This is a genomic window from Methanosarcina siciliae T4/M (assembly GCF_000970085.1).
GTDB lineage: Archaea > Halobacteriota > Methanosarcinia > Methanosarcinales > Methanosarcinaceae > Methanosarcina > Methanosarcina siciliae.
This window is the reverse complement of record NZ_CP009506.1, coordinates 1382950-1440620: the sequence shown is the minus strand read 5'-3', so window position 1 is coordinate 1440620 and position 57671 is coordinate 1382950. Positions and strand designations below refer to the sequence as shown.

The following is a 57671-nucleotide window of genomic DNA, read 5'->3' as shown; positions in this document are numbered from 1 at the left end:
CACGGAAGGCGGTTCTCCAGATGCATTCAATCATTGAGCTTGCATCTCCGAAACGCAGGTTAAAGCCATGCAGCTTTTCCGGTGGGATTTTTCCTTTCTCCACAAGTTCCATGGCACAGGCAATCGTTCCACCCATGGAGATGGTGTCAAGCCCGAGTTCGTCGCAGAGGTGGTTGGCTTTTATCAGGGCATCGAGATCCTTTACCCCGCAGTCGGAACCAAAGGCAAAAATGGTCTCGTACTCAGGACCTTCCGTGTCCCGGACGCTGTAGGGCCCCTCAGGCACATCGGCTTTCCGCCCGCAGACAATCGGGCAGCCCCAGCAGCCTCCGCGACCTGTCAGGTATTTTTTGACAAGAGTCTCTCCGCTCTGTTCGTCAGCGTCAGGAAAATAGGCTTCCTGAAAGTTTCGTGTCGGGTAGGCTCCACTTTCATTAAGGATATTTACAAGAACTGCGGTCCCGTAGGTGTGAAGCCCTCCGTCGGGAGCTGTAACCGGATTTTCCTTTATCTTTTTCATGGCTTCCGCAACTCTCTCTTTCAGGAGTTCGGGGTTTGCGGGTTCAACTCTCTTGCTCCCGGAAACCACGATCGCCTTCAACTTCTTACTCCCCATGACAGCTCCAAGCCCGGTCCTCCCTGCAGTTCGGTACTTGTCGTTCATGATCCCGGAGAAGGGAACAAGGTTTTCTCCTGCAGGGCCTATACAGGCAACCGAGGTTCTCTTAGGGTTTCCTGTCCTTTCGGCAAGTTCGTCCGTGACTGCATGGACTGTCATGCCCCAGAGTTCCGGAGCTGGCACAAGCTCGGCTTCTCCTTCCACAATGCTCAGGTAGACAGGCTCCTTTGAGACTCCGCGCACAACGACTGCGTCATATCCTGCAAATTTCAGGAAGGGACCCCATTTTCCGCCGGAATTTCCGCTCCCTACGGTCCCTGTCTGCGGGGATTTGCTGCAGACAATATGGTAGCGCCCGCTCGTGGGAAGCTTTGCTCCGGTAGCCGGCCCGGTTGCAAACACAAGCAGGTTATCAGGGTCAAAGGGCTGCATATCCGCTCTGAACTCATCGTATACGAGCTTCAGGCCTAGCCCTTTGCCTCCCAGGTACATCTTTGCCATTTCTTCTTCAAGCGGCAGGTCTTTGAGCTCGCCGCTGTCAAGATTAACATCAAGAATTTTTCCGTTATAGCCCCCAGGCATGTAATTCCTCCAGTCTTATAAATTTAACATAAAGGATAAGCAGCTTTTCCGGCTCACTTTATCCGTTTCATTCATCCGTTCACTTATCCGGCCTGCTTTGCCAAAAGCTTCCTGTTCGACCATGTATTGCTGTTCAGAAAAAATCCCGTATAGATGGCCGAAGCTTCATTAACTATATCCTTTAAACATAGACGGATACATTTGAATATATTCCATTTTATATATGTCGAAGTTACTTAATAAAAGTGTTCTAGCCATCCCAACATCACGCTTTTGTGATAAACTCATGCCTGACCTCGGCTCGTGTGATTTTTGGCACTGTCCCCCACATTCCTATATACTCTCCCTGAATCACCAGTGCTCCTTTTATTCCAGGCACGGCCTTTACAACCTTGAATGAAGCCTCAACAGCTTCCTTTCCTATCCCAACCTCATTCCCCAGTGCCGTTGCAGCCGCATCCGCAAGGGAAACATCATCCGAAAAAATTGCCGCTGCGTCCGCCATCCCGAAACTGATCGAAGGTCCCACCGTCCCTGCCGAGGTGCAGATTCCCGTAATCGAGTCTCTGGGCTCAAAAATTAAGCCCAGATTTTTTATCGGAGACTGCCCTGCATAAATCCCGACCACAACCGGACGGTCATTGATAAGTGCAATATCCCCGCCGTTATCAACAATAGCATATTTTGCTCCGGCCTTTTCCATTGCTTCCACAGCAAGGGCTGAAATTGTGCCCGCAACCGCGCTCATGGGCCCGATTCCCATAGTGTTTCCGGCTTTTACCATCCTCCGAACCACTTCAGGGGCATTTTCCGGGCATTCGTAAGGTTCGAGGGTAAACTGAAAATAAGAGTCTGCAAGGATGTAGGTCTCAAGGGCTGCCCTGTGTACTCTGATGGCTTCTTTTGCGGCTTCGATATGGGCAGAGTCATCAGCCGCAATCGTGACAATGGTTTCCCTTAGCTGAAAATGCTCTTTGATCGAGGTTCTGGCAGGTTCTTTAGCGGGATCTTGCGTGGATTCTGGCATGCTGATTCACTTGGAATTTATTGCTTAAAAAAGAAATGCTTTTCTGAGCCGACTTCCGGGCATTGAAGCGGAAAAGGGAAATGGGGTTCGATGAAAACCGGAATTCTACGAAACCCGGGTTTTCCTGATAACGGTTGAACTATCCGGGTCCGGAAGGAATTTCCCAGTTTTTCTTTTCCTGGGCCTGATGGGGCTTTAACAGGTCTGGAATCATGAAAAAACGACTTACAGGTCTGTATTAGAATTAAGAAAGCAAATAAATTCAACAACTTTTCCTTGAACTGAGAGAATAAGCCAATCACATAACACGTATATATCAAAAGAAATAATTGCATACCGGATCCAAATTTTTGGAATTCTTAGCTGTTGAGAATGGGGAAATGGAATGAAAATTAAACATAAAATCCTAATTTGCATTAGTATATTCATTTTATTTTCGATTATAACTGCAGGCATTGTATCAGCTACTGATGTCCATGTTTATCCGGAAGACTCAATTCAGGATGCTGTCAAAAATGCTTCTTCTGGGGATACGATTATTGTGTCTCCGGGAACCTATGCAGAGAACATAGAAGTTAATAAGTCGGTAACTATAAAATCAAAATCCGGAAATCCCAATGACACGATTATCAGAGCTGCAAATCCGGGCAATCACATATTTCATGTAACTGCAAGCAATGTTGCTATCCTGGGTTTTACCATAACAGGTGCTTTTGAAGAACCAGAGAATCGTTATTTTCCGGATGCAGGCTTCAGTGTCAGTACTTTCAATGAAACAACAGGCAAAGACGAAGTTGTCTATTCATCTGAAGGACAATGGGCTCTTATACCAAAAAACTGGGCAGGAATTTATGTTGATAATACTGATAACAACATAATCAACAACAATATTTTTTTGGGGAACAATCGAGGTATTTTGCTTAATTCATCAAGTAATAATTTACTGGAAAATAATACTGCAATTGATAATGACGGTGCAATTTCAATCTGGGATTTTAGTAATTTCAACATTGTCAGGAATAATAACATAAGTGCGGATGAAAAATACAGGATGGATAAATACGGAATCAGTTTGAAAGAATCCGATGGCAATGAAGTTTATAATAATAATCTATTGCGGCTTGGTATAACACTGCTTCAATCAGACGCTAACAAACTAGTCAATAATACAATAAATCCTGGGGGAATAGGAATTACTCTCATCGAATCCAACAAGAATGAACTTAGCCTAAACTCCATATCCACATCCAGTACCGGCATATTTTTACGGGAAAATTCCAGTTTCAATAAATTAACTGATAATACCATATCTGACAACTTTATGGGGATCGAACTGCAAACATATAGCAACAACAACACAATTTCCAAAAACACATTAAATAATAATGAGGATATTTATTATTCGGATGACAGCAACAATAATGAAATTTCCGAAAACAATATAGACTACGGTAAATATCTTAAAAGAGCATACGATAAATATGTCATAGGGGTATACCGAGGATACATCGTTTTAATCTCCATATCTGTGTTCGGCATAATTTATTTATTCTTCTTTATGTTTCGAAAATGAGGACTTTTAAAAACCTTTCATAAATAACTAAAGGGTACCAGGATTTGGAGTTTTTCTATAAATCCCCAAATTTCGAATTACAGGCACAAAAAATGAAAGTCCTTTTCACTTACCTTTTTTGTATATTAACTCCATCATTCCCTTTGGATAGGAAGGTTGTTTTCTCTTTGGCTCTTCGAAGCCGTAAAGAAATTAACCATTGAATTGTCATCGAAGGCCAAAATGTGATTTTGATCACGGATACCAAATTGTCTTTTAGGTAATTCTACTATCTCTACTGTCCTTGAAATGATGGAGTAATGTAAATTGGCAGGAGAAATAAACAAATCTTGCGGTTTAGATATCCACAAACGTTTTTTGATTGCTACTATCCTCATTAGATCCGGTGAAAAACAGCTACAACATTTTGATAGAAATGAAGATGTAATTTTAAGCCTTAGAAATTGGGATGCATCAGAAAAATGTGACGTTGTTGCATGTGAATCAACAAGTGACTTTGGGGTTCCTATTCATGATTCCTTGATAAAACATCTGCCTTTTATCGTTGGAAATATCCGTGATTGAAGCATTTACACATAAAAAATTTGTCCCCTACTGATAACATAAAAAATTCCGATTTTTTAATAAAATACAGGGCAATTTAGATAATTTTATATCACATTGCCAATTTTATAAAATAAATCAGTCTTAAAAATCATAAAATCCGGCTCAAGATACTTTCGCTTTTTAATCGAGTATCGAAGCCCTAGAATGCATCTTATGAAGTTTAAAATGGGGATTGCAGTTACTTATTGATTAGGTTCTAGAACAGTGTGTAGGGGTTTTTCTTATGTGGAAAATGAACAAAGAGTTATCTAGTTTATTTATACTGATCTTTGCCCTTCAGGTTTTTGCCGGAAGTGCAGCAGCTACAACAATTTACGTTGATAGTGACGGGTCTGGAAATTACACGACAGTTCAGGATGCGTTAGATAATGCGGTTGACGGAAACACCATAATTGTGAGACCTGGAAATTATGATGAAGATCTTGCTGTTGATGTCTCTGTGACCCTTATAGGTTCATCCGGGTATCCCACCGTAGGCAAAATAGAAGTTAACCGGCAGTCGCAAATCTCCGGACTCACAATCACAGGGGGAGTCCGTTTTGAGCAGGCTGGCATGTCCTGTATAATAAGGAACAATAAATTCGATGAATGCGGCGTAAGTATAGGCAATAACTACGCTTGTGGGAATCAAACAATAATTGATAATCTTTTTACAGACAGCCCGATTGGTGTATTTACATATGACAGTATTGATAACAAAATTACCGGAAACACGTTTCAGAACTGCCACACAGGAATAGAACTTACGTACGGTATAGGCCGCCATGTTGTTAAAGATAACACTTTCCAGGACTGTGATGTAGGTATACGCTTAATCGAGGACTCTGCTACAATATATAATAATTATTTTAGTAGTGATATCAATCTGGTGCTGGAGGATGACGGAGATGCCCGGTTAAATACTACTAAGACCGCAGGTACGAACATTATAGACGGCCCGTACATAGGAGGGAATTTCTGGGGTTCTCCCTCAGGAGACGGTTTCTCTCAAACCCACCCGGACACAAACGGCGACGGGATTGCAGAAGAGGAATACCAGGTCGATGAAGGTGTAATTGACTACCTGCCTCTGGTAACTCCCCGAACGGAACCTGAACCGGTTCTTCCGATCGCAAATTTCAGGGCAAATACGACTCACGGTAACGCCCCTCTTTCTGTCCTCTTCACCGACACTTCACAGAATGCAACCGGATTGAGCTGGGATGTTAATGGTGACGGGGTCGAAGACTCTAATGCGGCAAGCTTTGCTTATACATACACTTCCAGAGGGACTTATGAAGCAAAACTGACCGTGAGCAATGCAAACGGCACGGATACCGAAACTGCTGTGATTACCGTGATGGAAGAAGAAATTCCTATTCTTCCCGTAGCAAACTTCACAGTGAATAAAACCAGCGGGTATTACCCCCTTAATGTCCTCTTCACCGACACTTCGCAGAATGCAACCGGATTGAGCTGGGATGTTAATGGTGACGGGGTCGAAGACTCTAATGCGGCAAGCTTTGCTTACACATACACTTCCAGAGGGACTTATGAAGCCAAACTGACCGTGAGCAATGCAAACGGCACGGATACCGAAACTGCTGTGATTACCGTGATGGAAGAAGAAATTCCTATTCTTCCCGTAGCAAACTTCACAGTGAATAAAACCAGCGGGTATTACCCTCTTACTATCCTCTTCACCGACACTTCACAGAATGCAACCGGATTGAGCTGGGATGTTAATGGTGACGGGGTCGAAGACTCTAATGCGGCAAGCTTTGCTTACACATACACTTCCAGAGGGACTTATGAAGCAAAACTGACCGTGAGCAATGCAAACGGCACGGATACCGAAACTGCTGTGATTACCGTGATGGAAGAAGAAATTCCTATTCTTCCCGTAGCAAACTTCACAGTGAATAAAACCAGCGGGTATTACCCTCTTACTGTCCTCTTCACCGACACTTCACAGAATGCAACCGGATTGAGCTGGGATGTTAATGGTGACGGGGTCGAAGACTCTAATGCGGCAAGCTTTGCTTACACATACACTTCCAGAGGGACTTATGAAGCAAAACTGACCGTGAGCAATGCAAACGGCACGGATACCGAAACTGCTGTGATTACCGTGATGGAAGAAGAAATTCCTATTCTTCCCGTAGCAAACTTCACAGTGAATAAAACCAGCGGGTATTACCCTCTTACTGTCCTCTTCACCGACACTTCGCAGAATGCAACCGGACTGAGCTGGGATGTTAATGGTGACGGGGTCGAAGACTCTAATGCGGCAAGCTTTGCTTATACATACACTTCCAGAGGGACTTATGAAGCAAAACTGACCGCGAGCAATGCAAACGGCACGGATACTGAAACTGCAACTATAGATGTTGTGAAAAAAAGCAGTAGTGGAAGCAGCGGAGGAGGCGGAGGAGGCGGGGGCTCTCCCGAACCTGCAAAGAATGTTAAAGTAAAGGAGCTTGCCCAGGTATTCATCACAAATGGAAAGGCTATAAAGTTTGAATTTAAGAAAAATGCAACCTGTATTGTATATGTGGGCTTCGATGCAAAGAAGAACGCAGGCAAGACCACAACCATTGTTGAGGAATTAAAAGGCAAATCCTCACTTGTTTCCGAACTGCCTGCCGGGGAGGTCTACAAGTCCTTTAATGTCTGGGTAGGAAATTCCGGATACGCAACCTCAAAGAATATCGAAAACCCGGTCATCTGTTTCAAGGTTGAAAATACCTGGATTGAGGATGAAAACGTGGATAAAGCTTCAATTACCCTTAACAGGTACAGTGACAAAAAATGGGAGCAACTACCTGCCAAAATCTCAGGTGAAGATGATACGTATCTGTATTTCACATCCGATGTCCCGGGGTTTTCTTCCTTTGCAATAACAGGGACTTCAACAACTGCCTCTGAAATCGTAACCGGAAACGGGACCTCTCTGGAAACCCGGGCCCTGCAGGATGACGGGAATGAAAGTACGGATATGGACACACAGGAAGAGCAGGAAGGGAGCACAAAATTCTCTGATATTCCTCCGGTCTACGGGATAATCGGCATATTCGTTTTAGGCCTGATATGTGTGATCATTTATCTAAAGCTCCCAAAATAAGGACGTGAAAATGGAACGCCTCAAAGCGTTTCATTTTAGATAATTTTTTGTAAGAGCTTATACGCTAAAATATTTGCCAATTAATTGATAGATGACTGTTGCTATTCCGAAGTAACCCATTATCAGGCAGATATAAACTAGGCCGTTTGAAAGCGGGGTATTCCAGTATATGAACGGAGTCATTGAAATCTCGGTTATTATAAGGATAAAGGGCAGAACAATGTCCAGAACTACTATAATTGTATAACACATCAGAATCCGGGAAAAACTCGGAATTGCTTTAAGGCGACCAGAAATCAGAACCGGTGGAGCAAGAACAATCATTGGTACTGCAAAAAACAAGGTTCCCATTATCAGCCAGGATATATCGTTCGTGTTCATTAATAGGGCAAAGTTGAGTACTATCCCCGCAAGAGTAATAGCTTCATGGAACGGCTTATTCTTAACCTGGCGCAGGATGGCATATGTAATCGTAAGAGTCATATAACCCACCAGGATTATAAAAAAACTGGTAAATAAAATAATATACAGAAACCCTTCCCCATTAGTCATAAGACCCTCATTTCCAGAAACAAACCTCTTACATATTAAGAGATACTACAGGATTAAAAACTATAACAGTTTCTGCTTAGATTAGTCTTTTCATTGAAATAAAAACAGAATGGACCGGTCGGGAATTGAACCCGAGGCCTCTACCATGCCAAGGTAGCGATCTTCCCCTGATCTACCGGCCCATGTTATGTCTTGCTTAGCAAGCACACCCTCATACACTCAATATCGTATATAAAACTGTCGCCATATAGGCTCAGCTTCCTGTAAATATAATTTAGAGTCTGGTAAATCCTGAATATTCAAGCAAAAGTTATAAGTAGTAATTCGAGTATTAGAAGTGTTGTCGGATTGGGACGCTTTCCCGAAAAAAGCCTTTCAACTCCGGTAATTCGAAAAAACCTGATATATGGGCCCGTAGCTTAGCTTGGTGGAGCGCACGGCTGATAACCGTGAGGTCCTGCGTTCGAATCGCAGCGGGCCCACCACAAATTAACAATTCTTTTCGGGAAATTTCAGGTTTTCAAAATCAAAAACTAATTTGCTTTCATCTCGGGCCCGTAGCTTAGCCTGGTGGAGCGCACGGCTGATAACCGTGAGGTCCTGCGTTCGAATCGCAGCGGGCCCACCATACCTTCTCTTAATACCTTCTCTTAACTTTTTGTCTAAAACTGTCTTCTTTTGTCCGTATAATTTCCGTTTCTATAATTATACTCGGGTTGGTTGTTTGTTATTTGCCTATTCCTAATTGATTCATGGCTACTTTTACTGTGAACACAGAGCTGTAACATGTTAAATTGCCGGAGAACCGCAGGAGTAGGGTGGTAGTCTAAGATAGCCGGACAATACCGTAAGTCCTAATAACAAACGACACAATATAGCGAATGACATTGTATGGGTCAGAAAACTATACTAGTGGAAAAAAGAAAAATATCGGATATAAAAATTCTTGATTTTTAATCTCCGCTATAACCGGAGCGGTGGCACGATACCCATTACTTACAGCCGGGCGCGCCACAGCAAATTGGTTTTGATTTGTTATTTTTATCTTTATAACTTCTTAAAACTCAGATCGATTTCTCCCAGCCCTGTCCCATATCAACGAGAGGCCTCAGCTCAATAATCTCGAAGGTGGCAGTAGCGTATATCATCTTTCCCGCTTCCTCGCCAGCCATTTTTGCGATCTCATTTCTGATCATGTCAAGCATCTCGCCCGACGTTGCAGATTCTTTCAACTTCATATAAACCCTGATCCCTTTCCAGCTCATAATATCTGCTCCCGGCTCCATTATCAGGAACATTGCATAAGGGTTTTCCTGAAGGTTTGCAAACGTGCGGTTATTACCTGTTGCAACTACAACGGTCTTTTCATCGGTCATCTGAGGTGAGCCGAAAACAGCCGAATCTACCTTTCCGTCTTTACTCGCTGTGCTGAGAACCCCAATTCTCGGTTGCTTATTAAAGTAGTCCATCAGTTTTGACGTCATATTTAATCCCCTATCATAAACTTATTTTTCTCGCCCTTCCCCTGAAAATCTGAGTGAGCAGGCCGCCTGGTCATAAAGTACTGCCCGGAAAAGAGCTTTCTCAGATATGCAGGCTGCGATAAATATGGGTCGTAAGTATGTTTAAAACTTCGCCTGATGGAGGGTGAGAAGTGTTTTTAACTTTCACTTCATTTGGAATCCTGGTGATAAAATACTGGGCAGGAAATCTCTAACTAATTGATCTATTGCGGTGGTCTCGTTATTTCGAAGGTTTTAAAAACTTATATCTGGGTTCCCGGGAGGGAGGAAATCAAAGAAAAGGAGGTTGGGGTCGGGAAAAGGGAAGAGGAAAACAGGAATTTTTGAGCCAAAAAACTTCGAATTCTACAATGATAGCGAATAAAATTTACATGGAAGTATTGCTATTAAAGATTTAATTAAATATGCAGGGTTACATCTCATCGTATTCATAGGCATAATGGGTATTGGAAATATAATCCTAAACCTCTTTTATTCTGTTTTATTAGGAGGAATAATAAAAATGCTCATCGGAAAAATTACAATGGAAAGCATCCTTGGTACAGGGGAATTTAGAAGAGCTTTCCTTTACAATATATGCTATGAATTATGAGGTGCCTGTACCAGAGATGCGAGACGGTTCAAATTCCTCCCCCTGCTATCTTTTCCTAAATGTATTATATATTGTATATACATTCATACGATGGGTAATTTTCTTCTCCTTCAAGATACGATCACAGTCTCGTTATGTGTATCCTCAAAAACTTATACTATAGGCCCAGGGTGGAAAGAAGGAAGGCTGGAGTTAAGTATTGGAAAAAGAATGTAGAGTGCATTGAAACTGTTCTTTAATCACTTTAATGATTAAGCTATTTTCATTAAAGATTTGCTAAATCGCTAAAAAGAGTTGCTTGGATTCTTCGTGGGATGATAGAATTTCGAATTACTTCATTTTCTTTTATCATTGACTTTTTATTCAAGTACTCTTTTAACTGTTTCTTAGTTTGAGCTGGGTCAGTAGTCGTTTCTTGAATAAAGGTTTTTGTGTTTTCTACTTCTTGGTAGAGTAGCATGCTGTTTTTAAGTTTATAGTGGACTTTTTTTGAATTTAGAAATTTGTCAGCGTCTATTTCTTCAGGGTAGCAATTTAAACTGTGATAATAGTAACCTTAACTCCCATTTTTTGTAGGGAATATGTTGAATTTGAGAGTTTTATCTAATTCTCTTACTTTCTTAGGAACTTCAGTAATGATACTTTTTTCACCAAAGTTTATACTTTTCACTTTTCTAAACTTCAATAGGATATCAATGGGTGAGACCTTGTCATTTATCTCTGCTTTTTTAATTGCCTTCAACAATTTACAGTACGCATATAATGAAAGAAATGCCACAAACACATGCCCATAAACGCTCTCATCATCATGAAGATACAATTTGTCAGCGTCTAATGTTGTTTTGTATGCATCAAACAACTTTTCAATCGAGTCTCTTTTTTTGTAGAGTTCATACATCTCCTTTTTTCCTATGTCGTAATTGGAGATAATCAAGAACTTCCCTGCTCTATTTTGTTTTAAAGAGTACTCTTCATCGCTGATCTTCCCTTCCTCTCTCTTTCTGAAGATCGTCTTCTGTTCTTCAAGTCTTAGATCCAGGTCTTCATATAAATATAGGAACCTATTTCCTAACTTTCTTTTACCACATTTGATGAGTCTATCATGATAGATGAATTCTTCATTAAGGTGTATTCTTGTGTCATAATAGTGGCTGTTCCTTTTTGTTGGTAACACAAATTTGATATGTTTTTCTTCTAAGCAGTTAAGGATGTTCTCTGAGAAAAAACCACGATCAAGAAGAAGTATCTTATCGCTGATATCCAACTCTTCTATTGTTTTGTATAATGTCTTTATGTCCTTCACACTGCCTGGAACTGATTTGATCATAGTAGGCATTTCACTATCAAGACCACAAAGAAAGGCAAAGTTGATTTGGGGAACTTGAATACAGTCTTTGTTGTAGCCTTTTTCAGCCTGTAGAATATTCATAGATCGAGAGAAACAGGAACTTAAGTCATAGACGAGTTGAGTGTCTGCATTTTTGAGATGATTGAATAGCTCATTCTGCCCAAACCTATCACAGCCTACTTCCCTTAACACTTTTGAAAGATTGGATGGATTAAGATTTGGTTTTATACCTTCAAGATTATAGAGATCTTCCCAAGTATCTTTAATTCGTTTGAGGGGGACATATCCATTTACACGAACAATTGACATTGCATAGAGTTCTTCCCAATATTCCGGAAAATTTTTCATGAGAAAAGGTTTGAGCTCTCCCATCATATTATGTAAAATCATTGAATTTCCATAGTCAGTGACAGAGTGAGGCACAGGTATCACATTAGTTTTAGGTTTCTCACCTTTAGGTATAAAGCCGTAATCTTTGTCGAGTCTACCAATGTAAACTGAAACTTTACGACCCTTCTTAATTTTTTTGTCATATTTACTCGTAGAGCGATAAACATAATGACAAGCGCCTCGAACTTTGATTTCAAGACATTTTTCTCCAGCTTTACGCTGATCTTCAAGCCAGCATCTTGCCCAGGGTTCCATAATCCCTATTATGTAGGGAATATAGGCATATATAAGTTTCGATTTGAAATCGTTCTACTGATATTAAAAATGAGAAAAAATAAGCAAATTAGATGATATAGTCCCTATAAATAGGCAGAGTTAAGGTAGTAAGTTTTTGGACTAAACAACCTTGTTGAATGGTACATTAGCGCCTGTTCATATTCTTCAATTGAACTATAATTATTTTTAAGAGCTTGAGATTCTATATACTCAGGATCATCGGAGTTAGAGTTACGACTACCGCCAAAGCGCTCAGTGCCGATAAAATCGGCTCCTAAAAACTGAGTTAAAATATCTGATGCTGCGACTTTTGTATCATGTATGTGTGGGGTAATCTCTTTTTTGAGATGTGAATAATAAAGCACAACATCTAAACCATTCATATAATTATCAATGATTTGCTTTATTGATCTTAGGTTCGCTGAAAAATCACTGTCACATGGATGATTATTAAAGTTAATACAGATGTTTGAGTAATTGTTATTTTTATAATGGGTTAAAATCTGGGTCAAATTTCTTTTCGATAGATCTATTTGTAATGGTACAAAAATTGGTTTATTGTTCCATTCAGACAATTGTCTGACGCTGAAATCAATAATTTCTAAATATCTTGTTATGGAAGATTCCGGTTTTATTTTTATATCTGGAACTAAAACGAAAGCTGAAGAGTTCGAATATATAAAATTAAGAAGAAAAATATAGCTGTTTTCATCAAGTCCTTCAAATGTATTTTTAGCAAACTCCTGTTTCTCAAAGGGATTTCTTGGAAATGTGAGGGAGAGTGTAGTTAGTGAGTTTTCCCAGAATTTTTTACTTATTTTGAAAATATCCCGTAATTTTTTATTACGCTGAGTTGCTCCCATTTCTGTTAAACATTTATCTAATGTCATCCATGTTGAAGTCTGTTGAATAGTACGTGCACTTTCAAAAATAGCGTTTTTAGTATCAGAAGAGTAATCACTAAAGTTCAGTTTATTCACGTCATTTCCTGGAAATACCTTGAAAGGAGTTTCAATAGTTCTACTTATGTTTTCTAGGTTTATAGTCCGTACGCAATAGTCAGGACTCCTTACGTGAGCTATATATGGTTTCTCAACTGAGATATGTGGATCAAAATCAAGAGCACTCATACTCTGCCTTAAGTTCTTCAATTAATGGAATTAGTATATTATTATAGACTTTTTTATCTGTACTGCAAGGCCTATGCTTATTTCCTTCAAGAATTGCTTTTTCAGCGCATGACTTGATAGTTTCAAGTATTTCAATAGCTACAGTCAATGAGATTAATGAATCTATTTTATAACAGTCACGAATAAAACTAAAATTTCTCTTTAACTTTGGAGTAAGATACTTAAAATTTGACTGTACAAAATTATGAGCAATTTTCTCATCAAGAATTAAGTATTTAAGATTGGAGTGTAAATTTAGGTGAAGAGCCACTCCAATTGCTTCATACTCTCCATCATTTTCATGTTCTTTGGACCTTCCGAAATAAGGTCTAATAAGTTCAAAAAAAGAAACTTCACTAAAGACAGTTGATGACTGAAACTTACTACAGTCAGAAAGCTCTGAAGGAAGTTCTTTCAAAATCTCTGGTCCTAAGTGAAAAGAGTAGGAATTTAGAAAAATATCTAAAAAATTTCTTTTATTGATATCATTATAATAACATAGATAAAAAGAAGTATCAGCAACTACATTTTTAACCATTATTACTACCTGCAATCAAACTCTTCATCCTTCTTTCATCTATGAACCCTTTCCTATAAAGTTCTTGTGCAAGTACTTTTCTTTTTTTAAATATGCCGTTAGATACATTTGACCGTACTTTATATTCTGGATAAGTATCATATATTAATAATAACAATTCCTCGAATGATAATTTATCATATAACTCTCTTACTACTTGGATACCCGTTAGTAGAAGACTCAGTCTCTCATTTTTTTGTGCATTTTGAAACAGATTATGATATTTTTCTATACCTTGAGGAGTAAGCTTGAAGTACCCACCACTTAATTCGTCATTTTTTGGTGGTTTTTGGTATGACCAACAATCATCCAAATAAAACGGATACAAGACGGCTTTTTCAACTTCAGAGGAAAACGGGCCTCTATAATGATGTATGAAGTGCAAAAAATCTTTCATATAGGGGTGAAAGTTCCAAAGCAAAAAAGCTTCTTTTTGCAGATGCAGAAGAGAGATAGGTCTATTAGAAGCACCAATAATTAACAAAATTAGGTTTTCTAAACCCTTTACCTTTTCTTGTTCGATTATTGAGGAAACATCTTCTTCAGCTTCATAAAAGCCCATTGTTGATCACATTGTTTTTCTATATTTATTGATTGAATTCTAGCTTAAAGTTAATAGAAGTGATGCATATAGAGTGAAAGTATTATTTTTCAATTATTTGTTACTTCTCTTTCTGTTGTACTTCACTATAATCCTTTTGACTCATTTTATATTTATCACATTGTCCAGCTTGTGTTACTGGTTGCTACTTAGCTAAGTTATTCCTTTGAATTGATCATCTCATGCTATGTTTTAGCTTCTCAAAGGAATTTATTTTAGATGAAGGTCTGGTTGCCTAAAGCTTTAAAAACTTATATCCGCGTTCCCGGACAGGAGGAAAGGAAGAAAAGGAGAAGGGATCGGGAAAAGGGAAGGGAAGAGAGGAAAAAAGTGTATAAGTTGCATAAGAGCATTTTATATCAATTCTCACGTTGAAACAAAATAACCAAATAAAAAATAGAAGTGAATCACTTCAGAAACACAATTTTTTATATCTTCTGTATTATTAATTCAGCCCTGTTCTTTAAAAACTTCCCATAATTGTCCACTTTTCACCCTGTTTGTTTCCTGAATGGAACATTTTTCAGTGGCTGTCGAAATAATATTTATACTATTTATTATTTTTACTTATCTAATGACATCAAATCTCCTGACCGACCTGCTGATTATTTTTGGCCTTTCGATCCCTGTTGTTTATATTTTTTTCAGGTTGAAGATATCTCCGCTGGTGGGCTTCTTGATTGCCGGCATCCTTGCGGGGCCTTACGGGCTTGGGCTGATTCAGGAGACTGAGAATATCGAGGTTATGTCGGAAATCGGGGTCATCTTACTGCTCTTTTCTATAGGAATAGAGTTTTCCCTGCGAGAGCTCCTGAAAATAAAGAGGATCGTACTCCTGGGAGGAGGGCTACAGATGTCTATTACGACTGTTGTTGTTGTTTTTCTCTTGTGGCGGCTTGGATATTCTCCCGAAACTGCCGTTTTCATGGGGCTGATTGTGGCGCTCAGCAGTACGGCTATTGTCCTTAAATTACTGCAGGAGAAGGGAGAGATTTACAGTGCTCACGGGAGAATCGCACTCGGGATACTTATCTTCCAGGACATAGCTGCGGTCTTGATAATTATCCTTGCTCCGCTGCTTGCAGGAGAGGCAGTGGTCGGAAGTGATCTCCTTGACCTTTTGTTCAGGGGGATAGGGCTCGTTCTGCTCACGCTTGTAAGTGCGCGTTATGTGGTTCCTTTTGTCTTATTCCATGTGGCAAAAACACGCAACAATGAGCTTTTCCTGCTGAGTATAGTAGTAATAGGGCTTGCTATTGCCTGGCTAACTTCCGTAGCCGGGCTTTCCCTTGCACTCGGGGCTTTTCTGGCAGGGCTTATTATCTCCGAGTCCGAGTATGCTGCCCAGGCGCTCGGGACGGTTATTCCTTTCAAGGACATGTTCATGAGTATCTTTTTTATTTCCACAGGGATGATGCTGAACCTTGGCCAGATGTCAACGCATCTTTCCCTGATTCTTACGGCCACTGTCCTGGTTCTTGTCCTGAAAACCGCGGTAAATGCTTTGACCACGTTTTTCATAGGTTTCCCCCTGCATACTATGCTCCTGGTCGGTTTTTCCCTGGCTCAGGTCGGAGAATTCTCTCTGGTAACTGCGCAGGTAGGTTTCGAAAACGGGATATTTTCCGAGACAATCTACCAGGAGTTCCTTGCCGTTACCGTGCTTTCGATGGTGTTAACTCCTTTTATCACGGACCTGGGATATTATTCCGCAGTTTCCAGCCAGCAACTTTCCCTTCCCGGAATTTTGACAACTAACCGATACAGTTTGCAGGATGAAGGACAGGAAAAAAAACTTGAGAACCACCTTATTGTAATAGGTTATGGGGTTAGCGGAAAAAATGTCGGAATTGCCGCTCAAAAAGTTTCTATCCCCTATATGGTAATCGAGATCAATCCGGAGACTGTCCGGCAGGAAAAACTGAATGGAATAGGCATTATCTATGGGGACGCCGCTCAAAAAGCCGTACTTGAACACGCAGGAATCAAAAATGCCAGATCAATTGTAATAACTGCAGGCAATCCTGTAAGTACCTGGCAAATTATTGAAGTGGCTAAAAGACTGAATCCTGACATTCATATTATTGCAAGGACTCATTTCCTGGACACAATTGACAGCTTTTATGCTCTCGGAGCTGATGAGGTTATCTCGGATGAATTTGAGTGCTCTATAGAGCTTTTCTCCAGGGTCCTGAATAAATACATGGTCCCGGTTAAAGAGATTGAAACCATGAACACTCAACTTCGGGCTGATCATTATAGGATGCTGCGCGGGCCTGAAATACAGAGGAAAAATGTTTCCGGGCTGTCTCTTGACTTTTCGGATGTGGAAATCAAAAGTGTAAGAGTTGAAAAACAGTCAGAAGCTGCAGGAAAAACTCTTGGAAATATTGATCTCCGAAAAAAATACGGAGTTACCGTTCTCGCAATTTCCAGAAATCACAGGCTTATGTACGATCTGAAGGCTGAGACGGAGCTTAGTCCGGATGATATCCTGCTCGTAATAAGCCCTCCGGAACAACTTGAAGTAATCAGGGAACTTTTTGAAAATGATGCATAACGATACCTTTTTCCTTATTTAAAGCGTTTTTTTAAAAGCGTTTTCAAGGAAAAAGGATTCAAAAGTTTCACTCCAGGGTTTAAGAGAACGCGGGAGAGGAAGAAAAGGAGAAGGAATCGGGAAAAGGGGAAGGAAGAGAAAAGAAGAGGGGGGAGAAAAGAAGAGGAGAGAGAAAAGAGAAAAAGGGGGATAAATTGTACAAAAGTCGAGAGGTTTGAGAGCTTCCTTGACCGACCCGGCATGAGAAATATAGGTTTTCCAGATTCCACAGGATACGTTAAAAACGCAATAGAAAGGATTGTTTTAAAAGAAAAGGATTGTTTTAAAAAAGAAATAGGAAAGGATTGAATTGGTCACCGGTTATTAAGGAAAATGAAAAAAAGTTAAGCTTAGGCGGGTGGCCCCAAGTAAATTATATGAAGTTCCTCGGCAACGTCCGCAGCGCTATTGTATTGCCTGTCCGGAAGCATGCCAAATCCCCGCATTATGTCCGGGATTGCTCCGCTCTTCCTTGCTTGCCCAATAATGTCGCTCCTGTTTACAGGATAGGTTATTTCGTTTAATATTTTCTGAGTTTCCATAGGGAGTTCTGTAATAAATCTGCTTTTACTTTCAGTTTCCATGATATCCCCCTTTACTTTTATTCGGTCTCCTTTAGTTCCCTGGAGGCATCTGTAACGTTCGTGTGCTCCTTTTCCGAAGATTATCGCTATTTCACAGATGTCAACCATGATGTTTCTATCCTTCGTGCTTAACAACATCTTCTTTCTTTGCAGGAAAATCGATACTTGTTAAAGCTTTCTGAAGGAAACATAACTTTTTGTAGCATTACTATCAATGGCGATCTACTATTTAAATGTTAACATGTTTCTATATAAACATATTAAGAATTAATACGTTTTTTTAATTTCGTATCTATATTCCGGGAACAAGGAAAGAAAATAAGAGGCAAAAGAGGCAGGGACGAAAAAAGAGAAGCGGAAGAAAAAGTAGAACGGGGGATAAGGAGCGGAAGTTTTTCGGGCTTCTTCTTGCTCGGTTCGGGATGAAAAGTATCCGTTAATTTTAGAGATTACTGCAAGAATGAAGTGTGAATCCGTTCTGGATCTCTTTTTTAATCTTTTTTCCAATCTGAATAGCAGGTGCAGGTCAAACCTGAATATAAAATTTAATTTTCAGACCCTTAGTTTCTCCTTTTTATGACTGAAAACTGCATTGAATCCGATTCTCTCCCTAGATCCCCACATTACATATATTTTTTTAAAGATGTGCCTCATATATTTCAAAAAGTTTTTTAATAAGTAAGTTGTTCTATTACAGAGACCAGTTCCAAAAATGAATACTCTCCACCTTCCTTAAATATTCTCCACATTCTTTTTTGTTGAAGCTGGTCTTATTTTTTAATATCTCCGGGTTACTTCCAGCCAGCCTGAAGACTTCTTATATGTTTAGGATCTTTTTAACTTCCCAAAATAAGGTGGTTACTTGACACAGTTTTTCAAAATCCTGTTGTAGGGTTATCAAGCTCAGCTGTCATATTTTTCTCCGAGCTTGGAAAACAGGGCAATTGTAACTGATCCTTCTTTATTAAAACCGGCGTTAGATGCTCTGGAATACCGTCTAGTTGGATTTGTACACATCCAGATCTATATACATTTTCAATGCTAAGCCCTCCTCCTAATGCCTGGAAAAAAACAATAGCGAAGGCTATAGCAGCTTTATCGCCGATTCCCTGGTTTCATGCCAATGACATATTTGATGTGTTTAGGGATGGTTTTTGCCTGAATCTCTGAGTAACAGGCGTTCCATACCACACAATTCACCTGACCGCTAAATTATTCAAACAATGCAGCCAACGCATCAGACTCGACGGGGTGTTGTTTCCCTGCCAGATTATCAAATCACAACGCACCTGTAGGTGTGCCATGGCCGGAAAAATAGACGATTTGCGACTGTGAATAAAGCAAAGCCTGGGATCTATATGATGGGAGGCGAGACGCATCAGTAGTATCGGCTGCCAAGAAGAGTATCGAAACCATATTGGTTTCTTCTTTAGTTTGACCAGGTCGCACGTTCTCGGTATTTATATTTATAGTACCGCGATTGAAAGCCTCCTACCATGTTTTCAATTCTGAGGCAAATATTTCGTGAGGGAAATCAAAAGTCTTAAGCGTAGATTCAGGATGTCCTTTCTGAATATGATGATGTACAAAACTATTAAAGAAAGACGTGAATGCAAGTCCAACAAAAGTAATCGCGATTACATAGTAATTTTTATGCCTTACATTAAAGCGATATAATTTCAAATTATTAATTATGAGTTCATTGCCTTCTCGATGTCTTATCACGCCACCCCTATGTACCAACCTTCTATGGTGAAATAAAGCCAGCAAATTAAAAATAGAAATAAAAAAGGCCATGAGTGTACAAAAAAAAGGAGATGTGATGGGAACCAATAGATTCCATGATTTTAGGGACTCCTCTGCCGAAAATGAAAGTAAGAGCTGTAATCGAAAAAACGAACACTGTAAATGTCAGGAGCATCAGCGAATAGAATCGATCCAGAATTTTGTTCTGTTCATCGAATAAATCCTTTTCAACATTTTTTTATATAGTTATGATTTCGTCCTCTTCCTCCCCTTCCACATCATTGCCTCATATATCTCCCTTAAATTTTAGAAAAATCGAAGATATTTAGATATAATTATTTAGGTATGATATAATTATAAACTCCAATTAATAAAAAAACTTCATACCAACTTAAGTATTAGGCTCAGATTATATACAGGATTTATACTATTCATAACCAGGCGACCAAAATGCATGCTGAAAGCGAGAATCTTCAGGACTACCTTAAAAAGAGTGAAATCATAAACTACGACCATAAGCTGATTGTTGAAAAATGCCTTGAATTACAGCAAAGCACGGAAGACGAAATCATCTTGATCAAGAAAATTTATGAGTTCGTCCGGGATGAGATTCATCATTCGGGGGATATATGTGCACAGGAAGTTACATGTGTACAGGAAGTTACCTGTTCGGCATCCGAAGTTCTGGAAGCCGGGCACGGGATCTGCTGTGCCAAAGCTCATCTGTTTGCAGCCATGCTGAGATATTTCGGGGTGCCGGCTGGGTTCTGTTATCAGAAACTCTCCTCAAGTCGTGATGTTAATATAAAATTCTTACACGGCTTAAATGCCGTATATTTAAAAGATCTGGATAAATGGATAAGACTGGATGCAAGAGGTAACAAGCTAGGCCGTGATGCTCAGTTTTCCATATACGAAGAAAAGATTTCCAAGCCCGTAAATAAAGAGCTTGGAGAAGAAGACCATCCCGTAATCTTTACGGAGCCCAATCAGACCGTTGTTGAAATATTAAAGAATAGTAAAGATCTGAGAGAATTATGGGCGCAGTGGGACCTCGGGTTGAGAGACTTGTTTCGCGATTAAGAGTTAATTTCGGATCGGAGAAACACCATCCGGCCTTCCAATGTAACTTTGGCTGGGAGTATTCCGTCCATGCCCGGTTCAGCGGCTATCCGTGCGCCGGATAATAGCAAGATTTTAAAGAAACATAAAAAATAGATGCCATTCTGGGTTAACATTTTTTATTTCGTAAGGGGATCAGGAGATGTATATTGATTTAGGCAAGCTTGATTATAAGTTTTTACATAAGCCTTTATTAATCGGAGGAAAGGCGATGGAATATTATGGACTTCGAAAATCAGGCCAAGATATTGATTTTGTTATATCAGGAGGGGACCATTTGAGACTAGCTCAGAAGTATCCTAACAATATAAAAAACTTATATGGTGACATTGGAATATGCGAGTTTGAATTTGAAATATGGAACCAGATATGTACATTTGATTATAATTATTTAAAGGAAAATGCGATAGAAGAAAAAGAATACGCTATATCGTTAGAAAAACTTCTCTTTTTAAAAGCTCTAGCAATGAAAATGCCCAAGTATTTAAAAGACTTAGAACTTATCGTTGATAGAATATTGAAAGAAGCATATGATAAGCAATAAAGCATATGATAAGCAATAATATAATTTGAGTTCTACTATTTTCCACAAGGTTTCCGATTTTCCAAATAGTATTTGATAATAATGCATGTTATTTAATAATAATGCCTGCTTTTCAAAAAAATCGTTTAAATCAGATTTAAGAGAATTTAACTTGTTTTCGGCAGGTCGAGATCTAATTTTTAATAAGAAAATGATAAAGGTGAAGTATGAAACTTGAAATTCAATTTGACCAACTAAATGGAAAATATGTGAATGCAGCCGCTGATTTAATTATGTCTGCATACATTGAAGAAAAGACAGAGATTCCATTTTTACCTTACGAAAAAGACTACTTATACTATCTCAGGAAGTTAATTAAGAACTTATTTGACAAAGGAACAGGCGTTGCTGCTGTCAGGGGTGAAGAATTAATCGGGTTTATCGCCGGATTTGAGGTTAAAGAACTATTTGGGAAATGTAAAGGTATTTACAGTCCTCTATATGGGCATGGCGGGAAAAAAGAATATAGAAGTGTATTGTATCAGGAGTTATATACGCACGCAGCTGAAATATGGGTAAAAAATGCTTGTTTTACTCATGCATTAACATTTTTCGCACATGACACGGAAACTACTGATTTATGGTTTTGGCAGGGGTTCGGTCTGCGCTGTGTAGACTCTATTTGCGAATCAAAACAGATTTCTGCAAATAATCCTTCCAACATTATAATTAGAAAAGTCAATGTGCTTGATATTCCCGCTTTAGCAGATATTCATAGACAGCATAACATGTATTATGGAAACTCACCTGTTTTCATGCCTGGAAGAGATGAAGACCCGGTCCAGGATTTAACCGGTTGGCTTAAAAAAGACGATCATCATTTATGGGCAGCCTACCAAGATGGAAAACCGCTGGGATATATGAAAATTCAACCAGACGCTGAAACTTTTGTTTCGAACCACAGGAACGTTATGAACATAACCGGTGCATATGTTCTGGAGAGTGAAAGAAAAAAAGGTATAGGAACTATGTTATTGGGAGCAATACAGGAATGGCTTTTACAAAACGGGTATACTCTTTACGGAGTGGATTTTGAATCCATAAATATTACGGGAAGCAGATTCTGGAATAAGCATTTTGTTCCGTATGCATATAGCATGGTCAGACGGATTGATGAAAGAATTTCAACATGAGTTGAAAATTTAAATATGAGTTAGTTAACTCTAAACACACATACTAATTAACTCTGAACACAAGCTAATTAATTCAGACCCGCTGTCCGTTGCAACGGCAAGATTTACTTGAGAAAAAGTTTACTTGAGAAAAAATTTACTTGAGAAAAATTCGTGTGGAAGAAAAAGGTAAAAACACATACCTACACTACACCACAACAATTCACCGAACGGTAAGCACAGCCAGATAAAGACTCTCATTAGATACTACCGGTACTACCGCAAGACAATAAAGTCAATACCTTTTCATTCATTTTAAGCTCATTTTCGATTCTTCTTTCATCGCTTTCCCAAATCCAATTCTTAGATTCATTTCCGAGAATAATAAGACACAAGACGGAATTTTTCACCTGAAGATCATTTTTTTCCAGCATCGCAAGGAAATTTTTATCCTCAATAGCTTGTTCCGTTACTGTGATTATATAATGATTTCCTTTTTTGATATCATGGTATATAGGATCAGTCCAATTCTCAACTTTTCCCAATTCATTTCTTACATCCATTCTTTTATCCTAGATTCGGCAGGTAAACAAATATCTTAATATTATTAATTTTATATCTCTTTCCTGGTATTCCCATGGCAGAAAAAACAGCAGTAGAAGAGTTGAATCCTCCCTAAAACGTACAAGGTTCTTAGGTCACCTTGGTCTTATGGCTGGAGTTTTCCGAGAACTTGAGGTTGACAAACTGATCGATGAAAAACTTCCCAAAGAAAGGGATCATACTATCCCTCACTCAGTCTGCATCCTTGCCATGTTGCTCAATGGTCTTGGTTTCGTAGGGCAACGTCTGTACCTGTTTCCTGATTTTTTTAAAAATATTTCTACGGAAAGGCTTTTCGGAGACGGTATAACAAGAGAGGATCTGAATCAATACGTTATCGGAGAGACTCTTGACAGAATCGTAAAATATGGCCCTACAAAACTGTTTACGGAAATTGCTCTTCACATTATGACTCTTCTACCTATTCCTGTTCATTGTTTACACGCTGACACTACAAGTGTCAGCGTTTATGGGGATTATGATGACGAAGAAACTGAGTCTATTGACATTACTTTTGGAATTCCCAAAAACGGAAGATGGGACCTCAAACAATTTGTACTTAGCTTGATTGTTAATCAGCATGGGATACCTCTTTTCATGAACACACATTCAGGAAATTCTTCCGACAAAAACACAATTCTGGAAGCGATCAAGTCTCTCAAATCAGTTTTAAGACCTGAAAGCGAAGTTTACTACGTCGCTGATAGTTCCTTTTACACAGACAATAATATCAAGAACATGGGAAAGTCATTCTGGATCAGTCGTGTTCCTGCAACAATTACCGAGGCAAAGGAACTGCTAACTGAAAATCTGAACCTGAAAACGCTAAAAAGCGACGAAAGATACTCATTTTATCAAACCTTTGTGGAATATGGTGGAGTCAAACAAAAGTGGGTTTTGCTGCTTTCTCACAAGATGAAAGAGAAGAAAGAGCAAACTCTCAGGACGAAGCTTGACAAGGAGGTTGAAAAAGCAGAGAAGTCTTTTAAAAAACTGAAAGGAGAGGACTTTTTTTGCGAAGACGATGCATTAAAAGCTGCAGAAAAATGGATTCAAGATTTCCCTTCTGTCTCATTTGAAAAGGTAGATGTGAGATCTATTAAAAAGCGTGAATCAGGTAAAAGAGGCAGACCTTCAAAAGATGAGCAATTAAAGACTTATTACAGGATTAATGGAATCATAAAGGTTAATGACGCTTTTGTTTTAAATGAAATGGATAAAATGGGACTTTTTATTCTTGCAAGTAACGATATCAATCTTTCTCCTGAGGATATGCTGAAGTATTACAAAGGACAGGACAATGTAGAAAAAGGATTCAGATTCTTGAAAAGTAACACCTTTAGCATATCGAAAGTTTACCTCAAGAACAAAAAGAAAATTGAAGCGCTGACTATGATAATGGTTCTCTGCTTAATGATTTATTCAATTGCAGAATGGAAATTAAGGACAAAATTAGAAGAAGAAAATGAAACGATTCCAGATCAAAAAGGGAAACCAACAAAAAGACCTACAATGAGATGGGTATTTTTCAAGTTCCAGGGAATTACAGAACTTATTTCTCAGAAAAAAAGACAAATAAAGTCAGAAATATTGAATATTGAGGAGATTCACTGGAAGATACTGGGTCTGATGGGAGCGAAATATGAAAATATCTATCTCTAATTACGTTAACCTGCCGAATGAAGGATAGTAGATTAAAAAAGAGTTGCTAAGGACATAGAGTTGGGGTAATTGAGGGGAATAGAAAAACGAAGAATTAGTTGAACAAAGAAACAGTATTATCTGTATTCACGGGAATTTTTACGCGCATAGCGCGGCTTTTCAAAAAATGAATGTGAAAAAGAATTGAAGAGTAGTTTTCTCAAACTGAAACCTTATATAACATGTCTCCGCTCAAGAGGACGAATTTTTGATTAAGAGATTTACCAATCAACCGTGGATCAGTCTGGGCAAACAGCGGGTACAGACCCAGAGACTCTCCATATTGTGCCTGAGGGGGAGAAGGTAGTGGGTGTCTTCTCCGGCTCCGCATTCGAAGCAGCGGATTGAGATATCTTGCTTTTTCGGCTGGGCTTCGGCTTTTTCCCTGTTAAATTCGACCGTGTGCCTTTCTTCAATAGAGAGGGCACCTTCGGGACAGACCCCTATACAGAAACCCATACCGTCACAGAGTTCTTCGGATACGACTTTTGCTTTGCCGTTAATGATTTGAATGGCACCTTCAGCGCAGGGTGCAACACATTTTCCACAGCCTGTGCATTTTTCCTCATCAATTTTTATAATTGTTCGTTTTACCATGAAGATTAAACCCCTTTCCCTCTGGGTCCGTTCCTTTTCCGGGAAGATATTTTTTAATTTATCGAAGTGTCCGGAATGTCGGATTGGCTGACCTGTCCAGGTGACTGATTTGTTCAGGAAATCAAATATCGGAGGACATAAACTGCCATTTGAAATCCGGCAAGTATCCTTCCCTGTAGAGCGTTGTTTTATAAACGTCTATTAGCTTGCCCATTTTGCAGGTGTACTTTATGAAGTCCGTACCTGCTTCCCCTTTGAACAGGATTCTTTCTGCTTTCTCAAGAAGTTCCGGATAGATAAATACCAGTTCTTCTTTAGTGTGCAAAAATAGAGCAGAAAAGTCCCTGTGAATGCTCATGCTTCTTTTCAGGAGCTCTGTGTTTAAAGTCTCATCAGAGATATAGTTCTTGAATTTCAGGTACGCGTGAAAGTCTGCTATATTCTGATTTAAAGAGTTCAAAATCGAGTACAGCATGTTATCGGTTGCAGGAAGGGGAAGATCCTGAAGCTCAGGATGCGCACCTTCATAGATTTCGTTTTCTTCCGATTTTTTGTCCCGGGTTGTATCGTGATCCATTTTTATCACCTGCTATATTTGCAAACCAAATGTTCTACAAATTGAATTTTAGCCAGTGAAGTTGTAATCTGAAACCTCCTTCAGATTAAAGTAATAAATTACCTCTTTTTCGGAATTGTCTGTTTTTTTGAATTATCTGTTTTTCGTAATCAGCATAGAGTTAAATCAGCATTGGATTTGAATCTGCATTGAGTTTTTCAGTGGTGTGTGCCTTCAACTACCTTTATTCCGGCGTCCTGAATTGTCTTTCGGATGGTGTCCAGATGAGGGCATTTCGGATAGCTGTCCTCCATTAGCATGCAGGAGCTGAGGTGTACGGCATCAAGCTCATACTGTTTCAGAGCTTTTAGCAGCCTGTAAACCCTCCTGCCGGAGCAGCCACCGCATGTGAAGAAAGCAATTATCTGCGCACCTTCACCGTATGCCTCAAAGTGGGACTTCCTCTCATTGAAGGCTTTGAAGCAGCCCACTCCAGGACAGGTTTCAGAGACAATATCGCAGCGGACAACTGCGATTTTTACGGTTTTTCTTTCTTCAGTCAATTTAGCACAGTCCTTTAGCATAGTCCTGCTCGAATACTCTTCAGTCATAAACAGCTTTACAGCAGACGGGTTTGTTCAGTCTGCCTCGGAACTTTTACAACAAGCACCCTGAATATCCCATCTCCGGGGTTCAGCAGGCGGTGAGGGATCTTTGCGGGACTTTCGATCAGCATGTCCCTGCTGACTTCCTCCTGCTCGTCCCCGATCTCGACTACACCTCTACCCTCCAGGATATAGAAAAACACGTCCACAGGCGTGATGTGTTTTTTCAAGACTTCCCCTGGCTTGAGTTCGATGTGCACTGCCTGGGCATGCTCAGTGTCATAGAGCATCCGTACGCTCACATTATGAGGGTTCGGCTTTTCGGGTGAGGATTCAATCTCAACAACTTTCATATGGTTCTCTCCTTCCTGACCAGTTTTCTGCGTTTTTCAACCGCATTTTGTAAGTCACATTTAACATTTTCAACAGGACGTCCGTTTTCATCCTCTATTTTTCCGAGATTTTTTCCCGGAAGCAAACCGGGAGATTCGGAGGCAAAATTCCTGAAAGTCACCGACTGAAGAATTACTCTGATTAACCCACCGTTAAACTAAGTTACAATCCGACCTGGGCTTTGAATTCCTCAAGGCCCATGCCATCAATGAATTTTCCGAGCCTCTTTTTTGTGCCGGAGTTTTTGTAGTAGGTAAGGATTTTCTCAACGACGTCAAGAACCTCCTCTTCGGAAAGCCCCTTTGCCACGACATCTGCAAGCCTGGGCGTTGCAGCAGCAGAGCCTCCGACCATGAGATTATAGCCTTTTGCCGTACCCATTATCCCTATATCCTTGATGGCAGGCTCAGCACATGAGTTCGGGCAGCCGCTAACCCCGATTTTCAGTTTTGAGGGCATCGGCATTCCGTGATATTTTTCATCAAGTTTGAGGCCAAGACCCAGTGAGTCCTGCTTAGCCTGCTTACAGAAAGTTGTCCCCGGGCAGATCTTAATACTTCTTACGCAGAGCCCTATTGCTGCTCCTGGCTTTATGCCAAGGTCAGCCCAGACATTATCAAGATCTTCCTCTTTCAGACCCACGATTGCAATTCTCTGAGCAGAAGTTGCTTTCAGGGCAGCTGCCCCATACTTCTTCGCAACTTCCGCGATTTTCATGAGAGTATCCGGGTCAACGACTCCTCCGGGAAGGTGGGGAGCTATTGCGTATGATTCACGGTCTCTCTGAACGATTGCACCTTTTTCGGGTAGATTGTCTTTCATGATTGATCCTTTCTCCTCAAACTTTAATGCCGGAATTTTAAACCTGTTCAAAATGTCAGGCAGTCGTACAGCGAAGAAGGCAAAGCCATTTAATACGTTTTTCAAGCGAGTTTTAATACAGCCCGGATATTATGATACTTTGCCCGGCTGTACACTGTACAGAGATCTATCACTTAAAACTATTTTTTATAAAATTTGATATTATATTAGTATCTATTTGATACCAGTATATTAGATATACTAACTTATATACCAGACAGTTTCTATGTTTATACTATGAAAGACTGCACAGTCTACAAGACGATGAACATCATAGGGAAAAGATGGACCATTCATATCCTCCTTGAACTGCACAAAGGGGAAAAGAAAGAAAAACGCTTCAATGAGCTGAAAAGAAAGCTGGAGTATATTACTCCGAAGATCCTTTCGGAAAGGCTTACAGAGCTTGAAAATGAAGGCCTGATCACAAAAAAATTCGATGACTCTACAAATCCCCCAAAATCCGAATACTACCTCACCGAGAGCGGAACAGATTTCATAAAGATAATACATGCAATAAAACGCTGGGGGCTAAAATGGAAATTCCAGAATGAAGAGTGTGAGAAATTAATTTGTAAATACTGTGAACATTAAGGGCAAAAAAGAGATGGAAAAATAAAGGGAAAAAGAGAGAAAAACATGTTTTTCACTTTTCCCAGATCCCTACTTCCTTTTTGAACTCTTCCAGGCCAATCTCGTCTATAATCGTTCCGAGTCTTTTCCTGTTTTCCCCATAGTCTTTAAAGAACTCGACTATCCTGTCAACGGCTGCCAGGATTTCCTCTTCGGAGAGCCCTTTTGCTACAACATCAGCAAGCCTTGGTTTAAGTCCTGCAGCGCCGCCCACCATGAGAGTGTAGCCTTTTGCCGTACCCATAACCCCTACATCCTTAATCACGGGTTCGGAACAGGAACTGGGGCAGCCGGATACAGCCATTTTCATCATGTAAGGGAGTTTCATCCCTCTATATCGAGCCTCCAGTTTCGTCCCAAGGCTCACAGCATCCTGCTGACCTTTCCTGCAGAATGTTGTGCCAGGGCAGAACTTGACACCCTTTACAAAAGGTCCGGCAACAATTCCGGCATCCATGTCGAGATCTGACCAGGCGGCATCAATATCTTCTTCTTTTAAACCTACAATTGCCATCTTCTGTTCGGAAGTCATTTTCAGGGTTGCAGCCCCGTATTTCTCCGCAACGTCCGCAATTTTCCTCAGGGTTGCAGGGTCGACTATTCCTCCAGGGGTTCTGGGAGCGATTACATATGTTTCTCCGTCACGCTGAATGATTGCATTTTTTTCAGGTATGGTGCTTTTCACAGGCATCGCCTCTCTACATAACAATTATTCCGTCTTATACTTCCAGACGGACATTCAGGAAAATTATATTTTCATAGTTCAGGCGTTTTTTAACAGTAGTACTTTAAAGATGTTGTTTATAATATAAGAATAGAGGGAAAAAAGGAGGAAAAAAAGCGGAGAAGACTTCATATGCAGAGACCAGCGAAGTTTCTCAGGTTCCTCTTATCTTAAAGGAAGGTCGGGGAGGTTTTGAATGAGTAAAGAGGGAACGGATAAAGAAAAAACTGGCACTGAAAAAAACCTGAATTTTTTCTTCAAGCCTGAGAGCATAGCCTTGATAGGAGCATCTCCCAACCCGGAGAAACTTTCCCACACGGTCCTGGAAAGCCTCCAAAAAATGGGCTTCAAAGGAAAGCTCTATCCTGTAAACCCCGGATACAAAGAAATTGAGGGACTGAAATGCTATTCGTCCCCCGGAGAGATTGAGGACAGGATTGATATAGCTATTTTTGCAGTCCCGGCTAAAGCTGTCCTTGAAATTATCAAAGAGCCCGTAGAAAACATAAAAGGAGCTGTAATTGTAAGTTCCGGCTTTCGGGAGATGGGCCCAGGCGGAAAGAAAATGGAAGAAGAGCTCAGGACTCTTTTGAATGAAAAAGACATCAGGGCAATGGGTCCCAACTGCCTGGGGATATATGACACAGTCTCAAAAGTGGACACCTTTTTCATAGAAGGGGAAAAGATAGAAAGACCTTCAAGAGGCGGAGTTTCCGTGCTCACGCAAAGCGGGTCTTTTGCCGCTGTGATAATGGATGAGCTGGCAAATGAAGAGGCAGGCGTTGCAAGGGTCGTAAGCTACGGAAACAAGGTTGATGTGGATGAAAGCGATTGCCTTGACTTCCTTGCGCAGGACGAAGCCACAAAAGCAGTTGCCCTGTACATTGAGTCCGTAGGAGACGGGCGGAAGTTCCTTGAATCTGCTTCAAACTGTGTAAAAAAGAAACCTGTGGTGGCGCTCAAGGTTGGAAAGCGGGAACCTGGAGCAAGGGCAGCAAGTTCCCATACCGGAGCAATTAGCGGGAGGTATGAAGCTTATGAAGCCGCCTTCCGGAAAACTGGCATAATAGAAGTTGCAAGTTACGAAGAACTGAAAGCTGCCTGCAAGGTCTTAAACAGGTATTCCCCCATAGCAGGAAAAAGAGTCCTGATAATAACCGACGGGGGAGGAATAGGCATCTCCATTACCGACTCCTGTGAGGAAGCAGGGCTCAAAGTCCCGGAACTTTCCGAAACTGCAGCAAAAAGACTAAAGGAAAAGCTCCCTCCTTTCGCTTCCGTAAGAAATCCGATAGACCTGACAGGCAATGTGCGAGACGAACATTATATTGATGCCTTAGAGGAAGTTCTCTCAGGAGAATATGACCTTGCAATTGTCAGCCTGCTCTGGGGTCCTCCCCTTCTTACCGAGGAAGTTGCGGAAAAAATCCGAAATTTTGCCGACAGCTGTGGAAAACCTGTCCTGATCAGCTCCCCCGATGGAAGTTACAGCCGGAAAATGGCTTCAGCATTTACAGATTCCGGGATGCCGGTTTTTTTTACTCCAGAAAATGTAGTAAGGGCAGCAGCAGTGCTTTGCAGGGGAACTTCTCATATATTACGCTCCATACTATGAAAAAGTCGTAGGGGTTGATTTCTCCAGGTCCATGCTCTTTGAAGCCGAAAAAAAGGTCCTGAAGCGTGAATATGAAAATGTGGGTCTGCTTCTTGCATATATTGCTCAGAGCAGGTGTCGGCTGCGTAAAAAAGGTCTTAGCCTTTCTGAAAAACAGACCGGCTTTTGATATGACCAATCCGCGCCGGATCGAAATGATTGCCCGAAAAAACGGCTTCCAGATGGAGTATGCGAAATCGATGTACTATGGATACAGGTATCATGCCATACTTTCTAAAATTCCCTAACTCAATTTCAATTTGCGGATCGAGCTAGAAGGTGAATGGTTACTGTTAAATCAATTGCATATGTTATTGAGCAGGCATAAAATTCTCTTTCTGCACACTTAATGTTAAGCCCTGAAGCTTCTTGAATCCACTTTGCCTCTTTTCAGGATGCTCGGATTCAAACTCGTGTAAGTTTGTCCGTATTAATCCCGCTTCAACAGCCAGGGTCATCTTCTTCCTGCTTATCTTTCCTATTGATCCCTATTGATCCGAGTTTTTTCAAAAATGAGATTTTGCAAGAGTGAAGAATATAATGAAATGGACAAAAAGCAGCAAATATATAACAGGTGTCCAGAATATAGTAATATTTTCCAAAAATGTTTTGAATGCAAAAAACATTAAAAATTATATGAGAAAGGATGGGACATAGGACTGCATCCGGGAAGTTGTTACATGGAAATTAACGATTTATCCTGAAACTCAACCGCTTATCCCGAAAAGCAACGGATCATTCTGAAAAAAGGTTTCGAGATACACGGTCACGCTGGAATACAACAGTTTCTGGAATACAACAGTTTCGGAGAACGCATAAGGTTTGTTAGATAAAAATCCTTAATAGGTACAGATTTCAAAGAACTTTTGAAACAATAGTGCAAGTATAAAGTAAAGCATTGTGAAATAAAACATTTAGAAATAAAGCATTTAGAAATAAAGCATTGTATCCGATGTAAAAAGATAAAAGTTTAGAGATGAAGGGTTTGGATAAGAAATAAATGAAAAAGATCCCTGCCCGCGGGAGTTATTGAGGTGATCTAAATGCAAGCCTATCTCGCAGAGACATTGACAATGGCGTTAAGTTCCACTGTTCAGGAAGCTTCTTTTGAAACCGAAGTCTGTCCTGATGCCCATGACACTGCTGCCTGGTCAGGGAGGATTCCCCTTATCAAGCTGACAGACGTCTGGAAAATTTACAGAATGGGGGAGATTAACTTTGCAGCTCTCAGCGGGATCGACCTTGAGATCTACAGGGGGGAATTTGTGGTGGTTCTTGGCCCGAGCGGAAGCGGAAAAAGTACACTTATGAACCTGCTGGGCTGCTTAGACCTGCCTTCAAAAGGGGCTATTTTTCTGGACTCGAGGGACATTTCCAGTCTTGAAGAATCCGAACTTGCCCGCATCAGGGGACAGATGATAGGGTTCATTTTTCAGAGCTTTAACCTTATCCCGACCATGAACACACTGGAAAACGTCCTTTTACCCCTGGAATTTCAGGAAGAAGACCCTGTACGGGCAAGGGAAAGAGGAGAATACCTGCTTGAGATTGTAGGGCTCTCGGATAAGAAACGAAACCTTCCATCCCAGCTTTCAGGCGGACAGAGACAGAGAGTTGCAATTGCCCGCTCCCTTGCCGTAAACCCCCCGGTAATCCTTGCCGATGAGCCGACCGGAAACCTGGACAGCAAGACCGGAGATTACATCCTGGAATTTCTGGCAAAATTACATGAAAAGGAAGGCAAGACGATTATTATTGTCACCCACGACCTGGATCTTGTAAAACACGCAACGAGAGTCGTGTACATCAGAGACGGAAAGATAGAAAAAATAGAACATGTCAATCGAAAAAAACATGAAGGGGAAATGAAATGAAATGAAAAAAGTTTCCATATTAATGCTCCTGATCCTACTTTTATCAATTATACCGCTAAACGCCGGAACAGCTCTTGCCAGCGGGTTGATAGACTCCTCCTCAGTACAGGTAAGCCTTACCAACCAGAACCCTGATGTAGCAAGGCCAGGTGAGCCCGTGGAACTCACGGTAAGCATAAAAAACGTGGGGACTAAAGACCTTAAGGACATAACTGTCGAGATCACCCCCGAATACCCTTTCGGCAAAGTGTCGGGAGAAGCGCTAAAAAAAGAGGTAGCTTACCTGAATGCGAGACAGGACGACGACAGTGCAGGTATCCTTAAGTTCAAGCTCATGACCGATTCCAATGCTTCCGAGGGGACATACGAAATAGACATAACCACAACTGCAAAATCGGGAGACGGGTCTTCCTCAAGTACCAGCACCACCACAAAAACCGTTTATCTTGAGGTAAGGGGGAAAGAATACGCCCAGATTGTGACCATCAACAAGGCAAATATCGATGTGGCAAAAGAAGAACCCCTTGAGTTCATTGTAACAAACACCGGAAACTCCCCTCTTAAGAACATGGTCATCTCCTGGAAAGACCCCGAAGGTGTGATCCTCCCGGTATATTCTGACAACACCAAGTACATCAAGTACCTCGAACCCGGAGACTCCATAACCATTTATTACTCGGTAATGGCAGATGTAAACGCAGACCCCGGGCTCTACACTCTGGACATAAACCTTACTTTTGAAGACTACGAGTCAAACGCAAAGAACATCAGGACAACGGCAGGGATCTTTGTGGGAGGGGAAACCGACTTCGATATCTCTTTTTCCGAAAGTGATGCAGGAGAGATCTCTCTTTCGGTTGCAAACGTGGGCAATAACATTGCATATTCAGTGAAAGTATCGATCCCGGAACAGGATGAGTACAGGGTATCGGGAAGTTCCTCAACGATTGTCGGGAACCTTGAAAAAGGGGACTACACTATCGCTACATTTGATGTGATGAGCAAAGGGGCCGCCAACCGGGATACAGAAAACCCTGAGGGAAGAGCAACTGCTGCCCTGGGTAATGGGTCTTCCGCTTTCAGGGCTGAGCCCTCCCTGAAAGTCCGGATCGAATATACGGATGCCAGGGGAGAAAGAATTACGGTCGACAAGGATGTTCCAATTGAGATGACCGCAGCTGCGGGAGCCCCGGCAGCCGGAGGCAGGCCCGGAGCAAGAGATTCCGGCAGCAGTCTGAGATCATATCTGACCTATATAGTGATAATAGTAGCTGCAGGAGCAGGAGCGGTCCTGTACCGCAGGAAAAAGCTGGAAAAAATCGGAAAAGGATCGGGAGATAAAAAACCGGAAGAAAAACCGGAAGAAAGGAAGCACGTCCTCTGAATGTAAAAATATCGAAAAACAAAAACCGAAGGACATTTCATGAGAAATTCTAGCTACATAAAAATGGCTCTTAATATGCTCCTGCACAGTAAACTCCGGAGCTGGCTGACAATCATAGGGATTGTTATAGGTGTCGGGGCAGTGGTGGGTATCATCTCCCTCGGGGATGCTATGGAGGCAAACGTGCAGAGCAGACTTGCCGACATGGACCTGACTAAAATCACCATCTCACCCGGATACTCAAGAGCCCAGTCAAATATGCCAGGCCCCGGACGAGGTTGGGGAGGAGGTTCTACGACCGATGCCGAGCTGACCGACGATGACGTTTCGGCACTTCAGGGCATAGAAGGCATAGCGTACATCGCAGGTGGGATTTCCGGCAGGGAGGAGGTAACATATACGGGGGAAACCGCAACTCTTTCTATCACAGGGGTGGACCCTCAGGTCTGGCAGTACATGACTACCCTCAAAACAGAGTCAGGAAGACTGCTCAAACCTTCGGATAAGTACGTAGCAGTCATCGGGAGTGGAGTTGCCAGTGGAATTTATGACCAGGACGTAGGAATAAACCAGGTGATAACGATCAACGGCAAATCCGTACGCACTGTCGGAATCCTGGCAGAGGAAGGGGGGAGCGAAGACAGGCAGATCTACATGCCAATCGATGCCGCTGTATACGTGATCGAGGATGCGGAAGAAGACGTCTTTGATTCCATCACAGTAAAAGCCCAGAGTGAAGAGATGGTAGACAGCGTGGTCACGGAGATCGAAGACAAACTTATGATCTCCCGCCATATTGTGCGAGAAGACGACAGGGACTTTTCCGTAACCGCTTCAAAGTCTATGGCTGAATCCGTAACAGAGATGACGAGTTCCATTACCCTTTTCCTCGGAGCAATTGCGGCCGTGTCCCTGCTGGTAGGAGCCGTGGGCATTGCAAACACCATGTTTACTTCTGTCCTTGAAAAGACAAAAGAAATAGGCACGATGAAAGCCATAGGAGCGAAAAACAGGGATATTCTTATGATTTTTGTATATAACTCCGCAATGGTAGGCTTTGTCGGAGGGGTCTTTGGAGTTATACTGGGAGGAATGGTTTCATCCCTTTTCCCTTACCTTGGTGTGACTCTTATGAGGGGAGGAAGCGGAGCGAGCATATCCCTTTCCCCCGGCCTGATGATTTTCGGGCTGACCCTCGCCATCCTGATCGGGGTAATTTCGGGAGCAGTCCCAGCATACAGGGCTTCAAAACTGAAACCTGTGGATGCCCTCAGGTACGAGTAACCGGGCCGGAGAAAACACAAAGGACCTGGTGGCAGATCACAGGACCCGCAAGCAGATCAAAGAATCTACAGACAACATTCCCGAGGAATCTTCCCCGGCATTGCAGGTTTTTTTTCAGTGCTGCGAATTCAAAACAGAAAGCATTGGTATTCGGACATTTTCCCAGTTCAGATTCCTTTTATTCATAGTCTTTACTTGTTCAGGTTCTTATTGTCATCGATCCAGTCACCTATGATTGCCCACAGATCAGATGAATTGCTGTCAATCAAAAGGCTGCCATGCCCCTGGTCATTCCAAGTTATAGTAGTAACCCTGTTGTTTGTTGTTCCGACCTCGTTTTCATACCACCATGCACCATAATCTCCAAAGCCTCCCCCAAGTCCGATATAAAGTACCGGAGAGTCTACTCGGGAAGGATCAATTTCATAACCCTCAACATTGCCCATCAGGCCGGCCATATACTGGTCCAGGTACTTCGGCGTATAAGGCACAGCCCCGGTCCAAGTTAAATTAAGCAGCCGGTCTTCATCTACATGATAGAGGCCGTTAAGGTCCCCGCTCCAGTAGTGATAATCCGGAGTATAGGGATATGCGGAGAAACTATATGTCTGGCTTGCCATGAGCCTGAAAAACTGCCTGTTTGTAAGTTCGGAAAAATTATGGCCTTCAGGTTCCACAGAAGCCAGGTAGGCTATGTACATCATACCTGCCATACTGCTATCGCTATAAACTCCGTTTTCGATACTTTCGGTAATTGAAGCAAATTCTTGAGTCTGATTGTGTATTAATTCAGAATTTTCGGGATTGTATTCGATAATAATATCGACCGGCACTGCTCTGTCTACAGAACCCATAGGACGATCGTCATATTTACTTGCTTCATAAGCCGTGAGAAGCATTGCCCCGTGACTGTGCCCGATTGCCGTAACCTCTATGCTTTCTGCAGATTTACCGCTTAAGAGAGCGGTATGGATTCTTGAAACCCTGATACCTTTGAATGTGTCCTGGAGATATTTCTCAAAAGTCCAGTCTTGCATAAAACTGAAATCAGTTTCGTTTCCCGGAACATTTGTCTCTCTCCTGTCCAGGATATATGCGCTGTACCCCTGCTGAGCATAGTATATTGCCATGTCGGAACAGAATTTTTCAGTCAGAGCATGCCCGGGCAGAATCACCAGATTTTTATTTGATTTTGTAGCCCAGGGTCTTTTCTCCAGAACATAGTTAGTAAGAGTGATGTAGTCGTATTCTCCGGGCCCGACTCTCAACCGGATTTTGTACTCTGCTATATCCCCGGAAACAAGTCCTATTCTACTGCTTTCATTAAAAGGCAGACGCGGTTGTGAAACAGTAAACAAAGCAGGGATATACGAAGTTCCCAGTTCATCCGATCGGGGATCAACATTGCCCAGTTGATTACCCAGTTGCGAATACGGATCTACGGCTGAAACCGGAGAAGAAACCGATAACAGAATAAAGAAACCTGCAATTAAACTAATTTGTATTTTCATGTTTTCGCCTCTTATATTAAATAAGAACTGACTCGAGGAAACATGCGTTTTAGCAGTAGTCATGTTACTCCCCGTTTTGACGTCAAAAGCGTAGTGAAAAATAAAAGAAAACAGCCCGAGGGCTAAAAACCGATAGCATGAAAAGGAGCCACTTAGCAGCTTTCCCGAGATGACACATAGCAATGATCTCATAGATAAGGCACCCGGGTTTCCCATGCCTTCAAAACACTACCTCCAAATAAAACATAAGTTAGACAGATAAGAATTGTGATTTTGACTTTCGTCCCTATTTTTTTACAAAGAATGGCTATTTAAATAAACAGCTGAAATTAACCAGACCGGGAGATTTAATGAAAAAGGTCTGGCAGCTTACTATTTAAGAGAAATGAGTGTAAATGAAGGGGGTTATACTCTTGAATTTCCCAGAAAGAATAATTAAAGTCCGAAATTCACGAAGAAATCATGGTCTGTATTAGAAGAAGCAGGTTTGCCCTTTATTACCTCCCCCGACCAAAATTAAATCATTAATGGAAAACTCAGCATCCAGATAGTCGAGATCAAAATTAGATAAAAACAAGTGGTACAAAGACAACGTACTTGCCAAGTGGGTCAAAGGAAAAAATTTTGGAAAACGCTCCGTGCTTTATGCCGAGGAATACCTGGGGGGCAAACTGGAAAAAATCAGAAATTATAAACAGGGGGTGTTGGATAATTGATCATACTTGACGAACCATACGTTTCTCAAATTCTGCGGGACAACATCGTAGAAATGAACCTGTCTGTCCTGAAATACGCAGCCTCTGAACGCCCGGGCTTCAGCAAAGAAATGACCTTTCTGGAAGACGTCGAATTCATCGAACTCTTCAAATCCAAGAATTCCAGTAAAATCTACGGCAATTCGGAAAATTCCTTTGCCTGGATAGCAAACAATCTTGGGTTTACAGGTATCCCGGAAAAGATAGAAACATCCGATTACAGTTTCCTGTTTTGAAAAACCCCTGGAGCTCAGGAAGCTTGACTACAGGCAGTATCCGTTTTTTGAGTTTCTTTTTACCGAAACAGAAGTCAATAACTGGGGAGAGATTGAGAGAGATTTGAAGTCGGATTTAATGGATTTCATCCGAATTCGTGCAGAAAAGGGAGGAAAGGAAGATGTAAAACGGCTAGCTGGAAACGGTTGGCCGGAGTTCCGGATTTTTAGAGGAGAGCTCTCACCCCATCTTCCAATCAGCCCGATTCTGCCCATCAATCCTGTCATAAAGCTCATTCAAAGCCCTGTGCAGTCTGAAGACTTCCTTTTCCCAATCTTTTTTACCGTATTCCGGGCAGGGACCCACCTTAGAGGCGGCCATCCGGGCATAGTTGCGGGAAATTTTTCGGTTGCTCCAAGAGAGTCCGAATGCCTGATCGGTTTTCTTGATACTGTATTTTTCGTGAATCAAAAACTCATAAAGTTCAGAAACTCTGTCCGGTTTTTCTCCGGAATTTTCGGGAAATTCAGGAGAGAAGGCAGCCAGATTCCGGAGTCGGTACTTGACCCCGCAGCTTTCGGGACAGAGCTTTTCAGAGCTTGCAAACTCAAGCATCTCCCGGTATTCAAGAAAAATATCTGTCTTCCCGAAACCTGAAGGCAGAGTTTTTCCCAGGAGGATAAGGACATGGATGCATTCATGAAAGAGGATTTTTGATATCAGAAACTCGATCCTTTCCTGAAGGTTCCACCACCTTTCAACAAGTTCCTCATCCCACAGTTCATGAGGATTCACCAGGATGAGGGACCTGTAGATTATTTTTTTGTCTTTTCTGGAAACGGTCTTCTTAGGCTCAAAAGCCAATCCCTGCAGCTTTCCTAAAAACTGTATCCGGACTGCAAGCTCCAGGCAGTGTTCCCATCCTCCTGAACGCACACTTTTTACCCTGTAATATTTCCCGTCAAAGTGCACCTTTTTTATCAGCCGGTAAAGGTCCTCACTCTGTTCTTTAATAATGGCTTTTATCATGGGCTCCCGGTAAATGTTCAGGTCAAGCTGGAGAAGCCCGGGAGAGAAATACAGGTACTCGGGAGCAGGAAACGAAACAGGAACAAACGCCGGGGCCAGATACGGGAAGGAGGAAGCTGCAGAGGACAAGTTTTCCCGTATCCCGTATGCATGCAAACCGGCTTTTTTCTCTGGCGAAGTCTTTTTTGTTCCTGTTCCCTGGATTTCCTGCTTCATGAATCTACCCCTCATAATTGACCTTTTTCCCCTTATTACGAACCAAATTGAGTAATACAATAGTTGATTTCTGTGTTAATATGTAATATTATGGATTACTAGATTTATACTTTTTCATATAGAATGAAAATGTTATATGAATAGAGATGAGATATAAAAAATGAGATTTTTCGAAAAATTACAAATGAAAGTTATGCTGGCTCACCCCAATGCAAGCAACGGAGTATGTTCACGTTGTCGCTCCAAGAAGGGGCACATAAAAGTGAAAAATAAGAAATGAAAAACCAGAAATTGCTTTAAAACCAGATTTGTAGGATTATACCGGATAAAGGGCCAGAATAGATTTGCAACAAATATAAAAAAGTTAATGGATTCAATGATTCTCTGTCATTGAACCACCAAATAGAATTCACAGGATACGAACTCTCAATTACCAATTGGTTCTTTCACATATTTCTGATCATAAGGTCTTGAAGGTGGCCAGACGTTTTATTATCACAGCTAACACTTTTATTGCGGCGACAATAAGAAATACCACACATTCTTCCATGAGTCATAAGTAGCTACAATTGGATTCAGTCGGTGTACAAACGTCCAGAATGAATATATCTTCTTCTTCGATCATCTTTCTAGCATCGCAGGCACTCACATTTGTGTATGTGCATTTGCTTGCTGCTGCCATTCCAGGTGAAATTATAAGAAACGCTATAAGAATTGCAGCAAAAAATAACATGCATCGTTTATTCAATTACATCCCTCCGTATTCACCAATTTGTCCCTATAAAAAACCCCAGAATTTGTGAGTTAATTCATTCAAATACAGTAACTATTATTAAAATCCGCATACAGAAGCAGTACCTAGAAGTGACAGTTGTTTGCGTTATAAAGATATTTGCCAATACTCATTAGCTGTAATCTGCCATATTGTACAACAAATTGGCACAAAAAGATAAGGACCCAAAATTTTCAAGCCTGAATATCCTGCTAGCATCTGTTTAAAGAAACAATAATGAAGAGCCTGAGGGGAGCAGGGAAACTTCAGTCCTGGCCTCATGTTTCCAGCCGTTAGTTCATATTTTCAGCTTTTACCCCATATTTGCAGTCCAGTTTTCATATTTCCTGACCATGCTCATATTACAAAACCTTATTCCATATTTCCGGTTCTGCTATCACATTTCAAATCTTGTCAAAACTCCATGAAGCTTATCTGAAGGAAGCTTATAGAACTGGACAAAAGAAGGGGACAGTTTTTTAATTACAGAAAAGGCTCTCCATATAAGATTACTGGTAAGAATGTCTTCTATTCCGTAAAATATTGTTTTTTCCTGGATGCCTTTCTCTTTAAGGATCTGGACAACATCAATTACTTCCATGTACCCCACGTTTATCTCAAAAACTCTCAACCCTTTTGCCAGATCCTTTGCGAAAGAGCTTTTTACTCCGAACGGACTTTCACATTTGACAATTGAAATAAAGATGTTGTCTTCATAAATAATGTTGTTCTCAAACATTACATTGGAAATGTATCTGGGAACATAATTTATGTCCCGTGCAAAGAAAAGAGCAGTCCCGCTGATTTTATTTTCACGGGCATACACCTGCTTATATTTTTCAAGGAAATCACCAATCTTCATGGGGTTCATCAGTTCATAAAGCTTCTTTTGTCCGGAAGTGTATATAATGATCAAAGAAAATGCAATTGCTGCTATCACAATGGACCAGTAACCTCCATGAGGGATTTTATAAGTGTTTGAAAGGAGAAATACTACGTCGATAACGGTCACAAAAAGAGATACAAAAGACCTGAACATCCTCCCATTTAAATAAAAAATTAGAGTCATCATCAGGCCTGTAATTGACATGGTTCCCGTAACTGCCAGTCCGTATGCAGCTGCAAGTCTGTGGGAGTCCCTGAACTCAAAAATCATAAATAAGACGGAAATAAGGAGAAGCCAGTTTACCGCACCGATATATATCTGGGACCGCAATTTGCCTGAAGTATAATCGATCTTCAGCATGGGAATTATCCGGGTCGTAATGCCCTGATATACTATTGAGAACATGCCGCTGATCATGGCCTGAGAAGCAATAATCGTAGCTGTGATACTCAGAATAAGAAATGGGATATATATGACCTCTGCCTGCTGATTTATCATTTCAAAGAGAATATTTTTTGACTCCGGGTTTCTAAGTATAAATGCTCCCTGTCCTAAATAATTCAGGATCAGGGCGGAGAATACAAGTCTCCAGGCTTTCAGAATCGGCTCCCTTCCCAGATGACCCATATCGGCGTACAGTGCCTCTCCTCCGGTCGCACACAGGATACCTTCGGATAACACAAAAAATCCCGTAAGCCCGTTATGTAGGAGAAAACTGATAGCACAATAAGGGTTTATGGCTCTTAGCACACCAGGAGTAGAAAATATTGAGGCAATACCTGAAAATGCGAGAGATGCGAACCATAAAAGCATTACCGGTCCGAAGATCCAGGTGATTTTTTCCGTTCCCTTACTCTGGATTGAAAAAAGAGCTACTGCGATTATGCCGGCAATGAGCATGATAGTTCCCTGCCCGATGTCCTGGAACTCAGGTATGGTCTTGAGGCCTTCAACGGCACTCAGGATGCTGATTGCAGGCGTAATGACCCCGTCCCCTACAAGAAAAGAGATCCCTATATACGCTAACAGCGTGATAAAAGCCACATTTCGGCCGGATTTAATGAGAGGGACGAGCAGCTCTTTTAAAACAATCGTCCCTCCTTCTCCTTTTTTTCCCAGGCTCATGGCAAGCCAGGCGTACTCCACGGTTACGAATGTGATAAGGGTCCAGATAATTAAAGATAAAACGCCTATTATGTGAACTTCCGTAGGCTTTGTGAGAAGGAGTATAACCGTAAGGGTATAGATGGGACTGGTCCCGATATCTCCAAAAACAAGCCCCATTGAATTTACTATTCCCCTCAAATCGAATTTTGAAAACATAACATATCACCTATTTAATCCATGAATTTCGCAAGAATCTGATCCGGGTGGAAAGTCCCCCGGAGGGAAAGTCCCGGCATCGAAAGCCTATGGCAATAAATTATGGTTTTATTCTGGCCCAAAAAGAGTGAAAAGTAATCGAATTTGCAGGATTTTTAACTCGAGAATTTCCCGTCTTCATTTAAAATTTGCCTCCTTCCTCTGATAGGCTGTATTTTATTCGATCAACCTTAAAGCAAATTGTATTGTAATAAGAAGATGCTGAGAATTGTGTTTTCAGAGATAGATTCGGATATAAAAACCCTGCCCCTTTTATAGATAAATCGAGTTTGATCAGCACCAGGAGGGTTAAGCGGATTTGAGTTTTCCACTCGACAAAGTGTATTTTTCAGGTTTCCTTTTAATCAATCCATATTAAAAGGAAAATAAAAAGCATTTCGTTTCAAATAATAAAATGTAAAAGGCAGAGAAATCAAAGAAGATTAGAATACAACATGCAAGCAGAAAGATCAAAGAAGAATAAGATGAAACACGTAACCAGAGAGTTCAAAGAAGAATAAGATGAAACACGTAACCAGAGAGTTCAAAGAAGAACAGGATAAAAACATATGACAGAATAAAAAACATGCAAGTCCAAAAACGGCGGGAAAAATGAGTATGGAAACGGCAGAAGAAAAAGGGAGCACCGAAGAAAAAAAGGCAAAAGAGGAAAAGTTAGAAGAAAGCCGGGATGAAAAGGAAAAAGCAGGAATCATCACCCCTCAAAAAGTTACAGAGGGAGTGGACGTACTTCTCGGGGAACCCAAAAAAGCTGTTGTCAAACTCTCAATTCCGATTATAGTTGCAATGTCCGTACAGACTATCTACAGCCTGACCGATACTTTCTGGGTTGCGGGGTTAGGGGCGGATGCCCTGGCTGCCATAGGGTTCTCTTTTCCTTTTTTCGTTATCCAGATGGCGCTTACGAGCGGGCTTGGTGTGGGGGGAGGGGCTGCGATTTCCCGGCGGATAGGGGCAAGAGATAAGGCAGGCGTGGATAACGTTGCAGTGCATACCTTTGTACTCATGATAATCCTCACGGTTGCCCTTACGGTTTTCGGACTTGCTTTCGTAAGAGACCTTTTTATGTACAGCGGAGCCGGAGGGACTACGGACCTCGGAGTTGCTTATGCCAGGGTTATCTTTGCAGGCAGTTTTGTTTTCTTTTTTGCAAACGTTTCAAACTCCATCCTGAGAAGTGAAGGAGACGCAAAAAGAGCCATGCAGTCCATGATCCTGGGCTCTGCCCTGAACATAGTGCTCGACCCTATTTTCATATACGTCCTTGGCCTGGGGGTCGCAGGAGCAGCCCTGGCAACGGTAGTCTCTTTTGCATGCTCGGGACTGCTGATGTTTTACTGGTTCTTTATCAAAAAGGACACCTATGTGTCTTTTGATTTTCATTCATTCAAATTCAACCTGGCAATTGCCAACGACATCTTCAGGGTCGGAATTCCCTCTTCAGTCGAACAGGTCGCCCTGGCTATGACCGCCCTGCTCATGAACCTCATCATTGTCAATGTCAGCAACACCGACGGAGTTGCAGTCTATGCCACAGGCTGGAGGGTTGCAAGCATTGCGGTCGCTCCCTTGATAGGGGTTTCAATTTCCGTAGTTTCTATTAGCGGCGCCGCCTTCGGAGAAAATAACTTTAAAAAAGCCAGGAATGCACTCATTTACGCAACGGAAATCGGTTTTCTTGCCGAAGCCCTGATAGGCATCGCCGTATACGTATTTGCCCCGCAGATTGCAGCCGTGTTCACTCAGGCTGAAACTGCCGCCCGTATCGCTCCGGAACTGACAAGGCTCCTGAAAATTATGACGGTCTTTTACCCGGCGGTTACCTTCGGAATGCTCTCGGCTTCTCTCTTCCAGGGCGCAGGAAAAGGAACAAGCGCCCTTATCACCACCCTCCTGAGAAGTCTGGTCCTGACCCCTCTCTTTGCCGTGCTTTTTGCATACGAATTAGGTTGGGGGCTGCCTGGGGTCTGGTGGGGACTGGTTACGGGTACGGTGATTGGTTCGATGATTACTTTTGTGTGGGCGCAGGTTTATTTGAGGTGTATGATAAAGGCGGAGAAAACGGGAGAGAAATGTTGAAAAAGGAAAAAACCATCCGTTTCGGAACTTCATAGTCCATAAACAGCAACCAATCCATAAAGAAACCTGATTTCGATAGCGTACCCACAGAAATGAAAGAAGTGAAAGATCAGTTACTCTTGAGAATCAGTTACTCTTGAGAAGCAGTTACTCTTGAGAATCAGTTACTCTTGAGAAGCAGAGCAGGAGTAATAGCCTGACAAATTAAGAAAATCGTATAATACGCCCATTACTGTTGCTGTTGTAAATAAGAGATTAACGTCGGTTACGACTTCACATTTTCTACGATTCGAACCGGCCCACGGTTCACGAACCTGCGGATCGGGAACTCTAAGTATGGGTTTTGAAAACCAGCTCCCATCTTCTTTCTGGTTCCCGATCAGCCATAGTACCGAGTCTTTGACTTCTCTTGAATGGATGTTGTTCTCGAATAAAAGAAGCGAAGATAAGGAAAGGGCTGTGTAAAACGGATAAGGGTCAGCTTCGTAACCGTTTCCCCACCCTTTTGACGGAACAAATACGCTTTCTAGCCAGGAGATAGCCTTCTTCACCGGATCAATTTCTCCGAGTTGCTTTAAAAAACTACAGGCTAAACTCGTTCCGTAGATCCTGCAGTCCCACCAGTAAGAGTCCCAGTATCCGGCAGGATTCTGCCTGCTTATTAAAAATTCCCTGGCATTCGAGATTTCCTGCTCAAACCGTTCCGGACCTGAGTTAAGAAAAGCATTTCCTGTCATTGCTGTTATTGAAGGTTCGGAAATACACCAGGCACTGTCCGGCATTGTATGATATCTCCCGTTTGAACCTGGCAAATAAGTTAAAAAGCCGCCTGTGTTTTTATCCTGGTAAGAGGCAAGCAGGTCAGCAAATTCGTGCAGATAAAAAGCAAAATTTTCCTGAGTAAGAAGATTTTCTTTTTTGAAGTAATATGCCAGAAGCCGAACCACGTTCGCTGTAGAATCCGCATCAGGAAGACAGTTCTGGTGGTATCCCCATCCGGAAGAAGATTTTGTGTGAAGAAGCCAGACTATTGCTTTTTGAACAGATTCATCCGTATTCGGAAGCCTGGAAAGGTTGTATGCGATGTAAGCAGTTACCCACTGAGAACTGTTTCCCATTCCCGGGATGTAAAAATCCAGCCAGTAACCTTCACCGGACTGATTTGAAATGATAAAATTACTTGCCTTCCTTATCGCCAGTTCAACAGCCTTTAACATCCGGTTGTCAAAGATCTTGTTGCCTGAAATTTTATCGTTTAATGTCCGGTTGTCTGAAATTTTATCGTTTAATGTCCGGTTACTCAAAATCCGGCCATTTAATACCTGTTCATTTGTCAAGATTGAAAACCCTCTTATTCAGATATGTAACAAGATCTAACGGCGGGTAACGACTATCCCAGGATTTCTCATTGCAGCGAAGATAAAGCGTTACTTCCAAACCTGCTTTTTCAGTATAACCAATGCCTAACCAGTGCAAATATGCATTTTTATTTTTTTCAAACCAGATCAGAAAATCTTCGGAACCGGGATTCAGATCCGAAACCAGATAAAAAATAGATTTTTCCAGAGCTTTCAGGCACATTTTGGGACCTGTGGAGATATGGTAGCCAAGAACCAGTCCCGAGGCATTTCTGGTACTGATCTGATTCCAGTCATCCGGAGGGATAAGTTTCATTATTTCATCAAATATACGAGGCGATGGAATCAGTTTTTTTAAATCTTCAATCACCCGGGCATAATTGTCAGGAGTGACAAGGGAATAGGTTTTCAGGACCCAGTTCCCATTCGAATCAAATTCATAGCCATATCCTTCGTTTGCTTCGTGAAAGTAAATTCTTTTAGCGTTCAGATCGAAATTTATGCCCGCAATTATTCGAACATTTTCATTGTGCCTGTTTTTTATCACATCGTATAGCTCTTCGGGGGCAGCCATCAAATCGAGTAACTTTTCTTTTTTTTGCCAGATTTCAGCGTCATTTATTCCAAAAATCGGAATGGAGTACCTGTTATAACTGATTGAACCGGAACTTATCTTAACGGAACTTTCAACCACAGGAGAGTCGTAAACTCCCCAGCAAGCATACATTTCTTCAATTGAAAAATAAAAGTCCAGAACTTTTCCAACGGTACTTTCATTTGACCCGCTTTTGATTAGATTGATATGCTCATTCATAGGACCACAATTTAACTGTTGTCAAAATTAAACTGTTATCAAAATTAAACTGTTATCAAAAATTAACTACTTGTGTAAAGCCGGGAAGGTACTTTATCAAATTTCTCTAACAGGTAATTTTATCTGAACGGGACATTCCGGTTGTGCATCATAAATTGTGCCATATGAAGAAAGTACATCTCTGTAACAGTACCCTTTGATTCGATGGCAAGCTTCGAATTCCAAACAGTCATAGCATACGGAATTTTTGAATTTTTCACGGGGAGGGTATATAAAATCAGTAATTCTTTTAGAGTTCCATACTCCCATAATTCCTTCATCAAACACATTGCCCACAATGAACTCTTCCCTGTGAGGAATCTGTTCGCATAAAGTAACATCTCCGTTGGGCTGGATAATCATATTCGAACGGCCCCCGGAGCATACTGACCGATCTTTCCATTTCTCAGGAGAAAGGTTTCGGTTCCCGCCAGTGGTCAAATTTTTTTCAACGCTTATATTGAGAAGGGGATAATTTTTATTTGCGGACTCTGCAAAATTAGAGATGAATTCCTTATGCTTAAAGGATAAAAATAAATCATCATTATGTCGGTATTTACTTCTACTGTACTGAACAAACTGAAAATCCCTGACTCCAAGGCTCGCAAACTCGTTAACAATAGCAGACATTTCAAGATAATTAAAAGGAGTGAGCACACATTTTATTTTGGGACGGATCCCTACATTCATTAAATTCTTAACCGATTGAATTGTTTTTTCGTAATGGTCTTTCTTTTTGACCATATAACCTGCAGTTGACGCATCAACACTATCTATACTTAGCTGGACGTATCGGAACAGGTGTTCGGGTGCATCCCCGAGACCGATATGCATTAATGCCAGGCACTTAGCCGTATTTTCATCAATAAAGGATTTTGTAGAAAGCAGAAAAACAAAATCTCGGTCTACCATCGCCTGCAATATCTCAAGTGCATCCGGGCGTGCAAAGATGTCGGTTCCGCCGATATCTACAAGGAAAATTTCATTTTCCTGAAGTTCATCAAAAATTTTAATCCACTGACTGAGCTCTTTTTCCTCGCACTTTTTCCTCTCTGCATAACAGTATATACAGTCATAATGGCAACGGTTTGTAAACGATATGCTCACAGACAGAGGTCGGGATAATCTCACTATGGGGAATTGATATCCTTCAATGTCAGGAACCAGTTTTTCAAGATTCCTGAGAGAAGGACTATTTTCACCCTCAAGCGCCAGGATCTCTAAATTAAGAATCGCTGCAATTGTTTGATCAACCAGTTCGGACAACTTTTTACTATTGTTTTCCAGGGCTTCCGGATGAACTGTTTCATAAAGACCGGAATAGATTTGCATAGCATTTTTTTTGATGTCCGACAGAGTGTTGCTGCCATCAAATAAAGGAAGAATAAGGGTTATATTAAGAGGCAAAACAAAGTATTTATTTTTTTCAACAGTACTCTCATAAGCAACAATATATTCCCCATCGTTTCTTAAGATACGGTTTCCTGCCAGATAGGGGGAATCCTGTTCACAAAACTGCATATGCGATCAACAACCAAAAAAATAAAGGGTGCATCTGGGAGTGATGCACCACAAAATACGGCTTACCAGCGCATACCATTTGCGCACTGGTCGCAACCTACTTTTTCCTGTGCATTTAGCATCGAGCTTTCAAGATCTGCTTCAGAAACATCAATGTTCTTCTTTTTCAATTCTTCTTTAACCAGTTTTACGAATTCAGGTACTTTATTTTGTGCGCTTTCAGATAATGTGGGTTTCTCCATACTATTCCTCCAATTTATTTGGCTTTGAGTCTTCTCACGATCTTTCTGGAAAATTGCCTGCAGGACTATTTCAAACAAAAGATTTCAAGTGATGAAGTAAATATAGAATGTATTTTCTTGTATAAGACACTTCCTAACAGTTTAAATTTATAAAAAAATTAAAATTGTACCCGGGGGAAATAATAGCAAATGTGTTAAACTATTGTAAAAAAATATGTTATATATTGTAAAAAACTGATTAGAGATTTGACAGTTTTTCTCCAACTCATTTTGTAACAGATAAACCATGCCTGAGCATTTCGTTCCGTATTGTTTTTCAGAATCCCAGTTTCCAAAATTATATGCTCTTCCGGACAGTATTTGAAACCACTATAACAAGCTTTTCCAGGTCGGAATATGAAAATATCAAAATTTTGTATCCAGCTTGTCTTTATGCTTTTTTTAATATTGGGCATTTCAGGATGTGCCCAGGAAGAAGAGCAAGCCCAGAAAGGAGGGACAGAAGAAGTATTTCTGGTTGAAAACGAGTCGGAACCTCAGTCGCAGGTCGGGCTTAGCGCCCAGAAGGATTCGGTTGCTTTGAAGGTCAGTGAAGCTGTCGACCTTGTTGAAGAGGAAGGAACAGAAGCTTTTCCGGAATTCAGGGAAGAAGGAGGGAAATGGTTCCGGGGTTATTCCTACATTTTTATCTGGGATACCAACGGGACAAGGGTTGTCTATCCCCCTGACCCAAGCGGGGAAGGAGAGGACGTAAGCGGGCTGACGGATATAAACGGAAAGCCCATAGGAAAGCTCTTCATCGAGACAGCACTCGGCGAAAGCGGGGAGGGCTGGGTATCCTACGAATGGCCGAAACCCGGGGAAACGGAACCCTCCACCAAGTACAGTTTCATAAAAAGAGCTGAATTTGACGGAGAGACGTACCTTGTGGGTGACGGTTTTTATGTGGAGGACTACCTTTTCACGAGAAATATCGGGGATTGCGAATCCATCAATGCGACCGGCGTTTCACTCTGTGAGTTCATGCACCCCGGAAGAACGGACACGGAGCTAGGAGTCGATTACAGCATTGCATACGTGCTCATGGAACCCGGGGAAAAGAACCTTCCGCACAGGCTTTCAAACCCCGAAGTCCATTACGTCCTGGAAGGTTCGGGGACGATTTACATTGACGATGTGCCCGTAAGCCTCCATGAAGGAAAGCTCGTCCATGTTCCTGCAAACGAAATTCAGTATGTAGAAAATACGGGAAATTCCTCTCTCCGCCTCCTTTTAATAGACCAGCCTGCCTGGGCAGAAGAAAATGAGGAGGTCCTGGAGTAAAGGTTGGGACTCCATGATGTCTCCTTATGCCAGTTCTGCAGCCCATTTTCAGCCTTTTTCACCCTCTTTTTTCACCCCTTTCTTTTCGCCCTCTTTACCCTCTTTAATTGCCTCCCCGTTTCCTGCCTGCCAACCCTCCTAAAAAATCAAAATACATAAATACGGCATCAAATGTCTGATTCTAATTATAATTGAAAAACAACTGTGCTACCCAGAGCGTTAAAAATGCAAGAAATAACAGCCGGAAAAACAGCCAGAACCGAGGACCCTTCAAGTTCGTTGGACGAAAAGACCGAGGGGATAAAAATCCTTCACGGGGACCCTAAAAAAGCCATCGTGAAACTGGCAATTCCCTTGATAGTGGCAATGTCCGTGCAGACGATCTACACCCTTGTGGATACTTTCTGGGTCTCGGGTCTCGGGGCGGATGCCCTGGCTGCCATGGGTTTTGTATTTCCTTTCTTTTTCATCCAGATGGCCCTTACAAACGGACTCGGGGTAGGCGGAGGTGCCGCCATTTCCCGCAGGATAGGAGCCAGGGACAAGGCCGGGGCTGACAATGTTGCGGTGCATACGTTAGTCATAATGCTGTTAATAGGGACCGTATTTACCTTACTCTCACTCTCTTTCCTTGAAGATATTTTCATACTCAGCGGAGCAGGCAGAACAGCCCCTCTCGCGGTTGCATATTCCAAAGTGATCTTCGGAGGCAGCATCATTGTCTTTTTTGCAAACGTGGGAAACGCAATCATCCGGAGTGAAGGGGACTCAAAAAGGGCCATGCAGGCCATGATCATCGGATCAGTCCTGAACATCGTGCTTGACCCGGTTTTCATCTATACCCTGGGAATGGGAATAGCAGGAGCTGCCTTGGCAACCCTACTTTCATTCGGACTTTCCTGCGCCCTGATGCTGTACTGGTTCTTTGTCAGGAAGGACAGTTATGTTTCCTTTGACTTCCGGGGCTTCAAGCCTGATATGGGGATCACCCTGGATATCTTCAGGGTAGGGGTCCCTGCCTCCGTACAGCAGGTCACGACAGCCATGATGATGCTTATCATAAACCTCATCATTGTCACGGTCAGCAGCACAGATGGAGTTGCGGTCTATTCCACGGGCTGGAGGGTCGTAACCATTGCAATTGCGCCCCTGGTAGGGGTTTCAATGGCTGTGGTCTCGGTATCCGGGGCAGCCTTTGGGGCGGAAGACTTCGAAAAAGCCAGGGCCACCCATTCCTACGCAATAAAACTCGGGTTGACGCTGGAGGCTGCAATCGCAGTCGGGACTTTTGTGCTTGCCCCCTGGATCGCTTCAGTCTTTACCCGGGCTGATGCAGCAGCCCATATCGCTCCCGACCTGACCGCCTTCCTGAAGATAATCTGCATCTTCTATCCCACCGTATCTCTGGGGATGCTTTCTTCCTCCCTTTTCCAGGGCGCAGGGAAAGGCCTGAACGCCCTTGCCGCAAACCTTCTCAGAACCCTTGTATTTACCCCACTTTTTGCCGCCCTCTTCGCCTTTACCCTGAACATGGGACAGACCGGAGTCTGGTGGGGGCTGGTAACAGGCAACGGGCTAGGAGCAACGGTTGCCTATACCTGGGCAAGGTATTACCTGAACGGGCTTTTGAAAAGCGAAAGCAAGAAAACCGTTGCTGTGGAGAGTACGGCCTGAGATGAAATGTTGTGGGTGAGAAGAAAAGCAGAGCCTGAAAAGACAAAAAATATCCGGGTATGAGAACAAGGGCCTGGGAAGTAGGCTCTGGTCGATTATTTTTTATCCTTATTCTTCAATCCATCTTTTTTGCCCGGATTCTTTTTGCCCGGGTTCTTTTTGCCCGGATTTTACTCTCTTAATTTCATTTTTAAAAAGACTCATTTCAAATCATAAAATATAAATAGAATTCACGAATATTTGTTAGAAATCTAATAATAAGAAAACAAAAAGTAATATTTCTAATAATCAATATTCTAACTACATGAGTAAAAACGATTCCTGAATTCAGAAAAGTTGACTTCAAGTAACCACGGAGAAGACATACCACGGGTCACATATCGTAATTCTACCAGAAGAATTACAGGCTGTAGTGAGCGAAAAGTCCGACTAAGGGTTCCGGTATGTCGTATGGAAGGATGCAGTATGAAAAATGTAAAAATATGTAAAAGAGGATGCGGCTACAAGCCGGGCCATGGTAAACATGAACGGAGACGTGGTCGAAGCAGTTTCTGGATGCACGACTCTGAGCTTGTTTTTACTGAGCTGAAACTTAAAGAGGGGAACTCTTTTCTTGATATGGGATGCGGGCCGGGAGACTATTCAATTCAGGCATCCAGACTAGTGAAAGATACCGGGGTAGTGTATGCACTGGACAGGTGGCAGGACGTGATTGATGACCTGAAAGAAAAAGCCAATTCAGAGGGATTAAAGAATATCAGGGGAATGATTTCCGATATTACCAGCCCGTTGCCAATTGAAGAAGGCTGTATCGATGTTTATTTTATTTCTACCGTGCTCCATTCGCTTGACCTGGCTAAAGACGGGGATATGATATTCGGTGAAATCCACCGGGTCTTAAAACCGGATGGGCGCCTGGCAATTATCGAATGCAAAAATGAAGAAATGTCTTTTGGGCCGCCGTTGCACATGCGTTTGTCACCGGAAGGACTGGTAAATTCAATCACGAATTATGGTTTTGAAAAGATAAGCCTAGTTGATCTCGGATGCAACTACATGATTCAATTCGGAAAAAAATCAAAAATTTTGGGGAAGAGGGAAAATCAAAAATGATTGGAAAAATCAAAAGTAATATTTTTGTAATCAATTAAGGCAAAAAGATGCTATTTTTTACGGAGTATTCGTTATCAGGCTCTGTTATATAAATCAATTCCGGGCATTTATTTAGCACCCGGCACATGACAGGAGTAGAAGATGGCCGAATCAATCTCAACAGAAGATTTCCATTCCGCACCGGGCTACAAGAGAATCTATGATTTTTCCGATTTACGAAAAATTGGCATTCTTGTGGCGCTGGGAACCGGGCTCATCGCTATGGCAGGTGTCGCCGTCATGATGGGAAATTACAACATCGCCATTACCGACATCATCTATACGATCATCACACACCTGACGTTCGGGGATATCTCCGCAATCCCTAAGCTCCATAATATGGTTATCTGGGAGCTTCGCATCCCCCGTATTCTCCTCGCTTTCCTGATCGGCGGGTCACTCGCCATCGCCGGCGCCGTCTTCCAGAGTGTCTTTCGCAATCCCCTCGTTGAACCCTATATCCTCGGTGCCTCCTCAGGCGCCGCATTCGGAGCTGCTCTTGCAATCGTTTTTCCTATTATCGGGGTCTCGATCCAGATCTCAGCATTCTTTTTTGGGGCACTTGCGGTCACTTTTGCATACCTTCTCGCAAGGGTACGGGGTGAGACTCCCATCGTCACCCTCGTCCTCGCAGGCGTGATCATCGGTTCGGTCTTTACGGCACTTGTGTCGCTTCTCAAATACCTTTCCGACGATACGGCACTGCGCGAGATTGTCTTCTGGCTGATGGGCGGCTTTTATTATGCAACCTGGGACGACATAATCCTCCTTGCGCCGATAACCGGGGCAGGGCTCCTCATTCTGCTGGCTATGGGATGGAAACTGAACATCCTCTCCATGGGAGACGAAGAAGCCCGGGCTCTCGGCGTCAATCCGGAAAGATCCAAATTTATCGTCATAGCTATCGCAACCGCCCTTACAGCCTTTTCAGTCTCGCTCGTAGGCATCATCGCATGGGTAGGTCTCATGATGCCACATGCTTCACGGATCCTGCTCGGACCTGACAACCGGTATGTTATCCCTGCATCATTTATGATGGGGGGAATGTATGTCATCGTCTCTGACACCCTTGCACGGACTCTGATCTCCTCAGAGATTCCCGTAGGCATCATCACTTCCGTCCTGGGGGCACCATACCTTTGCTACCTGCTCAGAAGCAAGGGAAAAGTCATGTTCGGGTGAGCCATATGCTTCGTGTTCATAACGTCCATTTCAGCTATGGGGAGACCCCCGTTCTCAATGGTGTCTCTTTTCATGTAAGGGAAGGAGAACTCTGCGGCTTATTCGGCCCTAACGGCTCGGGAAAGACCACACTGTTCAGGTGCTGCCTCAGGTTCCTCAATCTCAAACAGGGTACCGTTCAGATCTGCGGCAATGATATCTCGAAGCTTTCGACCGGGGAAATGGCAAAAGTCGTGGCATATGTCCCCCAGGAGCACAAACCTCCCTTCCCGTATCTTGTACGTGAAGTCGTCCTCATGGGAAGGACCCCGCATCTCAGGGGAGTTTTTGGAATCAGCCGTCGTGACAGAATGATAGCGATGGACGCACTCGAGACCCTTGGCATAGCCGGGCTTGCGGAAAGGCCCTACTCCCGGCTCTCGGGCGGCCAGCGCCAGATGGTGCTGATGGCAAGAGCCATTGCCCAGGACACCCCCTTGATGTTTCTTGACGAACCGACTTCAGCCCTCGATTTTCAGAACCAGATGCGGATCTGGGAGATTATGCGCAGCGTCGTCGAGGACGGCAGGACCATCATCGCCTGCAGTCACGATCCGAATCATGTCGCCTGGTTCTGTGACCGTGTGGTTGTGGTCGGGAATAACGGTGTGATTGCTGACGGCGATCCTGCCGAGGCGATCAATGAACAGACCCTCGGGCAGATCTACAGGAATACCTGCTCCGTGCAGACAGTGGATGGGATAAGGATGGTAATGCCCGCAGGACTGCAAGCCCGGAAAGCCGGAAAAACGCAGGCAAATACCCATAATCAGCATGCCTGCAATCGGAATGTAGAGCAAAAGACTGTACGGAGAATAGATTATGACATCCGATATGATAAACTGGAACAATGACATTATAAACCGGAAGAGTCGGAGAGAGGTGCAGGGATGCGGGAACAAACCCTTATTACACTGAGCCTGATCCTGCTCATTGCAACTGCAGCCTCGGGTTGCATGCAGGCGCCCGTGCAGACCACGGATAACGAAACAACATCCGGAGACGAATACCGGACCGTCGTCGACAGCCGTGGGGTTGAGGTAAAGGTGCCAGCCAACATCGAAAGGGTGGTTACCGTTTCCGACGGCCTTGTGGAAGAGACTATGGTGGTGTTAGGCGTAGATGATACGCTCGTAGGCCTCGGTTCAAAAGGTCTCCAGTATGAAGGGGATTTTTTCTACCCAACCGATAGTGGCACAAATGTTACGGTGAGCGGAGGCAAACATGTGGTTCTGGCTCTTTCCCCGGATGTAAAAGACCTTCCCCTGGTGGTAGACTACGGCGTGGCAATGAACTACGAGACCCTCGCGTCTCTTGAACCCGATGTCATTATCATTCGCATGGGAAGCTCCGCGTTCCTGTCCGGAGAGGACGAAAGGGCGCAGAAAGCAATCCGGACACTCGAATCACTCGGGATACCCCTGGTTGTCCTCTACAGTCCCAATTGCTATGAAAATTCGGACCCTACAGCGATTTCAGACGAGATCCGCATCATAGGGGAGGTTTTTGGAAAAGAGGAGGAGGCTGATAGGCTCGCTTCGTGTCTTGAGTCCGGGCAGGAGATGATCATAGAACGGACACGGAATATTTCGGAGGAAGAGAAACCGGATGTGCTGGTGTTCGGCCTTTCCCCCATGCACCGTACACAGACTTCTGCCGGAATCGCCTGGGGGCTCAAGACCACGGAGTCGTACATGATCGAGGATATTGTCAACACAAAAAACGCTTTTCGCTCCGATCTTGGTTCCTTTGAGGTGGTAAGCACCGAACAGGTGCTGGCTATGGACCCTGATGTCATTGTGCTCGGCACTGCGGCCCACTATGCCCCTCCGGATGAGATGTACGAGGCTTCATACTACAAAAACCTCCGTGAACTCCAGGCCGTGAAAAACCGCCGGGTTGTATCTCTCCCCTACTCCCCCCGAAACAGTGCAAAACGCCTGGAATACCCCCTCGACCTGATGGTTATCGCAAAGGCGGCATACCCCGAACAATTCGCGGACATCGACCTTAACGAGTGGACCCTGTCTTTTTACCAGGAAGCCTATGGTGTGGACCGTGACACAGCGGTACAGCTTCGTTCGGCCCAGTTGATGGACTGGTGCGTGGAGACGTGAACTGAAAAAACATTTAAGCAGGTCTTCGATTGGGGAAAACATGCAGTACGAGTGGAAAGATTCAATATGGATTGAAAGATTCCTTAACCGAAGACCGATGAATATCTTTTATTCTATTTTTTCACTCAAATCCATCATACTAATCCCTCATACCGGCTTTTTTGGAATGATATGCGGGAGGTTGTCCTCGAGTACCACAGCAGCTTCGACACCGTAGACCGCTCTGATATTCTCCTGTGTCAGGACTGTGGCAGGGTCTCCGGCTGCGTATATCTTCCCTTCTTTAAGCATGATGAGCCGGTCAGAGTACCGGGAGGCAAGGTTGAGGTCATGAATAACGAGGATCGAGAGCAGTCCCCTTTCGTCTACAAGGGTCCGAATGATATCCATCACTTCGAGCTGGTGCCTGATATCAAGCTTGGAGGTCGGCTCGTCAAGGAGGAGCACCCGGCTTTGTTGAGCAAGAGCCCGGGCTATCAACACCCGCTGCTGCTGGCCACCGGAGAGTTCCGAGTGGGAGCGGAGCGCAACCTGTTCGAGGTTCAGCAGCTTGAGGGCTGCCCCTGTGATCTCAACATCATCCCTGCTGACCCTCCAGGACGAAAACGGCCGCCTGCCCATGAGTACCGTGTCAAAAACGGTTGCCTGAAAGGTAATCGGAAACTCCTGGGGCACGTAGCCAAAATTTCGGGCGACTTCAACCGCATCCATATCCCGGGTCTTTTTCCCGTCCAGGCAGACCGTACCGTTCTTCGGTGTGAGAACATCATTAATGCAGCGGAGCAGCGTGCTCTTTCCTGCCCCGTTCGGCCCTATTATGCCAATAACCCCGGGTTTGCAAAACTCCATAGAAATCCCATGGAGCACCGGCACCGATGCATATGAGAGTGTGACCCCGTCGATCGAGAGCCTCAACAGTACTCCCTCCTGTACATGATCAGATATACAAAGAAAGGAACACCCAGGAATGCAGTGACTACCCCTACGGGGACTATCACAGGCGAAAGCAATGTCCGGGCAATAGAATCGGAGAGGATCAGGAAAACCGCCCCCATCAGCCCGGATACAGGGATCAGGAAGCGGTTGTCTCCCCCAATGATCAGCCGGCAGATATGCGGGGAGATCAGGCCGATAAACCCTATAGCTCCGACAAAGCAGACAACTCCTGCAACCAGAAGGGAGGAGGCTGCCATGATGAGGACCCGGAACCTTTTGACATTTATCCCGAGGCTCTTTGCACTCTCGTCCCCTGTCCCTATGATATTGAGGTCCCATGACTTCCAGATAAGTAAGGGAACAAGGACCCCTACGATCGGGATCACAAAGCAGAAATCCTCCCACCTGGCTTTCCCGAGGTCTCCGACCATCCAGAACATTGCACCTTTTACTGCTTCCGCATCTGCAAAATACTCCACAAAGGTCGTGAGGGCCTGAAAGAAAAACATCACGGCAATTCCTGTCAGGACCATCGCCTCTGCAGAACCGCCCTTCCTCTCCGAAATTGCGATGATAATCGCGGCAGCCAGCAGTGAGAAGAAAAAGGCATTCCCGACGATTAGATACTTGCCGGCAAAAAGCCCGGTCCCGAAGATGATCGCGATCGCCGCACCAAACCCGGCTGCCGACGCAATTCCGAGCATATACGGATCAGCAAGCGGGTTTTTCAAAGCCCCCTGCATAGCACACCCGGCTGTCCCGAGGGCAACCCCGGCAAAGAGCCCCATAAAAATACGGGGGAAGCGGAGTTTCCAGAGGCAGACATCCGCTACCCAGGAACTCTCCGCAGCATCAGGAAATATTTTGCTGAGAATCGAGGCATAAACATCCCCGAAAGAGATATCGGCAGATCCTGTGGATGCGGCAATCCCGATGCTGATGACGATGAGCAGGCATAAGGCAGCAATAAAGAGGGCCTTTTTATGGATAAAATGATAATATCTCTCCGTGATATTGCCTGCTTCCGTTTGGCACATGTTTTTTTGAGAATTACAATCCATAAACCTTCAACCCGCTCAATCCTCTGTTCTGGGAGCTTTCCGGGCAATGTCCATATCGAAAAGCCCTACGTCAAGCCTGACCGGCTGTGAACGGACCGACCGGAATCCGGCATTAAGCATCGCGTTTGCAATAAGCCCCTTCCTGAGGCTGCAGTTGTATCCGGATAGTGCACTGGACATCATATTGAGGACATGAACCACCGGGGCTGTGCC

General features: G+C 42.7%; 51 protein-coding genes, 3 tRNA genes and 1 pseudogene (2 of these 55 only partly in view). 25 read left to right on the top strand and 30 right to left on the bottom strand.

Features of this window, described 5'->3' with window-relative positions; translation table 11 throughout:
• Both MSSIT_RS06210 and MSSIT_RS06205 read right to left on the bottom strand, forming a co-directional pair.
• Positions 1-1201, bottom strand: the 5' portion of a protein-coding gene (locus tag MSSIT_RS06210; protein WP_048170880.1) for an aldehyde ferredoxin oxidoreductase family protein. It extends 623 nt beyond the left edge of the window; 1201 of the gene's 1824 nt are visible here — the first part of the coding sequence; its start codon is at positions 1199-1201; its stop codon lies beyond the left edge, outside the window.
• 265 nt (positions 1202-1466) lie between these two features.
• On the bottom strand, positions 1467-2228 hold the full coding sequence (locus tag MSSIT_RS06205; RefSeq protein ID WP_048170878.1) for a UPF0280 family protein: 762 nt from the start codon (positions 2226-2228) through the stop codon (positions 1467-1469).
• Positions 2229-2613: 385 nt separating this feature from the next.
• On the opposite strand from MSSIT_RS06205, the gene MSSIT_RS06200 reads away from it, so the two are divergent.
• The 3 genes and pseudogenes from MSSIT_RS06200 (at position 2614) to MSSIT_RS06190 (ending at position 7510) form a co-directional block, all read left to right on the top strand.
• Positions 2614-3801, top strand: coding sequence for a right-handed parallel beta-helix repeat-containing protein (locus tag MSSIT_RS06200; protein WP_048170876.1), 1188 nt, complete (start codon positions 2614-2616; stop codon positions 3799-3801).
• A gap of 306 nt (positions 3802-4107) precedes the next feature.
• A pseudogene (locus MSSIT_RS06195) lies at positions 4108-4384 on the top strand (IS110 family transposase); the annotation flags it as partial.
• A gap of 246 nt (positions 4385-4630) precedes the next feature.
• Complete coding sequence (locus tag MSSIT_RS06190) at positions 4631-7510, top strand: PGF-pre-PGF domain-containing protein (protein WP_048170872.1); 2880 nt, start codon at positions 4631-4633, stop codon at positions 7508-7510.
• Between the two features lie 57 nt (positions 7511-7567).
• Here the strand turns inward: MSSIT_RS06190 and MSSIT_RS06185 are convergent, their stop codons facing one another.
• Positions 7568-7993: a hypothetical protein gene (locus MSSIT_RS06185; protein ID WP_156158802.1), complete on the bottom strand. Its 426-nt coding sequence runs from the start codon at positions 7991-7993 to the stop codon at positions 7568-7570.
• 179 nt (positions 7994-8172) lie between these two features.
• A tRNA-Ala gene (locus MSSIT_RS06180) sits at positions 8173-8244 on the bottom strand.
• Between the two features lie 226 nt (positions 8245-8470).
• On the opposite strand from MSSIT_RS06180, the gene MSSIT_RS06175 reads away from it, so the two are divergent.
• Both MSSIT_RS06175 and MSSIT_RS06170 read left to right on the top strand, forming a co-directional pair.
• Positions 8471-8547: transfer RNA gene (locus tag MSSIT_RS06175), tRNA-Ile, on the top strand.
• A 66-nt stretch (positions 8548-8613) separates the two neighbouring features.
• Positions 8614-8690: transfer RNA gene (locus tag MSSIT_RS06170), tRNA-Ile, on the top strand.
• 436 nt (positions 8691-9126) lie between these two features.
• Here the strand turns inward: MSSIT_RS06170 and MSSIT_RS06165 are convergent.
• Complete coding sequence (locus MSSIT_RS06165; RefSeq protein ID WP_011023052.1) at positions 9127-9546, bottom strand: pyridoxamine 5'-phosphate oxidase family protein; 420 nt, start codon at positions 9544-9546, stop codon at positions 9127-9129.
• A gap of 478 nt (positions 9547-10024) precedes the next feature.
• Here MSSIT_RS06165 and MSSIT_RS22955 point away from each other — a divergent pair, with 478 nt between their 5' ends.
• Positions 10025-10177 carry a hypothetical protein gene (locus tag MSSIT_RS22955; RefSeq protein WP_156158801.1) on the top strand — a complete coding sequence of 51 codons (153 nt, stop codon included), beginning with the start codon at positions 10025-10027 and terminating at the stop codon, positions 10175-10177.
• Positions 10178-10733: 556 nt separating this feature from the next.
• Here MSSIT_RS22955 and MSSIT_RS06160 read toward each other — a convergent pair.
• The 4 genes from MSSIT_RS06160 to MSSIT_RS06145 all read right to left on the bottom strand — a co-directional run bounded on the left by MSSIT_RS06160 (position 10734) and on the right by MSSIT_RS06145 (position 14499).
• Positions 10734-12170, bottom strand: coding sequence for a transposase (locus MSSIT_RS06160; RefSeq protein WP_048170867.1), 1437 nt, complete (start codon positions 12168-12170; stop codon positions 10734-10736).
• 104 nt (positions 12171-12274) lie between these two features.
• Positions 12275-13321, bottom strand: coding sequence for a hypothetical protein (locus tag MSSIT_RS06155; protein WP_048170866.1), 1047 nt, complete (start codon positions 13319-13321; stop codon positions 12275-12277).
• Positions 13308-13898, bottom strand: coding sequence for a hypothetical protein (locus MSSIT_RS06150; RefSeq protein ID WP_048170865.1), 591 nt, complete (start codon positions 13896-13898; stop codon positions 13308-13310). The genes MSSIT_RS06155 and MSSIT_RS06150 overlap by 14 nt, the downstream gene beginning before the upstream one ends.
• Entirely contained in the window at positions 13891-14499 is a 609-nt protein-coding gene (locus MSSIT_RS06145) for a hypothetical protein (protein ID WP_048170863.1), read from the bottom strand. Before MSSIT_RS06145 ends, MSSIT_RS06150 begins: the two co-directional genes overlap by 8 nt.
• A gap of 613 nt (positions 14500-15112) precedes the next feature.
• Here MSSIT_RS06145 and MSSIT_RS06140 point away from each other — a divergent pair.
• The gene (locus MSSIT_RS06140) at positions 15113-17098 is read left to right on the top strand and encodes a cation:proton antiporter domain-containing protein (RefSeq protein ID WP_048174557.1); all 1986 of its coding nucleotides are present in this window, start codon (positions 15113-15115) and stop codon (positions 17096-17098) included.
• 389 nt (positions 17099-17487) lie between these two features.
• On the opposite strand, the gene MSSIT_RS06130 is transcribed toward MSSIT_RS06140, so the two are convergent.
• Complete coding sequence (locus tag MSSIT_RS06130) at positions 17488-17829, bottom strand: DUF2795 domain-containing protein (protein WP_231590443.1); 342 nt, start codon at positions 17827-17829, stop codon at positions 17488-17490.
• Between the two features lie 2088 nt (positions 17830-19917).
• Between MSSIT_RS06130 and MSSIT_RS06120 the strand changes: the two genes are divergently transcribed.
• The 3 genes from MSSIT_RS06120 to MSSIT_RS06110 all read left to right on the top strand — a co-directional run bounded on the left by MSSIT_RS06120 (position 19918) and on the right by MSSIT_RS06110 (position 22305).
• Entirely contained in the window at positions 19918-20550 is a 633-nt protein-coding gene (locus MSSIT_RS06120; RefSeq protein WP_048170856.1) for a transglutaminase-like domain-containing protein, read from the top strand.
• A gap of 181 nt (positions 20551-20731) precedes the next feature.
• Positions 20732-21133, top strand: coding sequence for a hypothetical protein (locus MSSIT_RS06115; RefSeq protein WP_052721557.1), 402 nt, complete (start codon positions 20732-20734; stop codon positions 21131-21133).
• 206 nt (positions 21134-21339) lie between these two features.
• Positions 21340-22305, top strand: a complete 966-nt coding sequence (locus tag MSSIT_RS06110; RefSeq protein WP_048170854.1) for a GNAT family N-acetyltransferase — start codon at positions 21340-21342, stop codon at positions 22303-22305.
• A 239-nt stretch (positions 22306-22544) separates the two neighbouring features.
• Here MSSIT_RS06110 and MSSIT_RS06105 read toward each other — a convergent pair whose 3' ends face one another.
• Positions 22545-22847 (bottom strand): UPF0228 family protein, encoded by a 303-nt coding sequence (locus tag MSSIT_RS06105; RefSeq protein WP_052721556.1) that lies wholly within the window; start codon positions 22845-22847, stop codon positions 22545-22547.
• Positions 22848-22899: 52 nt separating this feature from the next.
• Here MSSIT_RS06105 and MSSIT_RS06100 point away from each other — a divergent pair, with 52 nt between their 5' ends.
• Positions 22900-24549 (top strand): IS1634 family transposase, encoded by a 1650-nt coding sequence (locus MSSIT_RS06100; protein ID WP_048170852.1) that lies wholly within the window; start codon positions 22900-22902, stop codon positions 24547-24549.
• Between the two features lie 267 nt (positions 24550-24816).
• Here MSSIT_RS06100 and MSSIT_RS06095 read toward each other — a convergent pair whose 3' ends face one another.
• The 6 genes from MSSIT_RS06095 to MSSIT_RS06075 all read right to left on the bottom strand — a co-directional run bounded on the left by MSSIT_RS06095 (position 24817) and on the right by MSSIT_RS06075 (position 27561).
• A complete protein-coding gene (locus tag MSSIT_RS06095) occupies positions 24817-25185 on the bottom strand; it encodes an ATP-binding protein (RefSeq protein ID WP_048170850.1) in 369 nt (122 codons plus the stop codon).
• 121 nt (positions 25186-25306) lie between these two features.
• Positions 25307-25762, bottom strand: a complete 456-nt coding sequence (locus MSSIT_RS06090) for a hypothetical protein (RefSeq protein WP_048170848.1) — start codon at positions 25760-25762, stop codon at positions 25307-25309.
• Between the two features lie 197 nt (positions 25763-25959).
• On the bottom strand, positions 25960-26325 hold the full coding sequence (locus tag MSSIT_RS06085) for a CGGC domain-containing protein (RefSeq protein ID WP_390175977.1): 366 nt from the start codon (positions 26323-26325) through the stop codon (positions 25960-25962).
• A gap of 35 nt (positions 26326-26360) precedes the next feature.
• On the bottom strand, positions 26361-26699 hold the full coding sequence (locus tag MSSIT_RS06080; RefSeq protein ID WP_048170846.1) for a cupin domain-containing protein: 339 nt from the start codon (positions 26697-26699) through the stop codon (positions 26361-26363).
• The gene (locus MSSIT_RS25230) at positions 26696-26824 is read right to left on the bottom strand and encodes a hypothetical protein (RefSeq protein WP_261789052.1); all 129 of its coding nucleotides are present in this window, start codon (positions 26822-26824) and stop codon (positions 26696-26698) included. Before MSSIT_RS25230 ends, MSSIT_RS06080 begins: the two co-directional genes overlap by 4 nt.
• Before the next feature lie 77 nt (positions 26825-26901).
• Positions 26902-27561: a nitrite/sulfite reductase domain-containing protein gene (locus tag MSSIT_RS06075; RefSeq protein ID WP_048170844.1), complete on the bottom strand. Its 660-nt coding sequence runs from the start codon at positions 27559-27561 to the stop codon at positions 26902-26904.
• A 276-nt stretch (positions 27562-27837) separates the two neighbouring features.
• Between MSSIT_RS06075 and MSSIT_RS06070 the strand changes: the two genes are divergently transcribed.
• The gene (locus tag MSSIT_RS06070; RefSeq protein WP_048170842.1) at positions 27838-28194 is read left to right on the top strand and encodes a winged helix-turn-helix transcriptional regulator; all 357 of its coding nucleotides are present in this window, start codon (positions 27838-27840) and stop codon (positions 28192-28194) included.
• Between the two features lie 52 nt (positions 28195-28246).
• Here the strand turns inward: MSSIT_RS06070 and MSSIT_RS06065 are convergent, their stop codons facing one another.
• The gene (locus MSSIT_RS06065) at positions 28247-28924 is read right to left on the bottom strand and encodes a nitrite/sulfite reductase domain-containing protein (protein ID WP_048170840.1); all 678 of its coding nucleotides are present in this window, start codon (positions 28922-28924) and stop codon (positions 28247-28249) included.
• 229 nt (positions 28925-29153) lie between these two features.
• Here MSSIT_RS06065 and MSSIT_RS06060 point away from each other — a divergent pair, with 229 nt between their 5' ends.
• On the top strand, positions 29154-30572 hold the full coding sequence (locus tag MSSIT_RS06060; protein ID WP_048170838.1) for an acetate--CoA ligase family protein: 1419 nt from the start codon (positions 29154-29156) through the stop codon (positions 30570-30572).
• Positions 30573-30664: 92 nt separating this feature from the next.
• On the top strand, positions 30665-30859 hold the full coding sequence (locus MSSIT_RS22950) for a hypothetical protein (protein ID WP_156158800.1): 195 nt from the start codon (positions 30665-30667) through the stop codon (positions 30857-30859).
• 63 nt (positions 30860-30922) lie between these two features.
• Here MSSIT_RS22950 and MSSIT_RS22945 read toward each other — a convergent pair whose 3' ends face one another.
• Positions 30923-31069 (bottom strand): hypothetical protein, encoded by a 147-nt coding sequence (locus tag MSSIT_RS22945; protein WP_156158799.1) that lies wholly within the window; start codon positions 31067-31069, stop codon positions 30923-30925.
• A 585-nt stretch (positions 31070-31654) separates the two neighbouring features.
• Between MSSIT_RS22945 and MSSIT_RS06055 the strand changes: the two genes are divergently transcribed.
• From MSSIT_RS06055 to MSSIT_RS06045, 3 genes are read left to right on the top strand one after another with little or no spacing between them, the layout of a single operon-like run.
• Complete coding sequence (locus MSSIT_RS06055; RefSeq protein ID WP_048170835.1) at positions 31655-32485, top strand: ABC transporter ATP-binding protein; 831 nt, start codon at positions 31655-31657, stop codon at positions 32483-32485.
• Between the two features lies 1 nt (position 32486).
• Positions 32487-33869, top strand: coding sequence for a COG1361 S-layer family protein (locus MSSIT_RS06050; protein WP_048170833.1), 1383 nt, complete (start codon positions 32487-32489; stop codon positions 33867-33869).
• A gap of 39 nt (positions 33870-33908) precedes the next feature.
• On the top strand, positions 33909-35153 hold the full coding sequence (locus MSSIT_RS06045; protein WP_048170832.1) for an ABC transporter permease: 1245 nt from the start codon (positions 33909-33911) through the stop codon (positions 35151-35153).
• A gap of 191 nt (positions 35154-35344) precedes the next feature.
• Here MSSIT_RS06045 and MSSIT_RS06040 read toward each other — a convergent pair whose 3' ends face one another.
• A complete protein-coding gene (locus tag MSSIT_RS06040) occupies positions 35345-36664 on the bottom strand; it encodes an alpha/beta fold hydrolase (RefSeq protein WP_231590441.1) in 1320 nt (439 codons plus the stop codon).
• 712 nt (positions 36665-37376) lie between these two features.
• Between MSSIT_RS06040 and MSSIT_RS06035 the strand changes: the two genes are divergently transcribed.
• Positions 37377-37655, top strand: a complete 279-nt coding sequence (locus tag MSSIT_RS06035; RefSeq protein ID WP_048170830.1) for a hypothetical protein — start codon at positions 37377-37379, stop codon at positions 37653-37655.
• Positions 37656-37875: 220 nt separating this feature from the next.
• Here the strand turns inward: MSSIT_RS06035 and MSSIT_RS06030 are convergent, their stop codons facing one another.
• From MSSIT_RS06030 to MSSIT_RS06025, 3 genes are all read right to left on the bottom strand, one after another.
• Positions 37876-38880, bottom strand: coding sequence for a hypothetical protein (locus MSSIT_RS06030; RefSeq protein ID WP_231590440.1), 1005 nt, complete (start codon positions 38878-38880; stop codon positions 37876-37878).
• Positions 38881-39433: 553 nt separating this feature from the next.
• Positions 39434-39628 carry a hypothetical protein gene (locus tag MSSIT_RS22940; protein WP_148705029.1) on the bottom strand — a complete coding sequence of 65 codons (195 nt, stop codon included), beginning with the start codon at positions 39626-39628 and terminating at the stop codon, positions 39434-39436.
• 421 nt (positions 39629-40049) lie between these two features.
• Positions 40050-41861 (bottom strand): KUP/HAK/KT family potassium transporter, encoded by a 1812-nt coding sequence (locus MSSIT_RS06025; RefSeq protein ID WP_048170827.1) that lies wholly within the window; start codon positions 41859-41861, stop codon positions 40050-40052.
• A gap of 651 nt (positions 41862-42512) precedes the next feature.
• Between MSSIT_RS06025 and MSSIT_RS06020 the strand changes: the two genes are divergently transcribed.
• Complete coding sequence (locus MSSIT_RS06020; protein ID WP_048170825.1) at positions 42513-44000, top strand: MATE family efflux transporter; 1488 nt, start codon at positions 42513-42515, stop codon at positions 43998-44000.
• A 164-nt stretch (positions 44001-44164) separates the two neighbouring features.
• Here MSSIT_RS06020 and MSSIT_RS06015 read toward each other — a convergent pair whose 3' ends face one another.
• From MSSIT_RS06015 to MSSIT_RS06000, 4 genes are all read right to left on the bottom strand, one after another.
• Positions 44165-45337: a prenyltransferase/squalene oxidase repeat-containing protein gene (locus MSSIT_RS06015; RefSeq protein WP_048170823.1), complete on the bottom strand. Its 1173-nt coding sequence runs from the start codon at positions 45335-45337 to the stop codon at positions 44165-44167.
• Positions 45327-46172, bottom strand: coding sequence for a hypothetical protein (locus tag MSSIT_RS06010; protein WP_048170822.1), 846 nt, complete (start codon positions 46170-46172; stop codon positions 45327-45329). Before MSSIT_RS06010 ends, MSSIT_RS06015 begins: the two co-directional genes overlap by 11 nt.
• A 96-nt stretch (positions 46173-46268) precedes the next feature.
• Positions 46269-47732: a radical SAM/SPASM domain-containing protein gene (locus tag MSSIT_RS06005; protein ID WP_048170820.1), complete on the bottom strand. Its 1464-nt coding sequence runs from the start codon at positions 47730-47732 to the stop codon at positions 46269-46271.
• Positions 47733-47794: 62 nt separating this feature from the next.
• The gene (locus MSSIT_RS06000; protein ID WP_048181134.1) at positions 47795-47974 is read right to left on the bottom strand and encodes a hypothetical protein; all 180 of its coding nucleotides are present in this window, start codon (positions 47972-47974) and stop codon (positions 47795-47797) included.
• Positions 47975-48370: 396 nt separating this feature from the next.
• On the opposite strand from MSSIT_RS06000, the gene MSSIT_RS05995 reads away from it, so the two are divergent.
• From MSSIT_RS05995 to MSSIT_RS05970, 6 genes are all read left to right on the top strand, one after another.
• Complete coding sequence (locus tag MSSIT_RS05995) at positions 48371-49297, top strand: cache domain-containing protein (protein ID WP_052721554.1); 927 nt, start codon at positions 48371-48373, stop codon at positions 49295-49297.
• A gap of 225 nt (positions 49298-49522) precedes the next feature.
• The gene (locus MSSIT_RS05990; protein ID WP_052721553.1) at positions 49523-50971 is read left to right on the top strand and encodes an MATE family efflux transporter; all 1449 of its coding nucleotides are present in this window, start codon (positions 49523-49525) and stop codon (positions 50969-50971) included.
• 465 nt (positions 50972-51436) lie between these two features.
• On the top strand, positions 51437-52084 hold the full coding sequence (locus tag MSSIT_RS05985; protein ID WP_048174548.1) for a class I SAM-dependent methyltransferase: 648 nt from the start codon (positions 51437-51439) through the stop codon (positions 52082-52084).
• Between the two features lie 141 nt (positions 52085-52225).
• Complete coding sequence (locus tag MSSIT_RS05980) at positions 52226-53305, top strand: FecCD family ABC transporter permease (RefSeq protein WP_048170817.1); 1080 nt, start codon at positions 52226-52228, stop codon at positions 53303-53305.
• A 5-nt stretch (positions 53306-53310) separates the two neighbouring features.
• On the top strand, positions 53311-54198 hold the full coding sequence (locus tag MSSIT_RS05975) for an ABC transporter ATP-binding protein (protein WP_048170816.1): 888 nt from the start codon (positions 53311-53313) through the stop codon (positions 54196-54198).
• Between the two features lie 36 nt (positions 54199-54234).
• On the top strand, positions 54235-55461 hold the full coding sequence (locus MSSIT_RS05970) for an ABC transporter substrate-binding protein (protein ID WP_048170814.1): 1227 nt from the start codon (positions 54235-54237) through the stop codon (positions 55459-55461).
• A gap of 147 nt (positions 55462-55608) precedes the next feature.
• Here MSSIT_RS05970 and MSSIT_RS05965 read toward each other — a convergent pair whose 3' ends face one another.
• The 3 genes in view from MSSIT_RS05965 to MSSIT_RS24600 are tightly spaced (at most 15 nt apart) and all read right to left on the bottom strand, a layout consistent with a single transcriptional unit that may run on beyond the window.
• Positions 55609-56376: an ABC transporter ATP-binding protein gene (locus MSSIT_RS05965; RefSeq protein ID WP_048170812.1), complete on the bottom strand. Its 768-nt coding sequence runs from the start codon at positions 56374-56376 to the stop codon at positions 55609-55611.
• Positions 56373-57458: a FecCD family ABC transporter permease gene (locus MSSIT_RS05960; RefSeq protein WP_052721551.1), complete on the bottom strand. Its 1086-nt coding sequence runs from the start codon at positions 57456-57458 to the stop codon at positions 56373-56375. The genes MSSIT_RS05965 and MSSIT_RS05960 overlap by 4 nt, the downstream gene beginning before the upstream one ends.
• A gap of 15 nt (positions 57459-57473) precedes the next feature.
• Positions 57474-57671, bottom strand: the 3' end of a protein-coding gene (locus MSSIT_RS24600; RefSeq protein WP_231590439.1) for an SAM-dependent methyltransferase. Its footprint extends 294 nt past the window's final position; only the last 198 of its 492 coding nucleotides appear in the window; its start codon lies beyond the right edge, outside the window; its stop codon occupies positions 57474-57476.

Bases quoted from the DNA above. Each gene is read 5' to 3' on its own strand.
- MSSIT_RS06075 (WP_048170844.1), bottom strand. From the start codon at position 27,561: ATGAAAGACAATCTACCCGAAAAAGGTGCAATCGTTCAGAGAGACCGT.
- MSSIT_RS06150 (WP_048170865.1), bottom strand. From the start codon at position 13,898: ATGGTTAAAAATGTAGTTGCTGATACTTCTTTTTATCTATGTTATTAT.
- MSSIT_RS22955 (WP_156158801.1), top strand. From the start codon at position 10,025: ATGGGTATTGGAAATATAATCCTAAACCTCTTTTATTCTGTTTTATTA.
- MSSIT_RS06040 (WP_231590441.1), bottom strand. From the start codon at position 36,664: ATGAAAATACAAATTAGTTTAATTGCAGGTTTCTTTATTCTGTTATCG.
- MSSIT_RS06050 (WP_048170833.1), top strand. From the start codon at position 32,487: ATGAAAAAAGTTTCCATATTAATGCTCCTGATCCTACTTTTATCAATT.
- MSSIT_RS06065 (WP_048170840.1), bottom strand. From the start codon at position 28,924: ATGCCTGTGAAAAGCACCATACCTGAAAAAAATGCAATCATTCAGCGT.
- MSSIT_RS05995 (WP_052721554.1), top strand. From the start codon at position 48,371: ATGAAAATATCAAAATTTTGTATCCAGCTTGTCTTTATGCTTTTTTTA.
- MSSIT_RS06115 (WP_052721557.1), top strand. From the start codon at position 20,732: ATGTATATTGATTTAGGCAAGCTTGATTATAAGTTTTTACATAAGCCT.
- MSSIT_RS06045 (WP_048170832.1), top strand. From the start codon at position 33,909: ATGAGAAATTCTAGCTACATAAAAATGGCTCTTAATATGCTCCTGCAC.
- MSSIT_RS06020 (WP_048170825.1), top strand. From the start codon at position 42,513: ATGAGTATGGAAACGGCAGAAGAAAAAGGGAGCACCGAAGAAAAAAAG.
- MSSIT_RS06080 (WP_048170846.1), bottom strand. From the start codon at position 26,699: ATGAAAGTTGTTGAGATTGAATCCTCACCCGAAAAGCCGAACCCTCAT.
- MSSIT_RS06155 (WP_048170866.1), bottom strand. From the start codon at position 13,321: ATGAGTGCTCTTGATTTTGATCCACATATCTCAGTTGAGAAACCATAT.
- MSSIT_RS06130 (WP_231590443.1), bottom strand. From the start codon at position 17,829: ATGGTTGACATCTGTGAAATAGCGATAATCTTCGGAAAAGGAGCACAC.
- MSSIT_RS06085 (WP_390175977.1), bottom strand. From the start codon at position 26,325: ATGCTAAAGGACTGTGCTAAATTGACTGAAGAAAGAAAAACCGTAAAA.
- MSSIT_RS06110 (WP_048170854.1), top strand. From the start codon at position 21,340: ATGAAACTTGAAATTCAATTTGACCAACTAAATGGAAAATATGTGAAT.
- MSSIT_RS06000 (WP_048181134.1), bottom strand. From the start codon at position 47,974: ATGGAGAAACCCACATTATCTGAAAGCGCACAAAATAAAGTACCTGAA.
- MSSIT_RS06055 (WP_048170835.1), top strand. From the start codon at position 31,655: ATGCAAGCCTATCTCGCAGAGACATTGACAATGGCGTTAAGTTCCACT.
- MSSIT_RS06025 (WP_048170827.1), bottom strand. From the start codon at position 41,861: ATGTTTTCAAAATTCGATTTGAGGGGAATAGTAAATTCAATGGGGCTT.
- MSSIT_RS06105 (WP_052721556.1), bottom strand. From the start codon at position 22,847: ATGGATGTAAGAAATGAATTGGGAAAAGTTGAGAATTGGACTGATCCT.
- MSSIT_RS06005 (WP_048170820.1), bottom strand. From the start codon at position 47,732: ATGCAGTTTTGTGAACAGGATTCCCCCTATCTGGCAGGAAACCGTATC.
- MSSIT_RS05970 (WP_048170814.1), top strand. From the start codon at position 54,235: ATGCGGGAACAAACCCTTATTACACTGAGCCTGATCCTGCTCATTGCA.
- MSSIT_RS06090 (WP_048170848.1), bottom strand. From the start codon at position 25,762: ATGGATCACGATACAACCCGGGACAAAAAATCGGAAGAAAACGAAATC.
- MSSIT_RS06200 (WP_048170876.1), top strand. From the start codon at position 2,614: ATGAAAATTAAACATAAAATCCTAATTTGCATTAGTATATTCATTTTA.
- MSSIT_RS06185 (WP_156158802.1), bottom strand. From the start codon at position 7,993: ATGACTCTTACGATTACATATGCCATCCTGCGCCAGGTTAAGAATAAG.
- MSSIT_RS22945 (WP_156158799.1), bottom strand. From the start codon at position 31,069: ATGACCCTGGCTGTTGAAGCGGGATTAATACGGACAAACTTACACGAG.
- MSSIT_RS05985 (WP_048174548.1), top strand. From the start codon at position 51,437: ATGAAAAATGTAAAAATATGTAAAAGAGGATGCGGCTACAAGCCGGGC.
- MSSIT_RS06060 (WP_048170838.1), top strand. From the start codon at position 29,154: ATGAGTAAAGAGGGAACGGATAAAGAAAAAACTGGCACTGAAAAAAAC.
- MSSIT_RS05975 (WP_048170816.1), top strand. From the start codon at position 53,311: ATGCTTCGTGTTCATAACGTCCATTTCAGCTATGGGGAGACCCCCGTT.
- MSSIT_RS05990 (WP_052721553.1), top strand. From the start codon at position 49,523: ATGCAAGAAATAACAGCCGGAAAAACAGCCAGAACCGAGGACCCTTCA.
- MSSIT_RS06165 (WP_011023052.1), bottom strand. From the start codon at position 9,546: ATGACGTCAAAACTGATGGACTACTTTAATAAGCAACCGAGAATTGGG.
- MSSIT_RS06010 (WP_048170822.1), bottom strand. From the start codon at position 46,172: ATGAATGAGCATATCAATCTAATCAAAAGCGGGTCAAATGAAAGTACC.
- MSSIT_RS06205 (WP_048170878.1), bottom strand. From the start codon at position 2,228: ATGCCAGAATCCACGCAAGATCCCGCTAAAGAACCTGCCAGAACCTCG.
- MSSIT_RS06160 (WP_048170867.1), bottom strand. From the start codon at position 12,170: ATGGAACCCTGGGCAAGATGCTGGCTTGAAGATCAGCGTAAAGCTGGA.
- MSSIT_RS06095 (WP_048170850.1), bottom strand. From the start codon at position 25,185: ATGGTAAAACGAACAATTATAAAAATTGATGAGGAAAAATGCACAGGC.
- MSSIT_RS06120 (WP_048170856.1), top strand. From the start codon at position 19,918: ATGCATGCTGAAAGCGAGAATCTTCAGGACTACCTTAAAAAGAGTGAA.
- MSSIT_RS06140 (WP_048174557.1), top strand. From the start codon at position 15,113: ATGACATCAAATCTCCTGACCGACCTGCTGATTATTTTTGGCCTTTCG.
- MSSIT_RS05960 (WP_052721551.1), bottom strand. From the start codon at position 57,458: ATGGATTGTAATTCTCAAAAAAACATGTGCCAAACGGAAGCAGGCAAT.
- MSSIT_RS06030 (WP_231590440.1), bottom strand. From the start codon at position 38,880: ATGAAGCAGGAAATCCAGGGAACAGGAACAAAAAAGACTTCGCCAGAG.
- MSSIT_RS06070 (WP_048170842.1), top strand. From the start codon at position 27,838: ATGAAAGACTGCACAGTCTACAAGACGATGAACATCATAGGGAAAAGA.
- MSSIT_RS06190 (WP_048170872.1), top strand. From the start codon at position 4,631: ATGTGGAAAATGAACAAAGAGTTATCTAGTTTATTTATACTGATCTTT.
- MSSIT_RS05980 (WP_048170817.1), top strand. From the start codon at position 52,226: ATGGCCGAATCAATCTCAACAGAAGATTTCCATTCCGCACCGGGCTAC.
- MSSIT_RS06145 (WP_048170863.1), bottom strand. From the start codon at position 14,499: ATGGGCTTTTATGAAGCTGAAGAAGATGTTTCCTCAATAATCGAACAA.